The following is a 57,671-nucleotide window of genomic DNA, read 5'->3' as shown; positions in this document are numbered from 1 at the left end:
CTCCTGGGTGGCCTCGAACTGGCGGCGGACGTCCTGCTGGTAGGAGCAGAAGGCCAGGCCCATGTCCAGGTTGCCGACGTTGTCCACGCCCCGGTCGTAGTTGTAGCCGCGGCGCAGGATGCGGGAGTCGTCGGTCTTGGCGGTGCGCGGGTTGGCGAGCCGGATGTGCGAGTCGAGCGGGATCGCGGTGCCGTGCGGGTCCTTGTGGTACGCGGGCACGTCGAACTCGTCGGCGCCGTCCAGCGGGGCACCGGTGTCCTTGCGGCGGCCGAACATCTTCTCCTGCTCGGCCAGCGAGACCCGGTCCCAGAACTCCACCAGCATCCGGATGATCCGGATGACCTGGTAGCTGCCGCCGGTCGCCCAGGCAGGCTCGCCCTGGCCGTCGCGGACCCACACCAGCCGGTCCATCTCCCGCCCGGACTTCGGGTCGGGGTTGGCTATCCCGTCCTTGAAGCCGAGCAGGTTGCGCTGGGTGCCGCTGGGCCGGGGCGCGTTCTGGAAGCCGTCGATGCGCCACTTGATCTGCATACCGCCGCGGGTGTGCCGGGCGATGTCGCGCAGCGCGTGCAGCACGGTGTCCTGGCGCTCGGCGCAGATCTGCAACGACAGGTCGCCGTGGCACTCGGCGGACTGGAGGTTGTCGTTGGGGAAGGTCCGCATCGGCGTGAGCACGCGCGGCTTGGCCTTCGCCAGACCGAAGCGGTCGTCGAAGAGCGAGGCGCCCACTCCGACCGTGACGGTCAGCGCGTCGGCCGGGACCACCGGTCCGAGGATGCCGTTGTCGGACGGCGGGGCGCCGACACCGAGGTCCTCCGGCGCACCGCCGGCGGTCAGGAAGCGGGACCGCTGGGTGATCGTCCGCAGCAGGTCGGTGAGTTCCTTGCGGTTCTCCGCGATGACGTCGAGCGAGACGAACGCCGCGGCGCCGGGCTGCGGGGTGAGGATGCCCGCCTGGTGGACGCCGTGGAACGGCACCTTGCCGGCGTCGGCGGTGTCGGCGGCCTGGGCCGTGCCGGCGCTGCCCTGGCTCAGCGCGAAGCCGCCGCCGGCCAGCACCGCGCCGGCCGCGCCGGCGCCCAGCGCGGTCTTCACGAACGAGCGCCGGTCGGCGGGACAGCGGCCCTGCGGGCCGGGCGTTTCGGCGGACATCTCGGGTGTTCCCTTCGGAGCGTGCGCGGGGTGGTGCGACGGTTTCGAGGTGGATGGGGGTGGTGCGGGGGCGGGGACGGGGGCCCGGTACGTCCGGCGGTGGTGCTCGCGCGGAGGTCCGGGCGCCCCGTTCCCGGGGCCGGTCAGGCCGACTTGCGGATCTCCAGGAGGTCCGGCACCGGCGCCAGGTGTTCCAGCAGCTGTCCGGTGACTCCGTTCACCTTCTGCCGGGTGGTGGCGTCGAGCTTCTCCACGGGCGTCCAGGCACCATCGTGGTGCGCCCCGTCGAGCAGCTTCTGCAGCCGGGCGATGTCGCTCTCGATGGTCGTCAGCAGCTGCGGGTCCCGCTTGGTGATCAGCGGGCGCAGGACGTCGAGGAGTTCCCGGGTGCCGGTGAGGTTGGCGTCGGCGGTGGCGAGGTTGGTGCCGCTGCCCTGGTCGGTGTCGCCGGTCAGCTCGAACTGGAGGGTGTTCTCCAGGATCTCGTGGCTGCGCAGCGGCAGGTCACCGGGGTCGAAGTCCTGGGTGGGGAACGCCTTCCGCAGCCCCAGCACATCGCTGTGCAGCTGCTTCGCCGGGCCGGTCAGCTCGTCGGCGGAGGCACCGTGCCAGAGTCCGTACTCGATCCGGTGGAAGCCGTGGAAGTCCTTGTCCTTCGGGCCGTCCGGGAGGCCGTCGGCCCGCCCGTTGATCCTCTTGTCGAAGTCCTCGAACGTGCCGTAGGCGGCGCCGAGCGAGGAGTAGGTGCGGTGTGCGGTGAGCCAGTCGGTCCGGGCGGCGTCCAGGTCGTCGCCGGCGAGGTCGTCGCTGAGCTGCTGGGTCTGGTCGGCCAGCTTGGCCAGGCCCGCATCGACGTACTTCCTGTAGGCGCGCAGCGGCCCGGCCAGGTCCTCCTCGGAGACCGGCACGACGGCCTTGGCGCCGCCCCCGCCGCTGACCCGGACGGCGGCCGAGGTCACGGCCTTGCCACCGGTGGGCACGCAGCGCCAGGCGTACGAGCCGCCGGCGATGGTGGCGACCAGGTCGCGGGTGGTGCCGGGGGCCAGGCCCTCGATCTCGCCGTAGACCGCGTTGCTCGCCGGGTCGACCAGGTACACCTCGGAGGTCTTGTCGCCGGTGTTCTGCATCTGGAAGGTCTGCCGGCCCGGCTTGGGCGCGGTGAAGCCCTTGCCGCACTCCTTCTCGGACACCGCGATGGTCGGCGCCCCGGCCGGCTTGGACTTGCCGAAGACGACGATCCCGCCCGCGATCACGGCGGGCACCGCGACCACGGCGACAGGCACCAGCCAGGCGGGCCGCTTCCGGCCGGCAGCGGCCGGCTCCGGCCGCGCGTCCTGTCCGGACTCCGCCGCGGCCGCCGGCTCGGCCTTCTCGTCGGCCGGCTTCTCCTCGTCCTGCTTGCTCCCGGTCGCCTTCTCGTCGGTCGACGCGGCCTCGACCGGCTGCTTGTCCTCGACCGGCTGCGCCTGCTTCGTCTCCGCCGCACGCGGCGCCGGAGCGGGCTTCGCGGCCGTCCGCACCCCGCGGACGAACAGCGTCATCACGACGGCGAGGTACGCCCCGTATCCGGCGATCTGCAGCCAGGTCATCGCCGGCTGAAGGTTCAGGACGCCCTGCACCAGGGTGGTGTACCAGGCGTTCGGGTCGACGCTCTGGCTGATGTCGAAGGCGAACGCGGCCTTGCCCGGCAGCACCCCGCCCTCTTGGAGGTCCCGCAGGCCGTACCCGAGGACACCGGCGGCGATGACGATGAGCACGACACCGGTCGCGGTGAAGAACCTGGTGAGGTTGATCTTGAGCACCCGGCGGTACAGGCCCCAGCAGAGCCCGGCCGCGATGACCAGTCCGATCCCGGCGCCGACCATCGGCCCGACGGACTCGCCCGCCGCCCGCGCCGTGGTCCACAGGAACAGCGCCGTCTCCAGCCCCTCGCGGCCCACGGCCAGGAAGGAGGTGACGATCAGCATGCCCGAGCCCATGGCGAGCGCCCCGGTGACCTTCTCCTTGATCTCACCGGAGAGGCTGCGCGCGGAGCGGCGCATCCAGAACACCATCGCGGTGACGAACGCGACCGCGATGATGCTCAGCGTGCCGCCGAAGGTCTCCTGCGCGGTGGCCGAGAGCGAGGCGGCGGTGAACGTGAGGACCGCGCCGAAGCTCATGGCCAGCGCTATCGCGGCCAGGACGCCGGTCCACACCTGCGGGAGGCGGTTCTTGGCCCCGGCCCGGACGAGTGTGGCGACGAGGATCGAAACGATGAGTCCGGCTTCCAGACCTTCTCTCAACCCGATCAAGAAACTCGGAAACGCGTCGTCCCACATAGTCGTCCTCTCCGGCCCGCAACCGCGCCGGTATGCCTTACCTCAGTTAGCGAAGGCATACCTTAGTCAGCCGATCCGAAGATGTCTACACGACTGTAGTCACTTAGTCACGGGCGGATAACGACCCTAGCCCAGGCCCTGGACGCGCCAGACGGAGCCCCCTCCTCCGCTTCCCCTCGCCGCCCCACCACCCCGTCGTGACCCGCACCCCCGCCACGCGTTCTCCTGGCATGAACAGCAAACACCCCCACCCCACCCGCGCCCCGCACATGCTCCGCGCGGCACTCGTCACCGCAGTCCTGACACTGACCGCCCTCACCGCAACCAGCCCGGCCCACGCCGGCTCCGACACCATGCCCGACGTCCGCAACAAGAGGCTGACCGCCGCGTACCAGGCGCTGCACCACACCGCCGTGCAACTCAAGGACGGCCGGGGCGCCGGGCGCCACGTCCTGTGGCCCAGCAACTGGAAGGTGTGCGCCCAACAGCCCAGGGCCGGCGCCCCGTTGAAGAACCAGAAGGTGACCCTCACCGTGGTCAAGTCCCGCGAGGTCTGCGGCAACGGGTAGGAGCGCGCGAGGGCGCGAGACCCCCTGACACGACAGAGCCCGGGACGAAGTCCCGGGCCATCACCCCCAGACAAGACAGTCCCCGAAAGTCCACATCGCCGCCATCTACCTCAGTCGTCACTGAGGCTCCGGTTCGCGGGGCTTTCGGGGGCCTAGCCAGGGCCACGCCAAGGGTCTCCTGCCAACAAACGTCTTTGTCGACGGTGCGGCTCTCCGGTTTTCTGGTTAAGCACCAGTTTCCTCCCGATTTGCCCACAGTCAAGAGGTATGCCGGGATAAGCGCAGAAATAGCGGACCGCACACGCGCCGGCGCACAGTGCTGCACATCAAGGACGCGTAAAGATTGCCGGGAAGCGGCAATGTGCGGCGGCCCGGCCGCATGTGACGATCACCCCGTTCGAGCGCAATGGACGAGTACGGGAGGGCTGCACATGGCCTGGTTTCTTGGTCTCGGCATCGGCGGGATCGTCGTACTCGCACTGGCGCTGCTCTTCGACGGCGTGCTGGAGGGCCTCTTCGGGGGCGTACTGGCCGGCCCCTTCGACGGGCTGCTGTCGCTGCCGGTCATCGCCGGCTTCCTGTCGATGTTCGGGTTCGCCGGCGCGATCGTATGGGGCGGCACCGGGCTCGGCGCGGCAGCGGCCGTCGGCACCGGGCTGGCGGCGGGCACCGCGGCCGGAGCGGTCACCTGGCGGTTCAGCCGGGCGCTGATGCGCGACCGCACCGCCCCGACGCCGCGCCGCGAGGATCTGGTGGGCACCGCCGGGTCGGTGGTGACCCCGATCCCCGCCGACGGGTACGGCGAGGTGCTGCTGCGGCTCGCCGGGCACCCCGTGAAGCTCGCGGCCAGGAGCGCGGCCCCGGTGGCCCGGGGCGCCGAGATCTGGGTGGAGGCATCGCTGTCGTCCACCTCGGTGGCGGTCCGCCCCGTCGAACACTGAGCGGGGGCGGCCCGGACCCGACCGCCGATACGGGTCGGCGCCGCCCCCGCTCCCCCGGCCCCGGCGCACTCCGCGCCGCGGACCGGTCACGTACGACCACCGTCTTGAGCTGCCTACCCCCAGGAAGGCAGGGGGGACTTGTTATGAATTCAGTCATTCTCGCCGTCGTGGGCGCCGTCGTCCTCGTCGTGCTGCTCGCCCTCGTGGTGATCACGCGCTACAAGGTCGCCGGACCCAACGAGGCGTTCATCATCACCGGCCGCCGCGGCCAGAAGTCCACCGACCCGGAGACCGGCCAGGTCAGCGTCGACAACAGCGGCCAGAAGGTCGTGGTGGGCGGCGGCGTCTTCGTCGTCCCGTTCGTCCAGCAGCGGTTCTCGCTGGATCTGTCCAGCCGGCACCTGCCGGTGGCGGTGCGCGGCGCGGTCACCCTGCGTGGGGTGAAGGCCAACCTCGACGGCGTCGCGATCGTCAAGGTCGGCGGCAGCGAGGACGCCATCCGGGCCGCGGCGCAGCGCTTCCTCCAACAGCAGGACGGCATCGTCGGGTTCACACAGGAGGTGCTGTCGGGCGCGCTGCGGGCGATCGTCGGGCGGATGGCGGTCGAGGACATCATCCGCGACCGGGCCGCGTTCGCCGGACAGGTCGCCGAGGAGGCGGAGGCCAGCCTGTCCGGGCAGGGCCTGATCCTGGACGCGTTCCAGATCCAGGACATCACCACCGAGGGCTCGTACCTGGAGGACCTGGGCCGCCCGGAGGCCGCGCGGGCCCGCCAGGAGGCGGACATCGCCGAGGCCAACGCCAAGCGGGTCTCGGAGCAGGCGCGGCTGAAGGCCGCCGAGGAGATCGCGGTCGCGGAGCGGACGCTCTACCTCAAGCAGGCCGAGATCCGGGTGGAGACCGAGGCGGCGGCCGCCAAGGCGAACGCGGCCGGCCCGCTGGCCGAGGCCGCGCGCCAACAGGAGGTGCTGTCCGAGCAGGAGAAGGTCGCCGAGCGCCAGGCCGCCCTCACCGACCGGGAGTTGGACACCAAGGTCCGCAAGCCCGCGGACGCCGCCCGCTACCAGGCCGAGCAGGAGGCCGAGGCCCGCCGGATCGCCGAGGTCAAGGAGGCCGAGGCGACCGCCGAACGGGCCCGGCTCACGGGTGAGGGCGAGAAGCTGCGCCGCGCCGCGCTCGCCGAGGCGGTGCGGCTGGAGGGCGAGTCGGAGGCGGCGGCACTCGCCGCCAAGGGGACCGCGGAGGCCGAGGCCATGCACAAGAAGGCCGACGCCTTCGCCCGGTACGGCGATGCGGCCGTCCTCCAGATGCTGGTGGAGGTCCTCCCCCAGGTCGTCGCCAAGGCATCCGAACCGCTGGCCGCGGTGGACAAGATGACCGTCATCTCCACCGACGGCGCGGGCCAGTTGCCCCGCACGGTCGCCAACAACGTCGCCCAGGGCGTGGAACTCCTCAACTCGGTCTCGGGCGTCGATCTGGCGGGCATGCTCAAGCGCGTGACCGGCGGCGCCGACGGCCACACCGCCTCCGACGCCGGCGCCAGCCCCGTGCCTGCGGCGGCCTCCCCCAACGGGAAGATCGAAGTCACCGACTGACGCTTCCGAACGGGCAGTTGACGCTCTCCGCCGAAGGGACACCACACAACCGTCGAGCCGAACCCACCTCCTGCACAGGGGCTGCCGGACCGGAGCCGTTCTCCGTCCGGCAGCCCCTGTGCGCGATACCCCTGCCACGGCTCGGCTCGGCCCGACAGGAGCACGGCACCGCCGACGAAGGCGACATCGGTGCGCGAGGCACGCACCCCTCCCGCCTGGGCTCCGACCTTGACCTTGCCGGGGATCTCGGCTTCCCAGTACGCGAGGTCGGCTGCGGCCTCGAAGCGGATCGGGGCGTACTCGATACCGCGCACTTCACCGATGAGGGCGCCGAACGTGCCGGGCCAGCCGCCTTCCTTGCCGGTGAAGATGCGTTCCAGCGCAGTGCGCTGGGCGGCGTCGGCCTCGGCGTCGATGTAGAACATGAGCGACATCATGGCGTCGGGGTCGTCGATCCACATGTTGCCGGTGAACTCGCCGACGGCCACCACTCCGAGCCCGGACAGGTCGGTGTCGCCGAAGTGCCCCTCGTGCACCTGCCAGACCAGGGTGAACAGGCAGTCCCCGTGGGTGGGCGCCTGGGCGAAGGTGCAGGGGCACGGGAGCCCGCAGCTGCACACGTCGAACCACTCCCCGCGCAGATGCCACTCCCGCGTGGCCACCGAGCCCGTGCCGGGCCCCGCCTCGTCCATCGCCTGCAACACCGCCCGGACCACGCCGTGTTCGTCGGTGGCCGTGCCCGCCGAGCCGCTCGCCGCGCTCGCCTTGGTGTCACATCCACAGGCGCCTCCGCACATGGCGGTACTCCTTTCCCTTGACGCACACCCCTGCGGGGTATGTCTGCAGATCCAGAGTGACATACCCCAGGGGGTACACAAGAGGGCGCGGGAACACCGCGAGCAGAGGCACTCCGAACGGGGCGGGCCCACCCCGTTCAGGTCAGGCTCGAAGGAGGCACGAGGGCCTCAACTCTCAGGCGCCGGCGCCTTCGTGGGGGTCGGCTGCGGGGTGGTACCACTCCGAGGCGGGCGCACTCTCGGGTGCGGCCGGCGGCCAGGCGGGAGGGGGGAAGGTGATGGCTTCCGGCCACCCACGGTGCCCTGCACGGCTCTCCACCCGAGTTCCACCCAGGCTTCCACCCGTGGGTTGACGCACTCCATTCGCGGCGGTGCGATGGTGGACTTGCGTGACCCCCTGGCGAGGTACGGGTTCTCGGAATGGTTGGGAGGTGCCGTGACGCACCATGCTGTGAACACCGCGCTCATCATCACCATCTGGGTCTGGGCGGCGGCCGAGGTGCTGCTCCAGCTATGGCAACGCGTCCGTAGCGAGCGAACCGAACGTACCGAGTGGCTCAGCTTCCTGGGTTTCCCCGTGCTGATCGGCGGTGGGATCGCGCTGGCGGCGCCGATGCGGCACGCGTTGCCCGGTCTGTCGTACTCCACGCAGGCTCTGGCCGTCCGCCTGGCGATCCTGTTTGTGGCGTGGGCCGGGGTGGGGCTCCGGGTGTGGGCCATCGTGGCGCTGGGCCGCTTCTTCCGGGGCACCGTGCACATCCAGCACGGCCACCGCGTCGTCGACTCGGGCCCGTACCGATGGGTGCGGCATCCCTCTTACACCGGCATCCTGATCGCCGGCGTGGACCTCGCACTCCTCATGGGCAATGTGGCGTCGGTGCTGGTGTTCACCGCATGCTGCCTGGCCGCACTGGGATACCGGATACGTGTCGAGGAGCGGATGCTGCTCGATGCGTTGGGCGAGGAGTACCGGTCGTACGCCGCCCGCACCCGCAGGCTGATACCTGGCATCTGGTGAGACTTCCGGCAATCAGCGCCGTGGGCCGGGGCTGGGGCTGGGGCCGGCAGGGAGCCGAAGGTGAGGAGGCGATCCGCCTGCCCTCCCCCGGCTCCCCGGGTGTGAGCAAGATGTGCGTCAGGGGCTACTTGGCGCGAATCTTGAACGGCAGGGTCTGGTAGTCAAGCGAGGTGTCGCCGGTACCCACCGACACACCCGCTTCGACGTCGACCACGGGAGCGTCTCCCGCGACCGCCAGCCGCATCCGGTAGACGGCGGTGGCGCCGGGTGCCAGTGGCGTCTTGGCGGTCGGGATCAGCGCGGCGCTCATGCCCGGGTCGCAGCCGCCGGGCACCAGTGACACCCGCTGCCACCCGTGGCCGGGCACGTACTGCTGGAGCACCAGGTCCTTGGGGACCACGGCCCGCTCGCTGTTCTGGCCGTAGGCGAAGTACGCGGCGTTGAGATCCGGGTAGGCCCGCTTGGTGGTGTTCTTGACCGTGAGGTCGAATTCCTTCGCGGCACCGCCGCGTACCAGTCCGGCACCGGCCTGCCAGCCGGTGACCGTGGTGGTGGGCCGGTCGACGACCGCGCTGCGCGTCGGCGCACCGTAGGTGTGGCCGTGGCCGTCGTCGATCGAAGCGGTCACGGTCAGGCGGCCGGGGCGGTCGATGGCCTTGACGCGGAGGGCCACCGTGGCGGGGCGGCCGGGGCTCGCCGCCGACGAGAGGGGGAAGGTGAACCTCCCCTTGTCCGGCGTTTCGGTGCCGCTGTGTTGGACGTCCAGGTCGACCCAGCGGTGGCTCTTCTCGTCGTAGCGCTGGATCAGGAGGGAGGCGGAGATGAAGCCCTGAGTGGTGACGTCCAGGCGGACGGTGCCCTTGGAGACCGGGGTGCGCAGGGTGACGTTCGAGGACGACCAGAGGCCGATCGGCGCCTCCGGGGCGAGGCCGTAGGAGAGCTTCTGCGCCGCGGTTCCGGTGGCGGCCATGGCCGGATGGCCGGTGAAGCTCGTGGGCGGGGCCGTTTTCGTCCCCGCGGCGGTGGTCGTCCGTGTCGCCGCGGCCATGGGTGTCGTCGCTGTGGCACCGCAGTTCGGCACGGAGTGCGCCCGCGCAGTCGCCGCTGCGGGGACCGCCTGCCCAGGCGTCGCCGCGCCGACCACCAGGGCCAGTCCGGCGATCACCGTCGCCGCAGAGCCGGCGGTCGCCTTCCATGCCCTCGCGGGCCGTTGCGCCTTATGTGTCATATCGCCCCCACTTCGTATCGGACGCACCGGTGTGCGTCTCTGCGAGTGAGGAGTCGGCTCCGTGGTACGCGGTTCCCGCAAGCTCCTGAAATGGCGCGTTTTGATGGGAAAGCTACGGACTCTGAGCACCTCGCGGCGCTCAACGTTCGCACGGCGTAGGGACATTGTCGTTGATGCGGCCGGGCGCGATCGCCTGACCCCGTCGTCACCGTCGGGCCGGCAGCGGGAACCGATTCGGCCGATCCGGATTGATGCAGTAGTGTTCATTGCACCGACGCGGGGTGGAGCAGCTCGGTAGCTCGCTGGGCTCATAACCCAGAGGTCGCAGGTTCAAATCCTGTCCCCGCTACTCAGAAAGTGAAGGCCCGGTGTCCGCCGGGCCTTCACTGTTGTGTCTCCAGGGCGCGCTCAGCAGCGCGGTCGGCGGCGACGTCCCTCGTCAGGGCCCCCACCGGAGCTTCGCGTCAGCGTGGTCGCGACCTCATCGATCCCGGCACGTCACCCCGATCTTCCGTCCGTTCGCCGCCCGGTCGCCGGGCGCGGATTCATTGGCCGGGACACTGTCGCCCTGAACCCTCCCTCACGGCAGGCCACTTGAGCCGAAGGACACCGAGCCCCTGACCGCCAGGCCGAGCCGACGCCCGACTTCGCCCCACCGGCCCACCGGTCCACCGACCCGCCGACCCGCCGACCCGCCGACCCGCCGACCCACGGTCCACCGACCCACCCGTCCGCCCTCATCCGATCGCTCTTGGCCGTACTGATGACGTAGTCAGACCATCAGAGTCGTCTACTTGTTCCATTCCGACCCCTTGTGTGGAGATTCCGAAAAGGACGCTGATAGGTTTGCATAAGTGGTGAAGAGCGCGGCGTGGCTGGTGGGTTGGGGGATGGCAGTTGCGTCTGCGGCAGCTGCTTCGCTCCGTGTGAGCCACACGCATAGTGCGGAGGGAAGACGGAGTGACAGGGACTGGGCGGGGGCCGGGCAGTCCGGATGAGACCCACAGGCCGTCGGGCCGTCGACGGATCACGCGCCGGAAGCCGCCCGCCCGCGCGGGAGACGGCGACGGGGCACCGGCATCCGCAGACCCCGACATATCCGCAGGGCCCGAACAGACGCTACAGCTAAGGTTCGAACCGCCTGCGCCGTCCGACGAGACCATGCTGCTGCGGCGGCCGGAGCCGTCCGGCGGGCGGGCCGACCGGCGCAAGGCGGCGCAGGCGTCCTCCGCCCGCACCCGCATCGCCGCGCTGCCGGCCTCCCTGGCCGCGCGGCTGGCGCCGTACGCGCGCCGGTTCAGGCCGCGTTATCCGCGCGCGGGCCGCACCGGTTGGCGCCGCTGGGTGCCCTCCTGGCGGCAGTGGCTGGGCCTCGCGTCGACGGGCACCGGCCTGATCGGTCTGTTCCTGGTCATCGCCTATGCCGCCACCGACATTCCCAAGGACCTCAACACGTACGCCACCCAGCAGGACAACGTGTACTTCTGGTCGGACGGCACCCCGATGGCCCGCACCGGCTGGGTGCAGCGGCAGGCGATGCCGCTCAAGGGGATACCCGAGGGCGTCCGTTGGGCCGTGCTGGCGGCCGAGAACGAGAGCTTCTACGACGACCTCGGCGTCTCGTTCAAGGGCCTTACCCGCGCCCTGTGGCGCACGGTCGGCGAGGGTGAGACCCAGGGGGGTTCGACCATCACCCAGCAGTACGTCAAGAACGTCTACCTGAACCAGGAACAGACCGTCAGCCGGAAGTTCACCGAGGCGATGATCGCGCTCAAGCTCGACAACCGGATGAGCAAGGACGCGATCCTGGAGGGGTACCTCAACACCAGTTGGTTCGGGCGCGGCACCTACGGCATCCAGCGCGCCGCGCAGGCCTACTACGGCAAGGACGTCAGCCACCTCAACGCGAGCGAGGCGGCCTTCCTGGCCTCGCTGCTCAAGGGCGCCGGCCTGTACGACCCCACACTGAGCGCGGCCAACCACAAGCGGGCCGTGGAGCGCTGGAAGTGGACCCTGGACCGGATGGTCAAGATCGGCCGGCTGTCGGCGTCCGAGCGGGCCGGCTACCGGACCTTCCCCGAGCCGCTGAAGCAGAACCCGCTGTACGACACCGGTCAGCAGAGCGACTACCTGGTGGAGCTCGCCACCCAGTACGCCAAGAGCGTCGGGCACCTCTCGGCCCGGCAGTTCGACCTGGGCGGCTATCAGATCTACACCACCTTCGACCGCAAACGGGAGGCGGCTCTGGGCGAGGTGGTCGCCAAGGCGCGCAAGGAGGCCCGGCAGACCCATCCGGACACCGCGGACACCGCTCACTACGGCGTCGCGTCGGTGGCCGCCGACGGCCGTATCGTCGCCGTCTACGGTGGCCCGGACCACCGGAAGCAGGGCTACAACGAGTCCAACGCCGGGACGGTGCCGGCCGGTTCGGCCTTCCTGCCGTTCGTGTACGCGGCCGGTCTGGAGCACGGGGTGGTCAAGCGGCGGGACGCGCCGCGGGAGAAGGTCACCCCGCAGTCGCTCTACAACGGCGACGACGGCGTGCCCGTCAGTACGCCGGAGGGCCCTTACTGGAACCGCAGCGGCAAGAAGGTCGCCGCCCACAACGACGGCCGGAAGTCATGGGGCCGGATATCGCTGCGCGAGGCGCTCGCCAAGTCGGTGAACACCCCGTTCATGCAACTGGGCATGGACACCGGCCTGGACAGGGTCAAGGAGACGGCCCAGGCGGCCGGGCTGCTGTCCTCCAGCATGGGGCCGCAGGTCCCCGACCTGTCCCTGGGCAGTTCCACGCCGAGCGCGATCCGCATGGCCAGCGGCTACGCCACCTTCGCCGCCGCGGGCAAGCACGTCGAGCCGTACTCCGTGCAGCGCATCACCCGGAACGGTGCGACCGTGGCGCTGGACGCCCCGGAGGCGCGCCGCGCGGTCACCGCCCAGGTGGCCGGGGAGGTGACGCAGGCGCTCACGGACTCCTTCCGCTCCGCCCATCCGGGTGCCGCGCCGGCCTCGGCGGCGGTGTCCGGCAAGGCGGGCACCGACGCCGACGACACCTCCTCCTGGTACGTCGGTACGGCCGGTGGCGTGTCGACGGCCGTGGTCGTCTACCGCATGGATCTGACCAAGAGCCTGGAACCGCTGCCGTTGCAGGGGCTCGCCGGAACCGCCGCCGGCAGCGTCCCGTATGACATCTGGGCGGGCGCGGTGAGCCCACTGCGCTGACCGGCGAACCGCCCGCACCCCCCTCCGCATGGGAACCCCCTTCGCAGATTTGAGCCCTGTATGAAGTCGACTCCAGGCCGCCGCCGCAAGGCGCGCGCCCCCCGCCGCACCGCCCGTACCCAGTTCATAGCCGCTGCGTCAGCCGCCCTCGTCGTGTGCTCGGCCGTCGCGGGGTATCTGGTGCTGAACCAGTCCGACGGCGATGTCGTGGCCCCCTCCGCCGGCAAGAGCGAACCGGTCGGCCGGGGCCCGAAGCAGCCCCGCAAGGAGCCGGAGTGGGACGGCAAGACCAAGGTCCTCGGGGACGGGTCGACCTCCTACACCGGCCCGAAGAAGGGGCAGTTGAAGGCGGTGCCGCTCAAACCGGGTGAGCAGCCGCCCCAGTTCGTCGTCTTCTCCTGGGACGGCGCGCTGGAGGGCGACGACCGGCTCTTCTCCCACTACCGCGAGATGGCCAAGACCTACGACGCCCATATGACCTTCTTCCTCACCGGCATCTACCTGCTGCCCAAGAGCAAGAAGGACCTCTACCACCCGCCCCAGCACTCGGCGGGCTCCGCCGCGATCAGCTACCCCACCGACGGGCACATCCGCACCACCCTCACCCAACTCGCCGCGGCCTACCAGGACGGCAACGAGATCGGCACCCACTTCAACGGCCACTTCTGCGGTGCCAAGGGGGGTGGCGACTGGAGCGTGGCGGAGTGGAAGAGCGAGATCGACCAGTTCTACGACTTCGTGGAGAAGTGGCGGACCAACACCGGTTTCACGGACTCCCCCACCCTGCCTTTCGACTTCCGCAAGGAGGTGACCGGTGGCCGCGCCCCCTGCCTGGAGGGCCAGCCGAACCTGCTCAAGGCCATGAAGGACTACGGCTGGCGCTACGACGCGAGTTCCCCGGGCGACTTCCAGATATGGCCGTCGAAGAAGAACGGCGTCTGGGACTTTCCGCTCCAGATGCTCCCGTACCCCGGTGGCGACTACCAGGGCCTGTCGATGGACTTCAACTTCCTCTACAACCAGTCCCACGGCGAGACCAAGGGCGATCCGGCCAAGTACGCCCAGTGGGAGCAGCAGACCGTCGCCTCCTATACGGCGGGCTTCAACCGCGTCTACTACGGCAGCCGGGCACCGCTGTTCATCGGCAACCACTTCGAGGACTGGAACGGCGGCATCTACATGAAGGCGATCGACCAGGTGGTCAAGAACACCTGCACCAAGAAGGGCGTCAAGTGCGTGTCCTTCAGGGAACTCGCCGACTGGCTCGATGTGCAGAAGCCCGAGACGCTGCAACGTCTGCGCGGTCTGGATCCGGCGCAGGCGCCGGACTGGTCCACGGTCGTCAAGTGATCCCGAATTCAACCTGGTTCCATCGGCGCACCCACCTTCACACCCTCCACACATGTCATGCAAAAATGTGAACACCCGGCCAACAAACCGGCATAGAGGGGAAGATCGTTGAAATCGAGAAGAATAAGCCGCAAGGGAAGCCGCATCGCCATAGGCACGGTGGCGGCGGCCTCGGTGGCCGCAGGAATCGCGCTGCCCAACTGGAGCGCGGGCGCGGCGATCACCGACGACCCGACGGTGGACTCGGCCACCAAGGCCACCTTCCAGCGGCTGGCCGACGCGGTGTTCGCCGATCGCACGCAGTCCCTGGTGGGAGACGCCAGGAACGGGCACCAGGCGTCGCACTCGCAGCGGACGTCCAACTTCACCGGAAAGGTGCGGCTGTCCACGTCGCAGTCGCGCCAGGAGGGTTCGACGCTCGGCGAACTGCGCGCCCGCAAGTCCCGCCTGGCCCGGCTCGGCGAGAAGTACAGCGGGGCCAGCACCAGTGTCGCGCTGGACGCCACCAAGGTGAAGGGCCGTCACGCCACGGTCGCCGTCACCGAGACCACGAGCCTGACGTACGAGAAGGCCAGGGGCAACGAGCCCAAGACCACCGGGTTCCAGGCCCACCACGAGCTGACCTTCCAGGCCGACCGCAAGGGTGACTGGCAGCTGACCGGTGTCCGCAACACCGACGACGGCTACCTCGCGGTGAACCAGATCTCCGAGCCCCCCGTCACCCCGCCGACCACCCCCGACGGCCCGCCCTCGGCGTCCGGCTCGGCCACCACGCGGCCCGCGCCGGCCAAGCCGAAGGACTTCACGGCCACCGGGTACGACTACCAGGCCATGGCGGCCTACGCGGCGAAGTACTGGAACCGGTACAACCCGGCCTATCCCGACTTCAGCGGCGCCGGCGCCGGCGGGGACTGCACCAACTTCGTCAGCCAGTCCCTCAAGGCGGGCGGCTGGAAGCACGTCCCCGGCTACGCGACGGACTCCCACAAGTGGTTCGGCAACTCCGAAATCCAGTCGCACTCCTTCGTCGGCGTCAACGAGTTCTCGTGGTTCGCGCTGTCGTCCCAGCGGGTCACCAGCCTCGCCAACGTCTACCAGATGGACGTCGGGGACGTGCTGCAGCTGGACTTCGACAAAGACGGGTCCAAGGACCATTCGATGATCGTCACCAAGCGCAGCCAGCAGGGCATGCCGTACGTCACGTACCACTCCACCAACACCTACAACAGGTCGGTGGCCAGCCTCGTGGCGTCGTACCCGCACGCCGCGTACTACGCCTACCGCACCTGAGCGGCTTCTCCGCTGGAGGTAACTGCCCTGGGCGGAAAGGGCGTTGAGTGGTCTTCAGGACGGTGAGTGACTCGCGCTGTCACTCACGTCCCGGGTGCGAAGGAGGGCAGATTGCGGCGCAGCGCGTCGAGTGCGACGTGCACCGCCGCGCGAGGCGGTGAGCCGCGGCGGACGACCGCCGTGATCGTGCGCGTCACGGGTGTGGCGAGTTCCCTCGTGGCGACGCGGTACCGGCGGTCGACCGCCAGGCCGGGCAGCAGTGCGACCGACAGCCCGGCCTCGACGTGTTGCAGCGCCATCATGTAGTTGCCGAATCGGCACACCACCCGCGGCTCGAACCGCGACTGGCGGCACAGCCGCAGCGCGAGGTTGGCCATGTACGACTGCGGCATGTCGAAGGCCCATGGCTCGTCCGCGAAGGCCGCGAGGTCCACCGGGCCGCGCCCCGCCCCGGGATGGCCGGGCGGCACCACGAGCAGGATCGGGTCCGTGGCCAGCTGCACGAGGTCGAGGTCCGGCCCCAGCGGCAGTTCGCCGAAGTCCGTGGTCGTGATGACGATGTCCGCGTCGCCGCCGCGCAGCGCCAGCAGGCTCTCGTGCGGCTCCAGTTGAAGGAGTTCGACGTCGAGGTGCGGATAGCGGCGGGCCAGCCAGGACACCGCCGGGACGGCCATGGTGTGGATCGCGCTCTGGAACGCGCCCAGCCGCACCAGCCCGGACGGCTCCTCGCCGAACCCGCGCAACTCCGCCTCGACGCCGTCCATATGGTCGAGGATCACCCGCGCCCGCCGCGCCAGGATCAGCCCGGCGGACGTCAACCGGACCCGGCGCCCGACGCGTTCCAGCAGCTGGGTGTGTGTCTCGGCCTCCAGCACGGCGAGTTGCTGGGAGACGCTTGAGGGGCTCAGGTTGGCGGCCTGGGCGACGGCCCGGACGGTGCCCAGCGCTTCCAACTGGCTCAGCAGCCGCAGCCGCCAGGGGTTCATCACGCCCCCATTGTTGTGCGGTTCTTCCGAACAGGAAAGCCGGAAACGTGAGATGGACGCGTCGCTCGGCTGCGACCTACGGTCGTGAGCATGGCTGCTCCGACCGATATGACTGCTTCGACCGCCGCCCTGCCCGCCGGCGAGACCTTCTGGGCCGATGCCGACAGGCATCTCGTCCGCTACGGCGGTGAGTTCAGCCGCGAGATCATCGACCGTGCCGCGGGCAGTTTCGTGTTCACCGCGGACGGCCGGAAGATCCTCGACTTCACCTCGGGCCAGATGAGCGCGATCCTCGGGCATTCGCATCCGGCGATCGTCGAGACCGTCCAGCGGCAGGTCGCGACCCTCGACCACCTCTACAGCGGGATGCTCAGCCGTCCGGTGGTGGACCTGGCCCGCCGTCTGGCCGACACGCTGCCGGCGCCGCTGGAGAAGGTGCTGCTGCTGACGACCGGCGCGGAGTCGAACGAGGCCGCCATCCGGATGGCCAAGCTCGTCACCGGCAGGCACGAGATCGTCTCGTTCGCGCGCTCCTGGCACGGCATGACGCAGGCCGCCGCGTCCGCCACCTACAGCGCCGGCCGCAAGGGCTACGGCCCCGCCGCCCCCGGCAACTTCGCCATCCCCGTGCCGAACGCCTACCGGCCCGACTACACCACGGCCGACGGTGCGCTGGACTGGCGCCGCCAACTGGACTTCGCCTTCGACCTGATCGACGCCCAGTCGACCGGCAGTCTGGCCGCGTGCCTGGTCGAACCGATTCTCAGCTCCGGCGGCATCATCGAGCCGCCGGTCGGGTACTTCGCGGCGCTGCAGGCCAAATGCCGGGAACGCGGCATGCTGCTGATCCTCGACGAGGCCCAGACCGGTCTGTGCCGCACCGGGACCTGGTACGCGTTCGAGCGCGACGGCGTCATCCCCGACATCCTCACGCTGTCCAAGACGCTCGGCGCCGGTCTGCCCCTGGCCGCCGTGGTCACCAGCGCCGAGATCGAGCAGCAGGCGCACCGGCGCGGTTTCCTGTTCTTCACCACGCATGTCGCCGACCCGCTGGTGGCCGCGGTCGGCAACACCGTCCTTGACGTCCTGACCGCAGACCGGCTCGACGAACGCGCGCAGTCGCTCGGCGTGTTCCTGCGCGAGGGCCTGATGGACCTCGCCGGGCGCCACGCGGTCGTCGGCGACATCCGCGGCCGGGGCCTGCTGGCCGGGCTGGAACTCGTCGTCGACCGCGAGACCAAGCAGAGCTCGGACGAGCTGGGCGAACGGGTCACCCGGCGCTGCCTGGAACTCGGCCTGCACATGAACATCGTCCAACTCCCCGGTATGGGCGGGGTCCTGCGGATCGCACCACCGCTGACCGCCACCGAGGAGGAGCTCTCCCTCGGCCTGGCGGTACTGGACGAGGCGATCGGCGACGCCTGCTCCCTCCGCTGACCCGCGCACGCACCGCGGGGGCGACGGCCCGGACCGGCCGGCGGTCGCCGCTCCCGGGTGCGGCCGCCGGCCTCGCCGCCCCGCTCAGCCGCCGGGCGCTTCGCGGTCCGCTTCCGGTGTGCGGGCTCCCAGATCGATGGTGGTAGGGCGGTGGGGGCGGGGCGGATCGAGGAGGCGCTGGACGGTGGCGACGGTACGGCCGGCGCCGTCCTCGGCGGCGAGGGTCGCCGCCAGTTGCCGGCTGCGGGTGCGGTAGCCGGGGCGGTCGACGGCGGCCCGGATCAGCCGGGCGAGCTGATCGGGGTCGGCCTTGTTGAGCGGCAGATAGCCGGGGCTGGCGCCCAGGGCGACCAGTCGGCGGGCCCAGAACGGCGCGTCGCCGAAGGTGGGCAGGGTGACGGCGGGCACGCCGGCGCGCAGTCCGGCTCCGGTGGTGCCCGCGCCCACGTGGTGCACGACCGCGGCGGTGCGCGGGAAGAGCCACCGGTGCGGGACGTCGCCGAGGGTGAGGATGTCGTCGCCGGTGACCTCCAGCCCGGCCCAGCCGGACTGCACGATGCCGCGCACCCCTGCCTTGCGCAGCGCGGTGGCCAGCAGCGCGCTGATCTCCGCGCGGTCCCGCGGGTCCCCTCCGCTGCCCAGGCCCACGCGTACCGGTTCGGGTCCGGCGTCCAGGAAGTCCACCAGCTCTTGGGGCGGCTGCCAGCCGGGGGGCTCGTACGGCCACCAGTAGCCGACCACCTCGATGCCGGGGCGCCAGTCGGCGGGGCGGCGGACCACGGTGGGGCTGAATCCGTAGTGCACCGGCCAGCGTTCGCGGGCGGTCCGGCGGAGGGTCTGCGCGGTGGTCAGCGCGGGTACGCCCAGCTCCCGGCAGAAGCGCGGTGAACTCCGCCAGGGGGTGAGCCCGGTGGTGAACATGAGCTGTCCCAGTGCGCGGTTGGCCCGGCGTCCCAGGGAGGGCGTGCCGATCGGGGGCGGGAAGTCGCCGGTGGGGTGCAGTGGTTGGAGCGCCAGGCCCATGCTCGGGATGCCGAGCGCCTTGGCCAGGTGGTAGCCGTGGAAGGTGGTCAGGCCGCAGCACAGCAGCAGGTCGGCGCCCTGGCGTGCCGCCGCGACGAGGTCGCCGCTGAGTTCCTCCACGTGCTGGGCGATGTCCTTGAGCCAGCGTCCGGCACGCAGGGTGTCGCCGGGGCCGGGCTTCTTCAGCCTGCCTTGTTCGGCGACGCCCAGCCGGCTCGGATCGCCGGTCAGCCGGCGGAACTCGGCTCCGCTGGCGCGGACTTGCTCGGCGAATGCTGCATAGGTCGCGATGGCGACCGGATATCCGGATTCCCTGAGACGTCTCCCCAGGCCGATGAATGGCGCGATGTCACCATGGGTGCCCGTCGTCAGAATCAGAACGGTCATGGCGGCATGGTAAGCGGAAGCCGCATTCGCCGACCACGCGGCGATAACGATCCGAAATCCGAGGCCCCGGTATCGATAACGCTTTGAAATCGGCGGTGGTTAGCCTCGCCAGGCGACAGTGGAGGACTTCTCCGATCGGTGGTCGCGGAACACCATGCCCGAGAGGGGTTGCATGTCCGAACTGCCATCGCACCGCCCGGCCACGGCGACCGCGGCCGGTCCGGTCCCCCGGCTCAGCCTTCGGGAGAATCTCGCGGGCGTCGCGGCCATGCGCCGTGACCAGCTCGGTTTTCTCATCCGGACGGTCCATGAGCACGGCGATATCTTCCATATGCGGCTCGGCGGCCTTCCGACCGTGATGGTCAATCACCCGGATTACCTCCAGCATGTGCTGGTCGACCATCACCAGAACTACGACAAGGACAATTTCCTCTACCGGGCGACCCGCACGGTGCTGCGGGAGGGTCTGGTCGCCAACCAGGGCGGCGCAGAATGGCGTCGGCATCGCCGCCTTATGCAGCCCTCTTTCCAGCATGCGAGCGTCGCGTCCTTCACCACCAATATCAGCGATCTGACCGGTGAGATGCTGAAGCGGTGGGAGACGCGATTCGGTGACGACACCGTTGTGGAGGTGAGCACCGAAGTCGCCGATCTGGCACTCCAGATCGTGCTGCGCTCGCTGTTCGGAATCGTCTCCCCGGAGCGGGGGCGGCGGTTCGCGGAGGACTTCGTCGAGGTCAACTCCATCGCGGGTGACTTCTTCCGCTTCCCCTTCCCGCCGCTGTCCTGGTACTCGCCCAAGCGGAACCGGCTCCGTGCGCTGATCCGCAGCCTGGACGCGTTCATCGCCGACCTGATCGACACCCGGATGAACAGCGAGACCGACAAGGCCGACCTGTTCACCCTGCTGCTCAACGCCATGGACGAGGAGACCGGCACCGGGCTGACCCACGATCAACTGGCGAACGAGATCCTCTCGATGATCATCGCCGGTTATGAAACCTCCAGCAATTCCATCGCCTGGATCTTCTACCAGCTCGCCGCGCACCAGGACGTCCAGCGTCGGGTGCAGGAGGAGGTGGACGGCGTTCTGGAGGGGCGAATCCCGGCTTTCGAGGATCTGCCGAAGCTGCCGTACACCCGCATGGTGATCGACGAGACGCTGCGGATGTTCACCCCGGCCTGGCAGACGATGCGGCATGCCGTCGACGACGATGTGATCGGCGGATACCACATTCCGCGGGGTACCGACGTCTACCTGAACATGTTCACGTTCCACCGCCATCCGGAATTCTGGCCGGAACCGGGCCGGTTCGACCCCGAGCGTTTCACTCCGGACGAGGTCGCCAAGCGTCCTCGGAACGTGTACCAGCCGTTCGGCAGCGGACCGCGGCACTGCCTCGGCAAACACTTCGCGCTGACGGAACTGCACATCATCACGGCCATGCTCGTCCAGCGGCTGCATGCCACCAGGCCGGCCGGTCAGCCCCCGGCGGGTTTCGCTCCCCTGGTCACCTTGCATCCCAAGGGCGGTATCCATCTGCGGTTCACGCGTCGCTGACGCCAGACGAACGAGGTATTCCGCATGTCCCTGACCCAGCGGAGCCGCGTCCCGGACCGGACGCGTTCCTCCCTCACCGAGATCCCCACCGCCGGAGTGTTCCAGGGCGTCGGCGGCACGCTCGCCTTCAAGCGCGACCAACTGCGGTTCCTGGACGACGGTATCCGTCGGCACGGCGACATCTTCCGCTTCCGGCCGATGGGCATACCCATGGTGCTGGTCAACCACCCGGACTACATCAAGCACATCCTGGTGGACAACAGCGAGGGGTACGACAAGGACGCGGCGCTCTTCCGCATCGTCCGGCCGGTCCTGCGCAAGGGCCTCATCGCCAACGCCGACATGGAGCTGTGGCGCCGCCAACGCCGCATGATGGCACCGCACTTCACGCCCCGTACGGTCGCCGCGTTCGCCCGCAACATGACGGACGAGACCGAGCAGATGCTCGACCGCTGGGAGCGCCGCCTGGCCCCGAGGGGGTCCGCGGACACCCTCGACGTCACGGACGAGATCGGCCAACTGGCCCTCCGGATCGTCAACAGGTCCCTGTTCAGCGCCGATGTGAGCGCGGCCGCCCAGGCCTTCGAGCGCGCCTTCGGCGAGGCGAACAGCATCCTGGGGGCGTTCTTCCGCTTCCCGTTCCCGCCGCTGGACGTGCCGATCCCGCGCCATCGGCGACTGCGCCGGGCGATCGACGAGATGGACTCCTTCGTCTCCGGGTTCATCCGGAAGCGGCTGGCCGAAGAGCTGACCGCCGAGGACGCGACCGACCTGTTGACGCTGCTGCTGACCTCCGTGGACGACGAGGACGGCAAGGGGATGGACCTGGAGCAGCTGCACCACGAGGTCCTCAACATCTGTATCGGCGCCTACGAGACGACCACCAACACCCTGTCGTGGGCCTTCTATCTGCTGTCCCGGCATCCCGAGGTCGAGGCGAGGCTGCACGCCGAGGTCGACGAGGTGCTGGGCGGGCGGACGCCGTCCTTCGAGGACCTGCCGAAGCTGGCGTACACCCGCATGGTCGCCGAGGAGACCCTGCGCATCTACTCCCCCGCCTACCAGTTCATGCGGCGGGCGCGGGAGGAGGACGCGATCGACGGCTACCGGATGCCGGCCGGCAGCAACGTCCTGATCAACAGCTACTTCCTGCACCGGCATCCGGAGTTCTGGGACGATCCCGAGCGGTTCGTGCCCGAGCGGTTCGCCCCGGAGGAGGTGGCGAAGCGTCCCAAGCACGCCTATATCCCGTTCGGCAGCGGCCATCGCGTCTGCATCGGGAAGCACTTCGCGCTCACCGAACTGGTCCTGGTGCTGGCCACCGTCGCCCGCACCCACCGCCTGGTGCTGCCGGCGGGTGCCCCCGAGGTGCACCCCGAGGCCCTGATCACCCTGCACCCCAAGGGGGGCATCCGCCTGTGTCCGGAAAGACGCCGATGACCAACGCCCTGACGCACGTCGTGCACCACCCGGTGCCGGAGCTGTCCAGCCCCTTCCCCTACCTGGTCAACCCCCGGATGGCGCAGGCGCGCGAGCACCTCGCCGAGTGGACCGCACGGATCGGGCTGGTGCGGCAGGAGAGCGCCCGGCAGCGGTTCGAGCGCGCCGACTTCGGCTGGTTCGCGGCGATGGTCTATCCCACTGCGAGCCCGGCCCATGTGGATCTCATGGCGGACTGGTTCGCCTGGCTCTTCCTCGTCGACGACCAACTGGACGACGGCGCGGTCGGGCGGGACCCGGAGCGGTTCGGGGCGGTGGTCGACGGGATGCGCGCGGTGCTCGACAGCCACGACTTCGGGGCGGCCGCGGCCGCCTCGGGCGGCGAACTCCCGGTGGCCGTCTCGTCGTTGGCCGACCTGTGGTCGCGCACCGCCCCGGACGCCACCGCCGCCTGGCGCCGCCGCTTCATCCGGCATCTGGAGGACTGCCTGACCACCGCGGCCACCTGGGAGGCCGGGAACCGGGTGGCCGGTGTCGTACCGGACGAGGAGGCGTACGTTCCGCGGCGCCGCCACACGGGCGCGATCTATGTCTGTATGGACTTCATCGACGTCGTGGAGGGTCTCGACGTCCCGGAGGACCTCTACGACAGTCCGCCGTTCATGGCGGCGCTGAACGCCGCCTGCGACGTCGTCTGCTGGACCAACGACCTCTACTCGTACGAGAAGGAGCGTTCGCTGGGCGAGGTCCACAACCTGGTCCACGTCGTGGGGCACCACCGGGCGCTGGGCGTGGACGAGGCGCTGCTCCGGGTGCGCGACGCCATCGTGGCCGAGACGGAGCGCTTCCTGGTCCAGGAGCGGGAGCTGCTGCGGGCCTTCCCCGAGCACGCCGCGGTGCTGGAGCCGTACCTGGCGGGGATGCGGAGCTGGATGCGCGGGAACCTGGACTGGTCCCGGGCCACCAAGCGCTATCAGCCGGCGGACCGCACCGGACGGGAGCGGCCGGAGGAGTATCTGGAGGCGGCCGTCATGGAGGGCGCACGGTGACCACGACTCCGCGGACCGCGGCCCCGCCGACGGGGAGCGGCCGGTACGAGAGCACGCGGGCCGGCACCCCGGGGGACGGGACGGAGCAGCCCGGTGGAGTTCCGGACGAGACCGCTCGGGACCGGATCGGGGAGGGCCAGCAACTGCTCGGCCGGGCACGCGAGTTGATCGAGCCGGAGCTGCGCAAGGCCGTCGACCGGCTCGCCGAGCCGGTCCGCTCGATGGCGGGATACCACTTCGGCTGGTGGGACGAGGCGGGCCGGCCGGCGAACACCGGCTGGGGCAAGGGGGTGCGCGCCGCCCTGGTCCTGTCGAGCGCCCGGGCCATGGGCGCGCCCCGGGAGGCGGCCGTGGCCACCGCCGCCGCCGTGGAACTGGTGCACAACTTCTCGCTCGTCCACGACGACCTGATGGACGGGGACGCCACCCGTCGCGGCAGCCGTACGGTCTGGTCGGTCTTCGGCAGCGCGCAGGCGGTCCTGACCGGGGACGCCCTGCTGGTCCTGGCTCTCGACGTGCTCGCCCAGAGGTGCCCGGCCAACGGCGCGGCCACCCTGCGGGAACTGTGCGAGGCCCTGCTCGAACTGGTCGCCGGGCAGGGCGCCGACATCTCCTTCGAGGCGCGGCACGACGTCGACCTGGACGAATGCCTGGCGATGGCGGACGGGAAGACCGCCGGCCTGCTCGCCCGGGCCTGTGCGCTGGGCGCGTTGGCCGCGGACGTGGAGCCGGAACGGATCGACGCGATGCGGGCGTTCGGCCGGCATCTCGGGCTCGCCTTCCAGCTCGTCGACGATGTGCTGGGCATCTGGGGAGACAGCGCGGTGACCGGCAAGCCGGTCGGGTCGGACCTCCGGTCGCGCAAGAAGTCCCTGCCGGTGGTCGCGGCGCTCTCCGGCGGCACGGACGCCGGTGCCCGGCTCGCGGCGCTGTACCACCGGCCGGAGCCCCTGACCGACGACGAGGTCGCGGAGGCCGCCTTGCTGATCGAGGAGGCCGGGGGGCGCCGCTGGGCGGTGCGGGAGGCGGCGCGGCAGCGAACGGCGGCCCTGGACTGCCTGGCCCTGGCGGATCCCGCCCCGGACGGAGCGCGTGCGCTGACCCTGATCGCCGATCTGATCACGCGCCGCGACTCCTGACCCGGGACCTGGTCGGCGGCCCGGCGGCGCCGACGGCATCGCGGTCCCGGTCGGCGCCGACCGCCCGGGACCGGCCGCCCCATCCCTCGTCGGAACGCGCTACCCCTTGTGGCGCCCTCCCCCGCCCGCTCCAGCGGCCGGGCGGCGGAGGGTCTCCAGGGAGAGCAGCGCTACGTCCAGGCGGTCCGCCCGGCACCCTGAGGACCGCGACCTCGATGGCGTGAACAGGCCGCCGCGCGGCCGGTGTTCACCCCGGAGGAAGTGGCCAGAGAGCAGGCCCGCCGCCGGGCCCGTGTGCCCCCTGGGGACGCTGGCCGGCGCCCGCGGCAAGGCGTTCCTCACGGGCCGGCGGGCCCCGGTGCCGCCTCACGGGCCCGGTGCGGCAACTCCCCGCCGCAGAAAGGATCTTGCGACCTTCGGGCGCCCCTGGCCAGAGCCGTCCCGTTACTCCTACGATGCCAGGTAACGGGGAGGGGGACTCGACGTGGTACAGCGTGTGGGGCGGGTGGAGTTCGGCGTCGCCTGGGTCATCAGGAACCTGGACGGGGTCGTCGCCGTGGGACTCGGCCTGACCATCGGCATGTTGGACGTCTTCAGCGACGTCATCAGCGACAAGGTGTCGTCCGGCGCGACGCTCCTGGTGCTCGGCACGCTCGCGGTCGGCTCGTTGACGGAGCGGGTGCGCCGCAGGTCCGACATCCAGGAGGCGTCCGCGGACACCCGCCGCGCCCTGGAGGACCTCGCCATGGTCCGCTCCCTCTCGGGCGACCAGGTCGGCGACGCACTGGAGCGGGCCCGCGCACAGACCAACCGCTGGTATTTCAAGGGCGGTACCGGCACCTACCTCCGCGCCGTCACGCTGCCCCGGTGCGTGGAGACCGCCACCCGCCAGCGCTCCCAGCTCAGCGTCAAGATCGAGATCATCAACCCGGCGGACGAGCAGACCTGCGCCGCCTACGCCCGCTTCCGTCAGACCTTCGCCCGCATGCGCAACGACAACGCGGCGCACGCCTGGACCGCCGACCGCACCCGCAAGGAGTCCTACGCCACGGTCCTGGCCGCCTGCTGGTTCCGCCAGCGGCTCGACACCCTGGAGATCAGCGTCCACCTCTCCTCGGGCGTCCCCACCCTCCGCTTCGACCTCTCCGAGTCCTGCCTGATCGTCACCCAGGACGATCCGAACCGCGTCAACCTCCTGGTCACCCGCGAACAGCCGCTCTACGAGTACTACGACACCGAGCTGCACCACAGCCGCGAACAGGCCCGCCGCCTCGACCTGCGCGGCATCGCCTCCCTGAGCGACGCGCCGACCGTCGACGAGGTCCGCGCGGTCTTCGACGAGATCGCCCTCCCCCTTCCCTCGGTGTTCAGCGACGCCGACGTCGCGGAGATCGTCGAGAAAGCCCTGCACGCTGAGGACCCCTACCGGAGGTGAGACGCCTCGGGCGCGGCTCATGGACTACGACACGCTCGACCGACTGCTCCGGCCCGGCGCCCCGCGGGAGGCGCCCCGCGCCAGTGTCACCGGCGCCCTGGAGGACATCGCCTGCGGCAAACGGGAGTTACGCGCGGTCTGCCACCCGCTCGGCTTCCTGTGCCTGCCGCTGGTCCGCGACGGCGCCCGCGGCGTCTGCGTCCACCTCTTCGGCACCGGCTCCCCCACCGACCCCACCGCCGACCCCATGCACGCCCACAGCTGGGAGCTGCGCAGCTACGTCCTCTACGGCCGGGTCGGCAACCTCCCGGTCACGGTGACGGACGAGGCGCGCACCCCGACCCACCGGATCTTCGAGGTCGTAAGCGCCCCCTCGGGCGTCGACGAACTGCGGCCCACCTCCCGCCTGGTGCGCTGCCGGCCGGGCCCGGCGGCCTCCAGCGGCAGCGGCGAGACGTACTGCCTGCCGGCCGGGGAGTTCCACGCCACCGTCGTCACCCGCGGGCAGCCCGCCGCCACCTTGGTGCTCGGCCGGTCGCTGCCCGGCCACACCGACCTCTCCCTGGGCCCCCTGCGCGGCCGCGGCCACCGTACGGTGCGCCGGCTGTGCGGCGCGGAACACACCGAACGGACCGTCCGCACAGCACTCAGGAGGATCCATGCCGAGCAGCGCGAGTGACCGGGGCGCGGCAGCGTACGCGAGCGAGACGCGGGTGGCCGTCGCCGCTGCGGAGGAGGCGGGGGCGCTGCTGCGCGACCGCTTCGGCGCGGCGCGCGCGGTGGGCGTCAAGGACGCCGCGGGCGATGTCGTCACCGACCTCGACCTGGCCGCGGAGAAAGTCATCCTGGCCCGCCTCCAGACGCACTTCCCGCACGACCGGATCCTGTCCGAGGAGGCGGGCCTGCTCGACGCCGTCGGCCGCCGCACCTGGCTGGTCGATCCGCTCGACGGCAGCAACAACGTCGCGATCGGCCTGACCGCGTACGCCGTCGGCATCGGACTGTGCGTGGACGGCGCGCCGGTCGTCGGCGTGGTGCACGAGCCGGTCACCGGCTCCACCTGGCGGGCCGTCCGCGGCCAGGGCGCGTCCAGCGGCCTCGACCGGCTGCCGGGGCCGACCGGCGCGGTACCGCGCAGCGGGCCGGTGGTGGCCTGGACCCAGGGCCATGCGGTGGGCCGGGCCGATCCGGTGGCCGCGGGGCTGCGCGGCCAACTGGAGCGCCGCACGCGGCGGGTGCTCCAGCTGTGGGCGCCGCTGCTGGGCTGGAGCATGCTGGCGCGCGGTGCGATCGACGGCTTCGTCGGCTACCGCGCGGAGGGCATCGACTTCCCCGCCGGCGCCCTGCTGGCCGCCGAGACGGGCGTGGAGTTCCGCACCCTGACCGGCGGCCCCTTCACGGTGGGCTCCGCCGGCCCGGACACCGACCGCAGCTTCGTCGCCGCCCGCGGCGACACCCTGACGTACCTGCTCGACGTGGTCGCACGCACGCGGGCGGCCTGAGGGGGGCGGGCCGGCGGAGCCCGGCCGCGAAGGGGCGGCCGGGGAGCGGGGAGCGCGGGCCCCTCTCAGGCCCGGCGGCGGCTCCGGCCGCCCGGGGAGCGGCCGTTCACCCCACCGCGAGCGCCAGCGTCGCCGCCAGCGTCGCCGTCACGGCCAGGACCGCCCCGGTCCCCATGAAGCGCCGCAGCGGGATGACCGTGCCCTGGCCGCGGCACCGCTCGAACCACAGCAGTGTCGCCAGCGACGCCCACGGCGTGATCAGCGGGCCGACGTTGGTGCCGATGAGCAGCGCCAGCAACTGGTGGTGGTTGCCGACCGGCACCGCGGCCTCGCCCGCCATGTAGACCGGCAGGTTGTTGAGGACGTTGGACAGGCCGGCGCCCACGCCCGCCGAGCGGAGCATGCCGCCGAGGCCGCCGTCCGGCCCGATCGCGGCCGTCAGCAGCGTGTGCAGCCCGTGCGCGTTCACCGTCTCGACGACCAGGAACATCCCCGGCACCAGCACCAGCAGCCGCCACGGCACCAGCGACAGCCGCAGCTCGGCGGGGCGCCGCAGCGCGAACGCGACGACCACGATCAGCATCGTGGTCAGCGACGCCGACCACAGCGGCACGTCCGCGACGAGGATCGCCAGCAGGAATCCGGCGCACGCCAGCGCACACACCCGGAACAGCACCGGATCGGCCGGCGCCCGCCGCTCGGGCGGTACGTACCCCTCAAAGCCCCGCCGTCCGCGCCGCCAGTAGAAGCCCCACAGGCAGGCCATCGTCACGGCGATGGCGGCCAGTTGGGGCAGGCCCATCGTGGCGGCCATCTCGGTGGGAGAGAGCCCGACCCGGTTCGACGCCAGCAGGTTGGTCAGGTTCGACACCGGCAGCAGCAGGCTCGCGGTGTTGGCGAGCCAGACCGTCGTCATCGCCAGCGGCACCGGCGCGATGCCCACCCGCCCGGCCAGCGCCAGCATCACCGGCGTCAGCAGCACCGCGGTGGTGTCCAGGTTCAGCACGATGGTGGTGATCGAGGCGAAGAGCACACACAGCCCGAACAGCCGCGGATAGCTGCCCTTCCCGGTCCGCGCCACCCAGGTCGCCACCGCGTCGAAGACCTCCGCCCGGCCGGTCAGTTCGGCCATCACGATGACCGTCGCCAGGAAGGCCAGCAGCGGCCCGATCCGCGCCATCGCGTCCCCGGCGGGGGCGGCCGGCAGCAGCCCCGTCGCCACGCACACCAGGCCGCAGGCGAGCAGCCCGGCGGCGAGCCAGTCCAGGGAATGGAGACGCTTGAGGAATCGCACGCCCGACAGCGTCGCACACGCGGCCGGACGGGGCGGCCGAGAGGGGGAAGATCGGGGACGGCGGCGGAAGGCTCCGGCGCCCCTGCGCGCTCATGGGGCGGTGCCCTCGGCTCCGTCCGCCGCCGGAGGAGCTGCGCCGCCCCCGCCCCCGTTGACGGAAACCCCGCGTGATCTTTCAACCACCTGCCCCACCGCCCACCGACCTCCTACGATGGGGACATGGTGACTGACGGGGAACTGCTCGGCCGGACGCGGGACTTGGACTTCTTCATCAGCTACTCGCCCGCCGACGAACAGTGGGCGTCCTGGATCGCGTGGACCCTGGAGGAAGCCGGGTACCGCACCGTCATCCAGGCCTGGGACTTCGTCGCCGGCACCAACTTCATCGACTTCATGGACCGCGGCGTCAGCGAATCCGTCGCGGTCATCGCCGTCCTCTCCGGCCACTACGGCCGCTCCACCTACGGCCGGATGGAATGGCAGGCCGCGCTCCGCGCCGAGCCGGAGGAGCCCGAGCGCAAACTGCTCACCGTCCGCGTCGAGGACACCCCCATCGAGGGCCTCCTCGCCACCATCACCTACGTCGACCTCGTCGGCGTCGCCGATGCCGAGACCGCCCGCAGCATGCTGCTCACCCGCGTCGGCCAGGCCGTCGAGGGCCACGCCCGGCCCGGCCGCCGCCCCGGCTACCCCGGCTCCGCCACCGCCACCGCATCCGTCCAGCTGCCCGGGCCCGCCGACGACCGGCAGCGTCCGCTGGGCCGCACCGGCTGGTCAGGTCGCCGCCGCCCCGCCCGTGCGCCCCGGTACCCGCAGGCCCCCGGCGCGGCCCGCGACCAGGGCGCGCTGACCGTCCTGCACCTGGCAGGACCCGACTTCGGCCGCGGCCGTGAACCGGACGCGCTGCGCCGGGAGATCCGCGGCGACCTCGTCATGCTGAAGGACGCCGGCGCCCCCGCGCCCGACCTCCTCGTCGTCACCGGCGACCTCACCGCCTCCGGCAGCCCCCGCGAATGCGACCAGGCCCTCAGCTTCCTCACCGGGCTGCGCTCGCAGCTCGACCTGCCGCCGCAGCGCGTGATCGTCGTCCCCGGGAACCAGGACGTCAGCCAGGCCGCCTGCCGCGGGTACTTCCACACCTGCGAGGCCGACGAGGTCCCGCCGCAGCCGCCGTACTGGCCCAAGTGGCGCCACTACACCCGCCTCTTCCGCGGCCTCTACGAGGGCCTCGACACCGTCTTCGACAGCGACCAGCCCTGGACCCTCTTCCCGGTGCCCGAACTCCACACCGTCGTCGCCGGATTCAACTCCTCCATCGCCGTCAGCCACCGCCCCGACGACCAGTACGGCTTCCTCGGCCGCGACCAGGCGGCCTGGTTCGCCGAGGCGCTGCGCGGCTACGAGGAGGAGGGCTGGCTGCGCATCGGCGCGCTCCGCCACCCGCTCAGCGGCCGCCGCCGCCCCCAGGACGCCCCCGGCGGCCCCGGCGCCCTCCGCGACGTCGACACCTTCACCCGACTCGCCGCGCCGCGCCTCCACTTCGTCCTGCACGGTCCCAGCGGCGGTCCCCGCACCACCGGTGTGGAGCCCTCCCACGACCACCTCCCGCTGCCGAACGGCACCCTGCCGCTGTACGGTTCGGCCGCCCCCGCCGGATTCGAGCTGCTGCGCGTCGCCGCCGACGGCGTCACCCGCTGGACCGGCGACGGCGGCGCCGAACCGGCCGTCTTCCCCGTCACCTGGCAGGGCGCCGGCCGGATCTTCGCCCCGCCCGGCGAGCCCGCGACGCCGCCCGCCGCCGTCCCGACCTCCGACAACCGTGCCGTCGACGAGCCCGCCGACTCCCTCGTCGAACGCGTCAAGGAGGTCTGCCGCGCCCGCCAGGAAGGCGTCCGCCTCCGCGACGTCCCGCGTGCCGCCCCCGACGACCTCGCCCAGATCATGGTCACCTGGAGCGACGAGGGCGTCGTCCGCCAGCAGCGCATCGCCGTCCACCCCGGCACCCCCACCGACGCCGAACTGGACCGCTTCCTCGCCCAGGCGCACGCCACCGACACCGGCTCCGAGGCCGAGCTGGTCCACGACGGCCCGCCGCCCGAGCCGGCGCTGCGCGAACGTGCCGGGCGCCGCGGCGTCCGGGTCCGCAGCTTCCTGGAGTTCCAGGGCCTGCTCGACCTGCGCGGCTATGTCACCGCCCAGACCGCCCGGCTCAGCAACGACGACCGCTACGCCCCCGACCTCTACCTCCCGCAGCGCTACCGCGACGCCGAGCGCCCCGACGCCGAGGAGCGCGACCACCTCGTCGAGGCGATGCTCCAGCTCCTGGAGACCGACCACGGCCGCTTCATGCTGCTCCTCGGCGACTTCGGGCACGGCAAGACCTTCGCCCTGCGCGAGCTGGCCCGCCGCATCCCCGAACGCCTCCCGCACCTGACCCCGCTGCTCATCCCGCTGCACACCCTGGACCGCGCCCACAGCCTCGAAGGGCTCGTCGCGGCCCACCTCGCCGGCCACGACGTCGACACCATCGACCTGCGCGCGCTGCGCTACATGCTCGGCCAGGGCCGCGTCGTGCTCCTCTTCGACGGCTTCGACGAACTCGTCAACCGCGTCAGCTACGACCGCGCCGCCGACCACCTCCAGGTCCTCCTCAACGCCGCCGTCGACAACGCCAAGATCGTGGTCAGCAGCCGCACCCAGCACTTCAAGTCGCAGGACCAGGTCCTCACCGCCCTCGGCGAACGCGTCGGCCTGCTCCGGCAGCGCCGCATCCTCTCCGTCGAGGGCTTCGTCCCCGAACAGATCCGCGCCTACCTCGTCAACCGCTACGGCGACGAGGAGACCGCCGACCGCCGCTTCGCGCTCCTCGGCAACATCCCCGATCTGCTCGCCCTGTGCGCCAACCCCCGGCTGCTCAGCTTCGTCGCCGACCTCGACCCCGACCAGCTGCGCGCCGTCGCGGGCGCCGGGCGCGCGCTGAGCCCCGCCCGGCTCTACGAGGACGTCTTCAGTGCCTGGCTCGCCCACGAGGAGCGCCGCGGCCAGGGCGGCCCCGGCGCCGCCCCCGGCCTCACCCTCGCCCACCTCTGGGCCGCCGTCACCGCCCTGGCCCGCCGCCTGTGGGAGACCGGCCGCAGCGCCCTGCACCTCGACGAACTGACCGACACCGTCGCCACGGCGCTGGCGGGGCTGGCCGGCACCACCCTCACCACCCAGGAGAGCGCCCAGGCCGTCGGCGCCGGAAGCCTGCTGATCCGCACCGACGACGGCCTGTTCCAGTTCATCCACGGCTCCGTCGTCGAATGGCTGATCGCCCGCGCGGCCGCCGACCGCCTCGCCGACGGCGAGACCACCCTGCTCGCCGCCCGCCCACTCAGCGCCCTGGCCGTCGAGTTCTTCTGCGACCTCGCCGACCACGACCTGAGCACGGCCTGGGTCCGCACCGTCCTCAACGCCCCCGGGCCCGGCGTCAGCGACGCCGCCCGCGCCAACGCCCTCCGGGTCATCGACCGGCTCCGCGTCCCCGCCGGCGCCGATCTGCGCGCCGCCCGGCTCTCCGGCGAGGACCTCTCCGGCCGCAACTTCTCCGGTGTCGACCTCACCGGCGCCGACCTCACCGACACCCGCCTGATCGGCGCCAACCTCTCCGGCGCCGTGCTGCGCGACGCCCGCCTCAACGGCGCCCGCCTGGACCACGCCGACCTCTCCGGCGCCGACGTCACCGGTGCCGATCTGCGCGGCGCCCGCCTGACCCGTGCCGATCTGCGCGGCGCCCGGCTGACCCGCAGCCGCTGGCACCGCGCCGCGCTCATCGACCCGCTCATCGACCCGCAGGTCCGCGCCGCCCCCGAACTGCGCACCGCCGCCCTCGCCCCCGGCATGCCCGTCGAGGTCGGCTTCCGGCCCGCCGCCGTCGGCGTCCCGTACGGCTTCGACATGCGCACCAGCCGGCTGCCCGAGCCCCTCTCGTACAGCCCCGAGGGCGAACTCCTCGCCGTGGGCAGCGAGGACGGCGGCGTGCTGGTCTGCGCCGCCGACACCGGCCGCGCGCTGCGCACCCTGCACGGCCACGAAGGCCGCGTCTACGCCGTGAAGTTCCGCTCCCGGGTCCTGGCCACCGGCGGCGCCGACGGCACCGTGCGGCTGTGGGACCCGGTCTCCGGACGCCAGCTGCACCGCCTGGACGTCCACCCCGGCGGCGTCTGGCCGGTCTCCCTCGACGACGCCGGGAGCCTCGTCGCCACCGGTGACGCCGACGGCCTGGTCACCCTCTGGGACACCGCCACCGGCGAACCGCTGCACCAGCTCCCCGGCCACACCGCCCCCATCTACACCGCGGTGTTCAGCGCCGACGGGCGCACCCTCGTCACCGGCGACGCCGCCGCCGACCTGCGCATCTGGGACACCCGGACGGGAGAGTGCACCGGCAGCCTCGACGGCCACGAACGGGCCGTCTTCCGCGCCCGGTTCAGCCCCGACGGCACCCTCCTGGCCACCGGCGACCACGGGGCCGACGGCCACGGCACGGTCCGCGTCTGGGATCTCGCCGAGCGCCGCCTGCTGCACACCTTCACCGGCCACACCGGCCGCGTCTACACCCTCGACTTCCATCCCGAGGGCACCCTCCTCGTCAGCGGTGACACCGACGGCCAGGTGCGGCTGTGGGACCCGGTCGTCGGCACCCCCGCCGGCGCCCTGGAACGGTGCACCGGCGCCGTCTACCAGGTGATGTTCGGCAACGGCGGCCAGCTCCTCGCCGCCTGCGACAGCGACGGCACCGTCCGCCTGTGGCGGGTCGCGCTCTCCGGCGGCCACCGCGCCATCAGCCTGCTGCGCCAGCAGCCCGTCGAGCACCGCGGCTCCGCCTGGGCCTGCCGCTTCCGCCCGCAGGACAGCCAGCTGGTGACCGTCGGCAACGACGGCGGCGCCCAGATCTGGCACGCCGACACCGGCCAGGGCCAGCGCATCCTGCGCGGCCACGGCCGCCGGGTCAACACCGTCGCCTTCAGCGCCGACGGCACCCGCCTCGCCACCAGCGGCAACGACGGCATCGTCCGCCTGTGGGACACCCGCACCGGCCGCCGCACCACCGAACTCACCGGTCGCGGCGACCGGTTGATCTCCGCGGTCTTCAGCCCCGCCGGCCCGATCCTCGGCACCGCCAGCAACGACGGCGACGTCTACCTGTGGAACGCCGTGACCGGCGAGTACCTCCGCGAGATCGATGTGGAGACCGACCACACCTGGGCCGAGACGTTCAGCGCCGACGGCACGCTGCTCGCCACCGCCAACGACGACGACTCCGTCCGCCTGTGGTGGCGCGCCACCGGCGCCCATGTCACCACCCTCGCCGACCACCGGGGCCGGGTGCGGTCCATCGCCTTCCGCGGCGACGGCGCCGCCCTGGCCACCGGCTGCGACGACGGCCGGGTCCGCCTCTGGCACCAGGACAGCGGCCGCCTGACCGCCGAACTCGACGGCCACAGCGACCGCGTCTACGCCGTCACCTTCGGCCCCGACGGCGACTGGCTGGCCAGCGCCTCCTGGGACGGCACCGCCCTCGTCTGGCGCGACGGCGCACGCCGCCACGTCCTGACCGGACACCACGGACGGCTCTGGGCGGCCGTCGCCCACCCCCGGCTGCCGCTGCTCGCCACCGCCGGCGACGACCGCGTCATCTGCCTCTGGGACGTCCGCACCGGCACCCGCACCGCCCGCCTCACCGGCCACACCGGACGGATCTTCTCGCTCGCCTTCAGCCCCGACGGCACCCGCCTGGCCAGCGGCGGCGAGGACGGCACGGTCCGCCTCTGGAACATCCCCGACCCGGACGCCCCGCCCACCCCGCACGCCACGCTCATCGGCGTCCCCGGCGGCTGGGCCGCACTGACGCCCGAGGGCGGCTACAAGTACGAGGGCGAGGTGACCGGCGAGTTCTGGCACGTCGTCGGCATGGCCCGCTTCACCCCCGGCGAACTGGACGAGTACCTCCCGGGCGTCCACCGCCTGCCTCTGGAACGGGAGTTGTGAATCCGGGGGGCGGGGGCGGGCGGGCGGCCCGGAGTGGGATCGGTGCAGCGGTCTACGGCAAGGCCCGGGCCGGCGGCTACGGCTGCCCGATGAGTGGGTGCCTGCCGCCGAGCCGATCCCGTCGATCACGGCCGGCTCCCTACCGCATATTCTGGAGGCCTTCGACGTGAACAAAATGGCGCATGGGAAAGAGCCTCGGCAATGACTTCAGCACTCCGCCAGCTTTCCGCCACCACCTGGGCATGGGTTCAGGACTCCACGGACTGGGGGTTCAGCAACGCCGGTGTGGTGTCGTCGCAGGGCGTTTCGCTGCTGTTCGACACGCAGTTCACGTTGGACGCCACCCGCGCCATGCTCCATGAGATCGATGAGGCGACTGCCGGCTCCGCGATCAGGACCGTGGTCACCTCGCACCAGAACGGCGACCACTCGTGGGGGAACCAGTTGCTCCCCGAAGCCGAGATCATCACGTCAAGGGCCTCCGCAGAGCACATGTGCCATGAGATCACCCCTGAGCAACTCACCGCTCTGTCGCGTGCGAAAGGCGTGGACAGCACCAGTCGCTATGCGGCACGGCACTTCGGGAACTTCGACTTCTCCGGCATTACCGTGACCGGACCCACGCGCACCTTCACAGTGCGCGAGGAGATGACCGTGGGCGGTGTCACGGTGGAACTCATCGACCTCGGGCCGGGGCACAGTGCCGGGGACGTCGCCCTGCACCTCCCCCAAGACGGGATTGTCTTCGCCGGGGACGTCCTCTTCCAGGGCGGCCACATGATCGTCTGGTCAGGGTCCCTGGCCGCGTGCGTGGAGTCCGTCGACGCCCTGTTGGCAACGGAGGCCGACGTGTTCGTCCCCGGCCACGGTCAGCTCATGGAGCGTGCCGAGGTGGTCGACTTCCGCGGGTATCTCATCGACGTACAGGAGGCGGCCGTCGCCTACGCGCGGGACGGCCTCCCGCTCGACCGGGCAGCGGCGCGCGTCCACGCGGAGTTCGCCGGAAGCCTGGCCCACCCCGAACGGCTCTTCACGGCGACCGCGGGCGCTTACGCCGACGCCGGCGCCATGGGCGCCCTGCAGAACGTGGAACTCGTCAAGGGCATGGCGGACTTGGCGTAGGACTCCGTACCGGGCACTCAGTAATCAACGCTCAGTACTCAGCGCTCAGTCAAGACTCAGCACGCGGCCAAGGGCCCTACGGCCGTCGGGCGCTGCTGTGACGGTTGCCGTCGCAGCATCGGGAGGCTGCGCTGACGGTCCTGGCCTCCGGCTTCGGCGCTCTCCCCCGCGACCTCCGCCGGCGGAAAATGCCCTGCGCCCTCACGGACAAGGCCCTAGACTGTCAGGAACGTTGACCGTTGATCGTGGATCGAGGAGACCAGACATGGTGGTGGACGACGACATCTCCGGGTGATACCCGGACCCGACAGGCCACCGGCCGGTGCGTGGAAGCGCCGCCGATGTGGCTTCGTTGTCGTCCCTCTTTCCCCTTGTCTACTGCTGAGGCAGAAGTGTCATTCCTGCCTCCTTCCTCGCGAGGTCACCTCCATGTCCGGCGTTTCCGTCGTCTGCTCGAACCTGTCCTTCACCTGGCCCGATGACACTCCCGTCTTCCAGGACCTGTCCTTCGCCCTCGGCTCCGGCCACACCGGCCTCGTCGCCCCCAACGGCACCGGCAAGAGCACACTGCTCAAGCTGATCGCCGGTGAGCTGCGGCCCGGCACCGGGTCGGTCTCCGTGGCCGGCACCCTCGGCTACCTCCCGCAGACCCTCCCCCTGAGCGGCGATCTCACCGTCGCCGAGGTGCTGGGCGTCGTCGCGATCATCCGGGCCATCGACGCCGTGGAGTCCGGGGACGTCGACGAGGAGCACTTCACCACCATCGGCGACGACTGGGACATCGAGGAACGCACCCGCGCCCAGCTGGACCGCCTCGGCCTGGCCGACCTCACCCTGGACCGCACGCTGAGCACCCTCAGCGGCGGTCAGGTCATGTCCCTCGGGCTCGCCGCCCAACTCCTCAGGCAGCCCGATGTGTTGCTGCTGGACGAGCCCACCAACAACCTCGACCTCGACGCCCGCCACCGGCTCTACGACGTACTGGCGAACTTCAACGGCTGCCTGCTCCTGGTCAGCCACGACCGGGCCCTGCTCGACCGCATGGAACGCATCGCCGAACTCGACCGCGGTGAACTCCGTTTCCACGGCGGGAACTTCACCGCGTACGAAGAGGCCGTCCGGGCCGAACAGGAAGCCGCCGAGAAGAACGTCCGCAACGCCGAGCAGGAACTCAAGCGGGAGAAGCGGGAGATGCAGCAGGCCCGCGAGCGCGCCGAACGCCGGCAGAGCAACGCCGCCCGCAATCTCAAGAACGCCGGCCTGCCCCGCATCTTCGCCGGCAACATGAAGCGCGGCGCACAGGAGGCCGCAGGGCGGGCCGGCCAGATGCACGCCAACCGGGTGGGCGAGGCCAAGGCCCGGCTGGACGAGGCCGGGCGGGCCCTGCGCGAGGAGCAGCGCATCACGCTGGACCTGCCCGACACCAACGTGCCCGCCGGTCGCAACCTGTTCCTCGGCGAGCAGGTGCACGTCCGACTCGGCGAGAAGGACGTGTTCGCCGGTCAGGGTGTCGATCTGACGATCCGGGGCCCCGAACGCATCGCGCTGACCGGCCCCAACGGAGCCGGAAAGAGCACCCTGTTGCGCCTGCTCAACGGCGATCTGACTCCCGAGAAGGGTGAGATCAAGCGGGCCGGGGGGCGTATCGCCTACCTCTCGCAGCGCCTCGACCTGCTCGACCCGGACCGCACGGTCGCCGAGAACTTCGCCGCATACGCGCCGGAGCGCCCGGAGGCCGAGCGGATGAACCTGCTCGCCCGCTTCCTCTTCCGGGGCGCCCGCGCCCATCTGCCCGTCGGCGTGCTCTCCGGTGGCGAGCGGCTGCGCGCCACCCTGGCCTGCGTCCTGTGCGCGGAACCGGCCCCGCACCTGCTGCTCCTGGACGAGCCGACGAACAACCTCGACCTGGTCAGCGCGGCCCAGTTGGAGAGTGCCCTGAACTCCTATCAGGGCGCGTTCGTGGTGGTCAGCCACGACGAGCGGTTCCTCCGCGAGATCGGCGTCAACCGGTGGCTGCGGCTGGCCGACGGTGAGTTGAGGGAGACCGGCACCCCTGAGGTGTGAGCCGATGTGTCGGCCTGGCCCGCGCCGGAGCGCGGCGGCTGGAGCCCGGCAGCGGGTGCCGCGCGCCTCGGCATGCTCCCTGCGGCGTAGGGCCTGCACGGGAGTCGGACCGCAGGACCTGCGTCCGACGGACCCGGCCGTGTCCCCATCCGGCCGACCGCGGTTGATCACCGTGCTTGCCGTTGCCGTTCCTTCTCCTCCCCCGCAGACCCCGTTCCCGTCCCTGACGACCCTTTGGAGGGCGCCATGTCGTCGTACCCGTACCGGCCTCTCGACCCTCGGCACTCCGAGCCGCCCGGATCACCTCCGGACCCCGCCGACGAGGCGCGTATCGCGGCCACGGACCAGATCGGTGCCGAGTTGCTGGAGAACAAGACCGCCCGCCAGGACGCCGTGACCCATGAGATCTACGAGCAGCTGCGAGCGGGCTCGGAGGTGGACGACATCAAGCACCTCATCGGCAAGTTGAGCCGGGTGGCCAGCGAGGATGCGGCCGACCGAGCGAGCGGCCCGCGCCCCGGGAGGGGCCGGTCGTGATCCAGTCGCTCAACTCCTTCACCGTCACGGTGGAGTACGCCCGTTCCCACACCACTTTCCTGGCGCACGTGGACGGTCGGCAGGAGCCGGTGGTCCGCGTGCACAGGGAGGTGCACTACGAGGGCGCGCGCCCGTACACCGTGACCGCCGGGCAGGGGCTGGCGGAGTGCGTCGGGTTCCTCAACGAGTGGAAGGCATGGTTGCCGGACCGGACTCCGGTGGGGACCGTCGAGCGCAGGAGCCGCACGAGCAGTGCGGACCGCTGGACCTTCGCCCAGCACGACCTGGGCGAGCTGGCCGGGGAGCCGGTGGGCGCCGGGAGCCGGCTGCGCCATGCCTCGCCGTTGCGGATGGCGTTCGACGCCGCTCAGGTCAACCACGTCCTCGCGCATCGCCTGCGGTTCAGATCGAACGCGTCCGAGGGCTTCGAGTTCTCCCGCCGTGCCGGTATCCGCGCCAGCTATGAGGTCGTGGTGCACGATGCCCGCGTCAGCCGTCTCCTGGTGTTCTGCTGCCTCGCCCAGTTCAACCGCTTCGTCGCCTCCGACCCCCGCAAGAATCTGGTCGATCTGACGTCCAACCCGTTGAAGGACTGACTGGCCAAGGACCGGCCATGGACCGGCCAACGGGCACGAGGGCGCAGGGAAGTTGCCGGGACGGCGAAGGTTTTCCATTTTGGAAAACCTTTGAGAGAGTGGCAACCGTAAGCCGGTTATCTCTCTGCGGAAGGCCAGATGTCCCCGATGGCTGTGCATGGCAACACCTCCACCGCGCCCTCCCACGAGGCGGACGCCGCGGCGAGCGCCCTGCGGGACGCCGAGGCAGCCCGGTCCGGGGCCCGGCTCCAGGCGGCGTTGGTGCCCGCCTGGTACGGGCCGTCGGCCGCGGTTCTCCTGGCGGCCTACAGCATCGGGGCGGGCGTGGCCCTCGCCAGGGGCGCCGGCGGGGTGTGGGCATGGGTGGGACTGCCGGCCGTACTGCTCGGCCTGGGGCTCGCCTGGCTGCGGAAGCGCAGCACAGGCGTGCTGGTCGCCCGGTCCCGGGCACGGAAGCGGGCGGCCGCCCTCTCCGTGGTCGCGGTGTTCCTCCTGGCGGGGGCGGCGTGCTTGCTGCTCGGGTTCGGCGTCCCGGTCTCCGTCGCGGTGGCCGGTACGACACTGGGGCTCGGCGTCTGGGCCCACTCCGTCCAGCAGAACAGCGAGGCCAAGCGGAAGTTGCGGGAGCGCGCATGACATCCGGCACACCGCACCCCGAGGTTCCAGCCGTCGACGCGGCGTTCCGCCACCCCCTCCGGCTGACCGTCGCGGCCTATCTCTCCGCCTGCGACGAGGCCGAGTTCGCGACCGTACGCGACTACTGCCAGGTGTCCGACTCGGTCCTCAGCAAGGCAGCCGCGGCGCTGGAGGCCGTCGGCTACCTCGACATCCGCAAGGGGGCGGTCGGCAAGCGCTTCCGCACCTGGCTCTCCCTCTCGCCGGCCGGACGCGATGCGCTGGACCGGCACCTGGCGGCCCTCCAGCAGATCGCCGCCGCGGCCCGCAGCGCCGGAGCCAGAGCCCGGAACGAGACGGCACAATCGGCATCGTCACCCCCAGGCGAAACCGCCTAGCGGGGCGACCAGGCCGTGACCTGCCGGTCGGTCTGTCCGTGCCCGGCTCGTCCGTCCGCCGGGGTCAGTCGGGGACCGCGACGGCCTGCGGTGCCATTTCCCTGATGCGTGTGGTGATCCACTTGATCTGGGTGCGGGTCTCGTCGTGGTGGGCGGCTGCCTGGTCGAGCAGTTCGCGGTCGCGCAGGGCCCGGGCGACCTGGCCGAGGACGGTCCAGTGGATGTGCACGGCCTGGGCCTTCTCGTGGAGGAGGCAGAGGTCGTGGAGCAGGGCGATGCCCGGCGTCGGGCGCTTGCCGTGGGCTTCGGGGGCCGTGCGGCGGACGGATTCCGGTACGGCTGCCATGGGCTCGGTCGGGGCGGCCTTGGCGTGGATGCGGACGTCGAAGCGCTCTCCCCAGGCGCGGATGTCCTCGGCGTGCCGGTCGCACTGCGCGGCGACCGTGTGGGCGGGGTAGTACGTTCCGCGGTCCGCTGCCTGGCGTGCGGCCACGGTCCGGCAGGTCGCCGCCAAGTCCCTTTCCGCGTCGTGGAGTTCCCGCAGGAAGGCGCCGGTCTTGTTCATCGTGGTGTCTCCGGTGCGCCGGACGGGCCGGTGGGGTCCTCGGTGGCGGCGGGGGCGGGATCGGTGCCGGCGGCGGGCCGGCTGCCGGTCGCGGCGTCGGCGACTTTGGTCAGCCGGACCGGAGTCATCTTGTAGAGGGGTTGTTTGGACACCGGGTCCCATTCGGTGCGGGTGAGTTCGTTGGCGGCCCGGTGGTGCCGGTCGGGGTCCTTCTGGTCGAAGTATCCGTAGTGGAAGGGCACGAACACCAGGCCGGGGCGGTTTCCGCACAGGACGGCCGGGGCCTCGACGGCGCCGTGGCGGGAGGAGACCCGGACCAGGTCGCCTTCGGCGATGTCCCGGCTGTGGGCGTCGTCGGGGTGCAGTTCCACCCACACCTCGGGGGCCGCGTCGTTGAGTTCGGGGACGCGCGCGGTCTTGGTGCGGGTGTGCCAGTGGTAGACCCCGCGGCCGGTGGTCAGGTGCAGGGGGTAGGTCTCGTCCGGTGGTTCGTGCGGCGGCAGGTAGTGCGCCGCTTTGAGGATCGCTCGTCCCGCGGGGTGGTGCCTGCGGTATTCGTCGGCCTGGTGCTGGGCGCCGGTGGCCAGGTCGTGGCCGTAGTCCTCGCAGCGGTCGGCCGCGGTGGGGAAGACGTGGTCGGTGTAGAGGCGCTCGGTACCGTCGGGAGTGGCCTCCGTGCACGGCCATTGGACTCCGCCGCTGCCGCGCAGGCGGTCGTAGCCGAGTGCGGACTGGTCGCAGGGCCGGCCCTTGGTCAGGGCGATGAAGTCGTTCCAGGCGTCCTCGGGTTGGTGCCAGGGCAGCAGCGGTCGGCCGTCGCGGTCGGTGAGGTGCATCCGTCGGGCGTAGTCGAGGAGGATGGCGAAGTCGGTGCGGGCCTCGCCGGGCGGATCGACGGCCTTGTGGGACAGGTGGACGGTGCGGTCGACGTTGGTGAAGCAGCCGGTCTTCTCGCCCCACATGGCGGTGGGCAGTACCACGTCGGCCAGTGCGGTGGTCTCGGTGGGGAAGGCGTCGGAGACGACCAGGAAGAAGCGTTCGGAGCCCAGGACGGCCCGGATGCGGTGGAGTTCGGGGAGGGAGACGGCGGGGTTGGTGCCGGTGACCCAGAGGAACTTGATCGACCCGGTTTCGCAGTGCCGGAGGATCTCCATGGCGTGGGTGGGCGGTGACCAGTGAGGCAGGCGTAGTTCGCCGATGTTCCAGTGGTCGGTCAGGTGTCGCACATGGGCGTCGTTCTGCCAGTTGAGGAAGGCGGGCAGGGCGCCGTTCGCGCCGGTCTCCCGGGTGTTCTCGGCGGTGGGCTGGCCGTTCATCTGGAAGACCGTGGCCCCGGGCCGGCCGATCATGCCGCGTACGAGGTGGATGTTGTTGACCTGGACGGCCGCGGCGGTGGCCTGGTGGGACTGGTAGACGCCCTGGAGGACGGTGGAGACCAGTCGGTGTGCGCTGCCGATGACGTGGGCTGCCTGGCGGATGAGGTGTGCGGGGACGCCGCAGATCTCCGCGGCCCGCTCCGCGGGGTACTCGGCCACCGTCGCGGCCAGTTCGGTGAAGCCGGTGGTGTGGTCGTCGAGGAATGCCCGGTCGATCCGGTCGTTGCTGATCAGTTCGTGCAGCAGGGAGTTGAGCAGGGCGACGTTGGTGCCGGGGCGGAGGGCGAGGTGGACGTCGGCGGCGCGTGCGACCTCGGTCAGGCGCGGGTCGACGACGACCAGTCGGGGGCGGTCGGGGCCGTGCATCCGGTCGAGCATCCGGGACCACAGCACGGTCTGGGTCTCGGCGACGTTGTGCCCGACGAGGAACAGGGTGTCGCAGTGGTCGATGTCGGTGTGGGAGCCGGGGTTTCCGTCGCTGCCGAAGCTCTCGATCAGGGCCCATTCCGCGGTGGCGGTGCACAGGCGGGTGTTGCCGTCCAGGTGGGGCGTGCCGATACCGCCCCGGGCGATCAGTGCCTGGGCGTAGTACTCCTCGGCGAAGAGCTGGCCACTGGTGTAGAAGGCCATGGCCAGGGGGCCGTGGTCGGCCAGGACCGCCCGGGAGCGTTCGGTGACGGCCGTCATGGCGGTGTCCCAGTCGACCCGGCGCAGGGTGCCGTCGATGCGGAGTTGTGGGTGCAGCAGCCGGTCGTGGGAGTGGCCGGCCTGCCAGCCGAAGAGCCCTTTCGGTCCGAGCCGGCCGTGGTTGACGCGGTCCTCCACGCGGCCGCGCACCCCCACGATGCGACCGTCTGCAACCGCGATGTCCAGTCCGCAGCCGTTGGCGCAGAGCACGCAGGCGGACGGCACCCAGCGTTCGACGTGGTCCTGCGGGACCGCCAGGCATTCGTCCACGCGGAGCGGCCAACTGTCGCCGGCGGCAAAGGGGGTGCGTTTGCCCCACACATCGCTGATCCGGTCAGCCATCGGTGTTCCCTTCCGTGGCGGTGGGTTCCCGACCTCCCGGCCGGCGCCTCGTGCGTGTCAGGCGCGGACCGGACTCACGCAGGCGCCCGGGTGTGTGGCCGCCTCCCGCTTGAGCACCGGATCCCACGACCACGGCGCGCAGGAGCTCTGGCAGCGCGCCTGCCGTGTGCCTGGGGACCTCCTCGTGCCGCACGCAGGCGCACAATGCCGAGTATCCCCACTCCCCCGGGCTTCGCATGTCTGCGGGAGGTGGTGGCAGAGTCGCCGGTCCTGTGCGCCCTCGCAGGGCGGGACGGGCCGATGCCCACAAGTCTCACCTCGGTCGTCACCCACGGTGAACGCGCGGCGCCGAGGCTGCGTTCCGCAACGACCTGGACACGTTCCGCATGGCTCAGGCGTGCGGTGAGCGGTGGTGGGGTGTGCCGCCGCGCCGTGCCGGTCCCGGTGGCCGAGACGGCGGATGCGTGCGGTGCGAGAGTGGAGGAGGTAGGGACGTCGCGGAAGGGTGGACATCATGCTGCTGCTGGGACTTCTCCTGCTTGCCGCGACCGCGGCTTTCGTCGGTCTGCTGATCGCCGACAACCTGTCCGGCGGTCCGGATTACAGCGTGTCGGTTTTCGGCAACCACGTCGCCACCATGAACAGTCTCGCGATCTTCCTGGCCGGACTCGCGCTCGCCCTGTTCTTCGGCCTCAGCTTCGCCTTGATCATGGCCGGCCTCACGCGGGCGCACCACCGCAGGCTGGATCGCCGGCTGGCGGCCCGAAGCGCGCAGGCACAGCCCCCGCCGCACCGCGGCTCGGACGCGACGGCCGAGCCGCCGGCGGAGAGCACGGCCAAGCACTCCAAGCGGCACCATTTCCGGTTCGGTCACTGAGCCGAGGACTGGGCGCCTGCGGTGTGACGGTCGGGGTCGCCCTGAGCGCCGCGCAGGGCGACCCGGCGACGGGTGAACGGGCGGGGGACCGCGCCTACGCGCCCGGGGCGAACGACGACGTGACGACTCCTTCCGGCTCGCCCGGGAAGGGGAGTTCGCCGGTCAGATAGGGCTGCTGCGCGGCGTCGTTCTGGAGGAACCGCTCGAAGAAGGCCGTCACCCGGTGGGTGGTGAGCAGTCGTTGCTGCTCTTCGGTCAGTTCCGGGACGTCCTGTCGGGGGGTGGTGTCGTCGGGGTACTGGGTGCGGCAGGTGCCTGGCCGGCTGCCCGGCAGGGCGTCGTCGCGGGCGGCCACCTGACCGCTGCTGGGGGACCATTGGCGGTTGTACGCGGTGTGGTTGCCGCCGGTCAGCGCGTACCGGAAGAGGGGCACACGGGTGGCGGCGCGGTTCTGCTCGAAGTAGTTCCCGGTGTTGACCTGGTCGCAGGTGCCCCACATGACGGCGAAGGGGGTGCGGGTCACCGGGTCGCCGTCCCAGGTGGCGCTGGGCGCGAGGGCGAAGGCGGCCTTGACGCTGATTCCGGCGGGCCAGGCGGAGCGGTGGGAGTCGGCGATCTCCTGCATGACGCCGCCGCCTCCCATGGAGTGGCCGAGGAGGCCGACCCGGTTCAGGTCGAGGCGGCCGCGGAAGTCGGTGGTGACCGGGGCGCCGGTGCGCCCGTCGGTGAGGGCCGTGCGCAAGGGCCCGTCGCCTTGGGCGGCGAGGCGCTGCCAGAGGCTCAGATGCCGCTCGATGAGGGCGGCGCGCGCCTGGTAGACGGTGGGTGCCTGGCCGCCGTCCGTCGCGTTGATGCCGTTGGTGCCGATCGACACGACCACGAAGCCCCGGGCCGCCAGGGCGTGGCCGAGGTAGTCGTACCCCTTGCTGCTGGGGATCTGCGCGGTGCCCGGGGCGCAGGGCCAGGCCCAGAGTGGCTGGTCGGCGCGTTCGACGATCGCTTGCCAGCGTGCGGCCTCGGCTTCGTCGCCCCGCTCCCGCGCCCGGTCGCGGGCCTGCGCGGCGGTGGCGCGCTCGGTCGCGGCCGCGGCGTCGGCGCAGGTCTCCCAGTGGCCGTGCTGGAGGAGGACCACCGGGTGCCGGCCCGTGCCGAGGTCGGCCGGGTAGTAGACGGTGGCGGCCAGTTCGCTGTGGCCCTTGTAGCCGAGGGAGGCCGGGGGCTGGAACGCCAAGTCGCCGAGGTCGTAGCGCGCTTCGCGCGTCGTGTCCGCGCCGGTGCGGTTCGCGAGGGCGGACGCGGCGGGCGCGGGCGCGGGTGCGGACAGGAGGGCGAGGGCGAGGGCGCAGCCCAGGGCCGTACGTCGCAGGGTGCGGCGGGTGGTCGGTTTCGTCATGGAGGAGTGGTCGCCTGTCTTCGGGAGGGAGGGGGAACGGGGTCGAGCCTCGTTCGCGGACCGTGGCGGTCCCGGCGGGGAGGGCGTCCGGCGTGCGCCCTTCATTGCGTGAGACGTGCGGCGGGCGTCGTGGTTGCCGCCGTACCGGCAATCGACGGCCGCTTCCGCTGCGGGCGGCCGCTCCGGCAGTACGGTGGAGCAGGACGGGACGAATGGGTGGCAATCCGGCGGGTGTTCACCAACACCGCACGCAACACGCCCTGCACGCAAGGGAATTACCCCCGGCGCACGGAAAAGTGGCCGGCGCGTTGAAGCTCAATTACGCGCCGGATGCGACGACTTGAGGTTTGGCCCTTCCGGTTGCGGGAGCGCCCCCTTTCACGCTGTACCGAGATGATCTCCAGCCTGTTTCGCTTGTACCTGCACACGGCCACCCCGCGCACCACCGGCCCTCTTTGCTCACTTCTGTTCCTGTCCCGGGAGGGAAAGTGTCCGTACCGGACAACGTCACCGGTTCCGCCACCGAAGAGCCTGCTCTCGAACCGCCCGCAGACGGTGCGCTCACCAGCCTCAGTACGCACGCCGCACGCCAGCTCGCGACCACCACCAAGTCCGAGCCGCAGATGCAGGGCATCACCTCGCGGTGGCTGATCAAGTCGCTGCCGTGGGTGGACGTCAAGGGCGGCACCTACCGGGTCAACCGGCGCCTTCAGCTCCGGATCGGGCGCGGCCGTGTCCAGTTCGAGCACAACGGCTCGGACGACATCAAGGTGATCCCGCAGACCCTCACCGAACTGCCGGCGCTGCGCGGTTACGACGAGCCCGACGTCCTGCGGGAGCTCGCCGGCCGGTTCCGGGTCCGGGAGGTCCGCGCCGGGCAGGTGCTGTTCGAGGCGGGGCAGTCGGCCACCGAGGCGTATCTGGTCGTCCATGGGCGGTTCGCCCGCTACACGGCCGGCAAGTACGGCGGGGAGGAGGTCCTCGGCGTCGTCACGGACGGCGACCAGATCGGGGACGAGGCGCTCGGCCGGCCCGACCCGCGGTGGCGCAGTTCGGTCCGGGCGGAGACGCCGGGCGTGTTGATGGTGCTGCCCTGGGACGTACTCCGGGAGTTCACCGACCGCGTGCCGTCCCTGGCCGCGCATCTGACGGCGTACGCGGAGCAGCAGCAGCGTCCGGCGAACCGCAAGGGCGAGGCGGAGGTGCCGGTGCAGGCGGGGCACGTCGGCGAGCCGACGCTGCCCGGCGGCTTCGTCGACTACGACCTCGCCCCGCGTGAGTACGGGCTCTCGCTGACCCAGACCGTGCTGCGGGTGCACAGCCGGGTCGCCGATCTCTACAACCACCCGATGGACCAGACCCAGCAGCAACTCCGGCTCACCGTCGAGGAGATCCGCGAGCGCCAGGAATGGGAGATGGTCAACAACCGGGAGTTCGGGCTGCTGCACAACGCCGACTACGGCCAGCGCATCAGCACCTACACCGGTCCGCCCACCCCCGACGACATGGACGAGCTGCTGTCCATGCGCCGCAAGACACGGCTGTTCCTGGCCCATCCGAAGGCCATCGCGGCCTTCTTCCGGCAGTGCAACAAGCGCGGTCTGGTGCCCGGCACGGCCAACGTCGACGGGCACGAGGTCCCTGCCTGGCGCGGCGTCCCGATCTTCCCGTGCGGCAAGATCCCGATCAGCGGCGTGCACACCAGCAGCATCATCGCGCTGCGCACCGGGGAGGCGGACCAGGGGGTCGTCGGTCTGTACCAGACCGGTATCCCCGAGGAGTTCCAGCCGGGCCTGAACGTCCGCTTCATGGGCATCGACGACGCCGCCATCGTCAAGTACCTCGTCACCGCCTACTACTCGATGGCCATCCTCGTGCCCGACGCCGTCGGCATCCTTGAGAACGTCCAGCTCGGCCGGAGCGCCGACTGACCGGTGGAGTACCCACGATGAGCACGCCCTCCCAGACCGACGCCGGGTTCGCGCTGCCCGGCCCGCCCAACCTCGTCCGCAGTCTGCGGGCCCACCGCGGCGGAGCCGTCCCGGGGCTGACGTACCGTCCCGCCGCTCCCGCCGATCCGGAGAAGGCCAAGGAGATCGACCGCAGACTGGAGGCCTGGGCCCGTGGGTTGGATCTCTTCCCCGCCCAGTGGACGGGGGACTTCGCGGAGTTCCAGTGCGGCCGGGCCGTCGTCCTCCAGTATCCGGGGGCGGCCGATCTCGAACGCCTCACCGTGGCCGGCAAGTTGCTGCTGGCCGAGAACATCGTCGACAGCTGCTACTGCGAGGAGGACGAGGGCCGGGGAGCGGCGCGCCACCGCCTGGGCGGCCGTCTGGTCGTGGCCCAGTCGGCCCTCGATCCGTTCCACGCGACGCCCGCGCTGGAGCGGGAGTGGCGCGACGGCGTGCAGGCCGACGGGCCGCTGCGCTCGTACCACTGGGCGCTGAAGGACTACGCGGCGCTGGCGACGCCCAGTCAGACGGACCGGTTCGTCCACGACGTCGCCCGGCTCCACCTGGGGTATCTCGCCGAGGCGTCCTGGGCGCAGACGCGGTACGTACCGCCCGTCTGGGAGTACCTGGTGATGCGGCAGTTCAACAACTTCCGCCCGTGCCTGTCCATCGTCGACGCCGTGGACGGCTACGAACTGCCCGAGGCGCTCTACGCCCGTCCGGAGGTCCAGCGGGTCACGGCGCTGGCCTGCAACGCCACGACCATCGTCAACGACCTCTATTCCTTCACCAAGGAACTGGCCAGTGATCCCCGCCACTTGAACCTGCCGCAGGTGGTGGCCGCCAACGACAAACGCGGTCTGAAGGCCGCCTACCTGAAGAGCGTGGAGATCCACAACCAGGTGATGGAGGCGTTCGAGGCGGAGGCGGCACCGCTGTCCGCCATCTCGCCCCTCCTTGAGAAGTACGTCCGGGGCCTGTCCGACTGGGTCGCCGGCAACCACGAGTGGCACGCCACCAACACCGACCGCTACCAGCTGCCCGACTACTGGTAAACCGACCAGCGCATCCCGCAAGGAGTCACCGTTGAGCATCGCCCACGCCGACACCGTCCGTCCCCCGGTGCCGACCCAGTCCACGTACCAGTCCCGGGTCGCGGACTACTGGAACGCCGAGGAGAACCCGGTCAACCTCGAACTCGGCAGGATCGACGATCTGTACCACCACCACTACGGCATCGGTGACGCCGACCGGTCGGTACTGGACGAGCCGGACCCCGCCCGCCGCCGTGAGCGGATCACCGGCGAACTGCACCGCCTGGAACACGCCCAGGCCGACCTGCTCGCCTCCCACCTCGGCGACCTCTCCCCCACCGACCGGGTCTTCGACGCCGGCTGCGGACGTGGTGGGGGCAGCGTGGTGGCGCATCTGCGCCACGGCTGCGGCGCCGACGGGGTGACGATCTCCGCCAAGCAGGCCGCTTTCGCCAACGAGCAGGCCCGCAAGCGCGGTATCGACGACAGGGTGCGCTACCACCACCGCAACATGCTCGACACCGGCTTCGCCTCCGGCGCGTACGCGGCGTCCTGGAACAACGAGTCGACCATGTACGTGGAGTTGGACCTGCTCTTCGCGGAGCACGCGCGGCTGCTGCGGCGCGGTGGGCGGTACGTCACGATCACCGGTTGCTACAACGACGCCTATGGGCGGGCCTCCCGTGAGGTGTCGCTCATCAACGCGCACTACATCTGCGACATCCACCCCCGCTCGGCGTACTTCCGCGCCCTGGCGAACAACCGGCTCGTCCCGGTGCACGTCGAGGACCTGACCCAGGCGGCGCTGCCGTACTGGGAACTGCGCCGGGAGGCCGAGCACCTGGTCACCGGCGTCGAGGACACCTTCCTCGACGCGTACCGCAACGGCAGCTTCCAGTATCTGCTGATCGTCGCCGACCGGGTGTGACCTACGGATGCGGGGCCGCGCCGGTGGTGGCGCGGCCCCGCATCCGCGTGTCCGGCGCGGGTGCTCTCAGGGGGTGGGGTGCCAGGGGGCGTCGGCCCGGGTGGGGCGGGCGCCGGCCGAGAGCCGGAGGGCGTAGACGGGCCGTGCGTCGCCGGGGACGGGGCCGAGGTAGTGGTGTCCGGTCATGTGGCACCAGGCGGGCAGGTCGAGCGGGGCGGCGGGGTCGGTGGCGATGAGGTGGACGACGGTGCCCGGTGCGGCGTCGGCGATCTCCTTGCGCAGGCGCAGCAGGAGGGTGACGCAGAGGAGGCCGGTGCCGTCGACGGTGAGGTCCGGTGCGGGGCTCTCGGGGTGCACGGGACTCATCGGCGACAGGCGCTGACGAGGATCGCCCCGGCCGGCGGGGTCACCTCACGTCCGAGGCGTCGACGGGCAGTTCGGACAGGCGCCACTCCAGCATGCCGTCGTTGAGGCGGATCGCCCGGCGGCCGCGGTCGGTCAGCAGCCGTACGGCGTCGTAGGCCAGGACGCAGTACTCGCCGCGGCAGTAGACGACGATCTCGATGTCCTCGGGCAGCTCGTTGATCCGCTCGGCCAGCTCCCCGGCCGGGATGGAGTGCGCGCCCGGGATGTGCCCGGCGCGGTACTCCTCCACCGGCCGCACATCGAGCACCAGGACGTCGCCGGCCGCGATCCGTGCCCGCAGCTCCTCGCGGCCGAGCTCGCCCGTGGTGTCCTCGCCGAGGTGGGCATCGCGGGCGGCGGGCACCGCGGACTGGTGGGTCACGGCGACCTTGCACAGCAGCGAGAGCAGCTGGGCGACGTCGTCACCGGCCAGCCGGTAGTGGATGCGCACACCTTCCCGGCGGGTGGCGACGAAGCCGGCCTGCTTGAGCGTCTGCAGGTGCGCCGAGGCGGTCGTGAGGTTCAGCCCGGCCGCCTTTGCCAGGGCGTCCACGGTGCGCTCGCCCTGGGCCAGCAGATCCAGCAGTTCCAGGCGCTTTCCGCTGGCCAGAGCCTTGCCGCTGGCCGCGAACGCGTCGTACAGCCGGGACTTCGTTCCGCTTTTCGAGTTCACCGTCACCGTATCCTCCATAAATCCATGGATTATTGTAGTGGAGTCTGGAGGGCGTGACCACACTCCCCGCTCCCGAAAATTTTGGAGGACAGCCGTGGGCCCCACGGACGCTCACCTCATACCGCTCGTGGACGAGGGGCCCGGAACGGGCACGGAGGACTCCCCCTCGTGAACACCACCACCGCCACCGCACCGACCGACGCCTCGGGGCGACCCGTCCGACTCGGGCTACGGGAGAACTGGCTGCAGTTCACCCTGCTGGTCATCGTCAACGTCGCCGTCGGCGGCCTGGTCGGCCTCGAACGCACCACCGTCCCGCTCATCGGCTCCGACGTCTTCGGGCTCACCAGCGACCTGGCCGTCTTCTCCTTCATCATCGCCTTCGGCCTCACCAAGGCCCTGACCAACCTCGCAGCGGGCGCGCTCACCGGCCGCTTCCGCCGCAAGCAACTCCTGCTGGCCGGCTGGCTGCTGGGCGTCCCCGTCCCGTTCGTGCTCGCCTGGGCGCCCTCGTGGGAATGGATCGTCGGCGCCAACGTCCTGCTCGGCCTGAACCAGGGCCTGGCCTGGTCGATGACGGTCAACATGAAGATCGACCTCGTCGGCCCGGCCCGCCGCGGACTGGCCACCGGACTCAACGAGGCCGCCGGCTACACCGCGGTCGGCGTCACCGCCCTGGTCACCGGCTACCTCGCCACCGGCTACGGCCTGCGCCCCGTCCCCGCACTCGCCCTGCTCGATCACCCGCTGCTCGCCGGCATCCTGTCCGCCGTGGCCCTCGGCCTGGGAACCGCCATGGTCTACCCGGCGCTGATCGCCTCCGTCTCCGACCACGCCCACCCCGCCTGGCGCGCCAACGCCCTTGGCACCTACCGCTTTTGGCGCGACATCGGCTACGCGGCCGGCGCCCTCGTCGCCGGCGTCCTCGCCGACGCCCTCGGCCTCAACGCCACCATCATCGCCGCGGCCGCCCTCACCGCCGCCTCCGGCCTCCTCGCCGCCCGCTGGATCACCGAACACCGCCCCGAGGCCCACTGACACGCACACTGGGGCGCGGCGCGCTTCGACGCCCCGCCCCGCCCTGACTCAGCTCGGCAGAGCGTGCTCAAGCCGCATCAACTCCGCCTCGTTCAGGCTGAGTTCCGCGGCGCGGGCCGAGTCGGCGATGGAGGCCGGGCGGCTGGCTCCCGGCACCGGGATCACGGCCGGTGAGCGGGCGAGCAGCCAGGCCAGGGCGATCTGCTGCGGGCTGACGCCGCGCTCGGCCGCGACGCGGTGGAACGCGGTGCCCACGGAGGCCGGGCCGGAGGGTCCGTCCAGGGAACTGCGGGAGATGCCGCCGAGGGGGCTCCAGGGCAGGAACGCCAGCCCCAACTCGGTGCTCAGCCGCAGCTGGGGCTCGCTGTCGCGGACCGCGGGCGAGTACTGGTTCTGCACGGAGACGAGTCCGGCGCCGAGGATCGCGTGCGCCTGGCGGATCTGGGCGGTGGTGACGTTGGAGATGCCGGCGGCGCGGATCGTGCCGGCGTCGAGGAGTTCGCGCAGCGCGCCGACGGACTCCGCCCAGGGCACGGCCGGGTCCGGCTTGTGCAGCTGGTACAGGCCGATCGCGTCGACGCCCAGCCGCTTGGCAGAGTCCTCGGCGGCGCGCCTGAGATGTTCCGGGGTACCGGTGACGGTCCACCTGCCGTCGCCGGGCCGGCCGCGGCCGCCCTTGGTGGCGACCAGAACGCCGGAGGTGTCACCGCCGTAGCCGGCCAGGGCGCGGGCGACCAGCAGCTCGTTGTGGCCCACCTCGCCGGCGTGCCAGTGGTAGCTGTCGGCGGTGTCGATGAGCGTGACGCCGGCGTCGACGGCGGCGTGGACGGTGGCGATGGCCCGCCGCTCGTCCGGGCGGTGCTCGATGGACAGCGGCATGGCCCCCAGGCCGACGGCGCCGACGGTGGTGCCTGCGATGGTGCGGTGGTGCATGGTGGTCGGCGTTCCTCACTCTGCGGGACGGCGGATGCGTTGCGGAGAACGGCGAAGCCGTCTCGTCCGCGGAACCGGCTTCCGCCGATGCCGCAGCTCCTTTGCATGCCCCCACTCTGGAGACCTATCGTCATCAGCAGAAGTGGCGGCTTACTGAAAGTGCGTTAAGGAATACTGTTGATCGACGTGCAGCGGCTCCGCGTCCTGCGGGCGGTGGCGGACCACGGCAGCTTCAGCAAGGCGGCCACGGCTCTCCGCCTCACCCCCTCCGCCGTCTCCCAGCACGTGGCGGTGTTGGAACGCAGCCTGGGCGCCCAAGTCGTGGCGCGCAGCACGCGCGGGGTCACCCTCACTCAGGCCGGCCAGATCATGGTCGGGGCCGCCGAGTCCGTCGCCGCCGAACTCGCACAGGCCAAGCAGCAGGTCGAGCGACTCAGCACGGGCCGCGTACAGTTCACCGTCGCCACCTTCACCAGCGGCGGCAGACAGCTGCTGCCCGGCGCTCTCCCCCGGTTCATGGCAGCCCATCCCGGCACCCTGTTCCACGTCAGAGAGGGCGAGCCCGAGGTCGCCCTGCCCCTGGTCCGCCAAGGCGCGGTCGACCTCGCTCTCGCCTACCGCTTCGACGGCCCGCTGCCCGTCGGACCGGGCCCGAGCCCCGGCCTGCACTGGACCGCACTTCTGGAGGACCCCCTGCACGTCGTCGTGCCGGAGGGGCATCGGCTCGCCGACCGCGATTCGCTCGACCTCGCCGAGCTGGCATCCGAACCCTGGGTGCTCGGATGCCTCAAGACCGAGGCATATCTGCGCCGTTACGCCGAGCGCGCCGGCTTCGCACCGGAAGTGCGCGGCACCACCACCGACTACTTCTTCGCCCGCTCGCTCGTCGCCGCGGGAATGGGAATCACCCTCGTCCCCTCCGTCGCGCTCGCCCCGACGGTGCCGGGTCTGCACGCCGTCCCGATCGAGCCGCCGACCCCGACCCGGCACATCGGCGTGGCCACGCTCGGCCGCCGCCGCGACCATCCGCACCTCACGACGTTCATCCAGGCCCTCCGCGAACAGGCCAGGCAGCAGCGTGACGCGGGGGCTGCCCCCGCGCCACCGCCGCCCTTCGAGGCGATGCTCCAGAGCTGACACGGCAGCGCTTCCGAGAGGTGCCGTTCATCGGGGGCCGTTTCCCCCGTCGTTCGGTTCGGCAGCGGCCCGTGCCGGCCCGGCGCCGGCTCGGCGTTGGCTCTTCCAGGCGTCCGGATGGCCGGTTCTCCCCCTTGAGCGCGGGCTGGGCACACGACAACCTTGTCGCTCACCCAATGCACCCGGGCACGGACTCTCCGTGTCCGCAGAGGAGGTCATGCGTGAGCACCTACCGGGAGCCGGTCGAGGCGTCGTCGTTCATCGCCGAGGCGAACCGGACGGCGAGCCAGGCGCTGCCGTTCGACGATTCCGTCGACTACGAGAACGCGCAGCGGGGGCTGCTGGCCCTGCCGGATCTGCCTGCGATCCCGTCGCGCACCAACCCCGAGCGCGTCGTCTGGGACTTCACGGCCTACGACTTCCTGGACGAGGACCTGCGGGAGGGCTTCCCGACCGCCAATCCCAGCCTGGTACGTCAGGGGCAACTCACCCGCTCCGCCGGCCTGTTCCAGGTCACCGCTGGCGCGAGCGGCGCCCTCTACCAGGTCCGCGGCTACGACCTGTCGAACATGACGATCATCAAGGGGCAGTCGGGGATCATCGTCATCGACCCACTGGCCTCGCGGGAGACCGCATACCACGCGCTCAAGCTCTACCGGGACACCACCAACGACCAGAGCCCGGTCTCCGCGGTGCTCTACACGCACAGCCACGTCGACCACTTCGGCGGCGTGCGCGGCCTGTTCGGTCTGGAGGGCCAGGAGATCCCGGACATCCCGTTCATCGCGCCGGACGGCTTCCTGGAGCACGCGGTCAGCGAGAACATCTATGCCGGGCCCGCGATGGCCCGCCGCGCCTCGTTCATGTACGGACCCCAGCTGGAGAAGGGGCCGTCCGGGCAGGTGGGCGCGGGTCTGGGGCTGACCATCTCCACCGGCGAGGTCACCCTGATCCCGCCGAACCAGACCATCACCAGCGCCACCGCCACCCCGCGCGAGCAGTGGGAGGCCGCCGATGTGATCCCCTGGCGGCCCGGGCTGACCCGCCTGACGGTCGACGGGGTGCGCCTGATCTTCCAGCTCACGCCCGGCACCGAGGCGCCGGCGGAGATGAACATCTACCTCCCCCAGTTCCGGGCGCTGTGCATGGCGGAGAACGCCACCCACACCCTGCACAACCTCCTCACGCTGCGCGGCGCCCAGGTCCGTGACGCCCATGCCTGGTCGAAGTACCTCACCCAGGCCCTTCAGACGTTCGCTGAGCACACCGACGTCGAGTTCGCCCAGCACCACTGGCCGACCTGGGGCCAGGAGAACATCGTCACGCTGCTGAGCAACCAGCGGGACCTGTACGCCTACCTCAACGACCAGACGCTGCGGCTGATCAACCAGGGCGCCACCGGCATCGAGGCGGCCGAGGACTTCCAGTTGCCCGCCACGTTGGCCGCGCACTGGTACAACCGCGGCTACTACGGCTCGGTCAGCCACGACGTCAAGGCCGTCTACCAGCGCTACATCGGATGGTTCGACGGCAATCCGGCCCATCTGTGGAACTACCCGCCCACCGAGGCCGGACGCCGCTACGTCGACGCCCTCGGCGGCGCGGACAACCTCCTCGCCAAGGCCCAGGAGGCGTACGAGGCCGGGGACTACCGGTGGGTGGTGGAGCTGGTCAACCACGCCGTCTTCGCCCCCGGTCTCACCGACGAACACCAGGGCAGGGCCAAGGAGTTGCAGTCCCAGGCACTCACCCAGCTCGGTTACGGCGCCGAGAACGGCACCTGGCGCAACTTCTTCCTCACCGGTGCGAAGGAGGTCCTCGACGGGCCCGGGGGCACCCCCACCCAAGGCGGTTTCGACATGGTGCCGAGCCTGAGCCTGGAGCAGGTCTTCGACACCCTCGCCCAGGGCATCGACGGCCCCACGGCCGGCAAGGAGCAACCCGAACCGATCGCCCTGCAGTGGCACATCACCGAACCGCAGCAGGAGGGCGTCACCACCACCCTGCGCAACGGCGCGCTGATCCAGGTCCCGGGCAAGGACATCCTGGTCGCCAAGCCCCAGGCGACGATCACCCTCACCCGCCAGACCCTCAACAGGGTCCTGATCGCGGCCTCCGCCCCCGACGGCATCTTCCAGGACGTGTTCAACGCGGCCGTCGACAACGGCGACATCACCGTCACCGGTGACGACCCGACCGCGCCCGCCACCGTCTTCGGCTATCTCACCAAGCCCGACACCGACTTCGCCATCGTCACCCCGTAGCCGCCTCCCCGCCGGGCCCACGCCAGGCAGTCGTCGGGCCCCACGCGACCCGTGTGGGGCCCGACGGCCGCGTGCACAACGCGCTCCGGGCCGTCGCGTCCGGGCCGTCGGGCAACGGGCGCCGCCGACCGCGCGCCGCCTGCGCAGCCCGGCCGCCCCGCACCGTGTCGGACCGCCCAGGCACCCCCGGTACCCTCGCTGACCATGAAGTTCTCGGTCGATGCTCTGCTGTTCGACAGCGATGAGACGCTGGTCTCCTCCCTGGCCTCGGTGTCCCGCTGCTGGACGCGTTGGGCAATCGCGCACGGCCTCACCCTGGCCGACGTCCTGGCCGTCCGGCCGCACGGCCGCCCGGCGGCCGCGATCGTGGCGGACCTCCTGCCTTCGGAGCGGGTTGCCGCGGCACTGGCTGAGCTGCAACAGGCCGAGGTCGACGACGCCGTCGCCGGGGGTGTCGTCCCGGTGCCCGGCTCACGGGAGTTGCTCGCGTCCCTCCCCTCGCACCGTTGGGCAGTCGTCACCTCCGGCACCCGGCGCGTCGCGAACGCGCGCCTGAGCGCCGCCGGCCTCGATGTCGCGTACCTGGTGGCCGTCGACGACGTCACCCGTCACAAGCCGCATCCGGAGCCGTTCCTGACCGCCGCCCGGCTGCTCGGCGTGGACCCCGCCCGCTGCATCGCCTTCGAGGACGCCCCGGCCGGCCTCGACGCCGCTCGGGCCGCGGGCATGACCACCGTGGCGCTCACCACCACGCATGCAGCCGATGACCTGGCGTCCGGGGCCGACGCGGTGATCCCGGATCTCTCCGCCGTGACGGTGCGCCGCACGGACACCGGCATCGATGTGGCGGTCGCGGTGTAGGGGCCGCGGCAGGCGGTCCCGAGCTGCCGGCCCCGCTGCCGCTTCGGCGGGTTCTCGGCGTATCGGACGGGGCCGGGAAGCCGTTCGGGGGCGGCTCGGAGGACGAGGTGAAGAAAGTTCTCGTCGGATGTCGAGGACCGTCTTCCTGCTCCGACTGAAGGGTGACAGCGCGCCAGTGGGGCGCGTGGGACGGGGAGGACACCCGAGATGAAGTACGTCGCGATGCTCTACGGCAACCAGGCCAAGTGGGATTCCTTCCCGGCCGAGGCGTGGCCGGAGGCGATCGCCAAGCAGGACGCCTTCAACACGAGGTACCGGGAGAGCGGCGAGCTGCTGGGGGCCTTCGGTCTGGCGGATGCCGCCGCGGCCCAGCTGGTGCGCCGGGAGGACGGGGTCCCGGCCGTCACCGACGGGCGGTATCTGGAGACCGAGGAGTACCTCGCCAGCTTCTACCTGCTGGATTGCGCGAGCCTTGAGCGGGCGCAGCAGATCGCCGCGGACATGCCGTTCGCCGATGTGGAGCCGGTGGAGTTGTGGCCGGTGCTGCACGAGTCCGCGAAGGACGGGTGAGCGTCGCGCTCCACGAAGTCGAGGGCCTGCTGCGCGAGTCGGCGCCGCAGGCCCTCGGCGCGCTCGTCCGCCGGTGGGGCGCCTTCGACGCGTGCGAGGACGCCGTCCAGGAGGCGCTTCCGGCTCCTGGCCATTCCCCCGTACGAGTGCTCATGGGCTCGCGCCCGCATGGGCGGCTGCGGCTCGGGACAGCTTGGCCGAGCGGTACATCTGCCAAGGGATCGCCGAGGACCCAACTGTGCTGTGACAAAACAGGAGTTGGGTCCGAACCAATTGCCGAGCGTGCGCGTGGAGTCAGCGCCGACAGGCTCGTCGGTCCGGCTCCGCGGCACCACCCCGGCAGGCGTGCCGCCACATGGATCACGAGGACAGGGAGCCCTACACGGTGGCTATGACGGTTGAGACGATCGCGGACGCGTTGGAAGCGGCGAACAAGGTCGGTGACCCGCTCGCCGATGCGCTGGTGTCCGATCTGATCGACACCAGGGAGGTCGATGGCGTCAACGGTCTGTTCCGTACGATCGGGACGCTGAAGCCG

Annotated in this window: 44 protein-coding genes, 1 tRNA gene and 1 pseudogene (2 of these 46 cut by a window edge); 33 read left to right on the top strand and 13 right to left on the bottom strand. The window is 71.4% G+C overall.

The features are described from left to right. Both efeB and efeU read right to left on the bottom strand, forming a co-directional pair. A protein-coding gene (gene efeB / locus ACIQE0_RS15095) for an iron uptake transporter deferrochelatase/peroxidase subunit (RefSeq protein WP_402331981.1) crosses the window boundary here: on the bottom strand, positions 1-1,152 show its 5' portion. 123 nt of this gene lie to the left of the window's left edge; only the first 1,152 of its 1,275 coding nucleotides appear in the window; the start codon lies at positions 1,150-1,152; its stop codon lies off the left edge, out of view. A gap of 143 nt (positions 1,153-1,295) precedes the next feature. Continuing rightward, positions 1,296-3,473 carry an iron uptake transporter permease EfeU gene (efeU, locus tag ACIQE0_RS15090; RefSeq protein WP_402331978.1) on the bottom strand — a complete coding sequence of 726 codons (2,178 nt, stop codon included), beginning with the start codon at positions 3,471-3,473 and terminating at the stop codon, positions 1,296-1,298. 230 nt (positions 3,474-3,703) lie between these two features. On the opposite strand from efeU, the gene ACIQE0_RS15085 reads away from it, so the two are divergent. The 3 genes from ACIQE0_RS15085 (at position 3,704) to ACIQE0_RS15075 (ending at position 6,578) form a co-directional block, all read left to right on the top strand. Then, positions 3,704-4,042 (top strand): PASTA domain-containing protein, encoded by a 339-nt coding sequence (locus ACIQE0_RS15085; RefSeq protein ID WP_402331975.1) that lies wholly within the window; start codon positions 3,704-3,706, stop codon positions 4,040-4,042. A gap of 431 nt (positions 4,043-4,473) precedes the next feature. Then, positions 4,474-4,983: a hypothetical protein gene (locus ACIQE0_RS15080; RefSeq protein ID WP_402331972.1), complete on the top strand. Its 510-nt coding sequence runs from the start codon at positions 4,474-4,476 to the stop codon at positions 4,981-4,983. Positions 4,984-5,126: 143 nt separating this feature from the next. Then, on the top strand, positions 5,127-6,578 hold the full coding sequence (locus tag ACIQE0_RS15075; RefSeq protein WP_402331969.1) for a flotillin family protein: 1,452 nt from the start codon (positions 5,127-5,129) through the stop codon (positions 6,576-6,578). 227 nt (positions 6,579-6,805) lie between these two features. Here the strand turns inward: ACIQE0_RS15075 and ACIQE0_RS15070 are convergent. Continuing rightward, a pseudogene (locus ACIQE0_RS15070) lies at positions 6,806-7,270 on the bottom strand (DUF1326 domain-containing protein); the annotation flags it as partial. Positions 7,271-7,811: 541 nt separating this feature from the next. Between ACIQE0_RS15070 and ACIQE0_RS15065 the strand changes: the two are divergent. Next, positions 7,812-8,393 carry a methyltransferase family protein gene (locus ACIQE0_RS15065; protein ID WP_402331967.1) on the top strand — a complete coding sequence of 194 codons (582 nt, stop codon included), beginning with the start codon at positions 7,812-7,814 and terminating at the stop codon, positions 8,391-8,393. 124 nt (positions 8,394-8,517) lie between these two features. Here the strand turns inward: ACIQE0_RS15065 and ACIQE0_RS15060 are convergent, their stop codons facing one another. Continuing rightward, entirely contained in the window at positions 8,518-9,363 is an 846-nt protein-coding gene (locus tag ACIQE0_RS15060) for a hypothetical protein (RefSeq protein WP_402331964.1), read from the bottom strand. A 533-nt stretch (positions 9,364-9,896) separates the two neighbouring features. Between ACIQE0_RS15060 and ACIQE0_RS15055 the strand changes: the two genes are divergently transcribed. The 4 genes from ACIQE0_RS15055 (at position 9,897) to ACIQE0_RS15040 (ending at position 15,483) form a co-directional block, all read left to right on the top strand. After that, a tRNA-Met gene (locus tag ACIQE0_RS15055) sits at positions 9,897-9,970 on the top strand. Positions 9,971-10,782: 812 nt separating this feature from the next. Next, on the top strand, positions 10,783-12,843 hold the full coding sequence (locus ACIQE0_RS15050; RefSeq protein ID WP_402331961.1) for a transglycosylase domain-containing protein: 2,061 nt from the start codon (positions 10,783-10,785) through the stop codon (positions 12,841-12,843). A gap of 60 nt (positions 12,844-12,903) precedes the next feature. Next, positions 12,904-14,193, top strand: a complete 1,290-nt coding sequence (locus ACIQE0_RS15045; RefSeq protein ID WP_366328879.1) for a hypothetical protein — start codon at positions 12,904-12,906, stop codon at positions 14,191-14,193. Positions 14,194-14,367: 174 nt separating this feature from the next. Beyond that, the gene (locus ACIQE0_RS15040) at positions 14,368-15,483 is read left to right on the top strand and encodes an amidase domain-containing protein (RefSeq protein ID WP_402331956.1); all 1,116 of its coding nucleotides are present in this window, start codon (positions 14,368-14,370) and stop codon (positions 15,481-15,483) included. An 83-nt stretch (positions 15,484-15,566) separates the two neighbouring features. Here ACIQE0_RS15040 and ACIQE0_RS15035 read toward each other — a convergent pair whose 3' ends face one another. Continuing rightward, positions 15,567-16,469, bottom strand: coding sequence for a LysR family transcriptional regulator (locus tag ACIQE0_RS15035; protein WP_366329249.1), 903 nt, complete (start codon positions 16,467-16,469; stop codon positions 15,567-15,569). 90 nt (positions 16,470-16,559) lie between these two features. On the opposite strand from ACIQE0_RS15035, the gene ACIQE0_RS15030 reads away from it, so the two are divergent. Continuing rightward, positions 16,560-17,906 carry an aspartate aminotransferase family protein gene (locus tag ACIQE0_RS15030; protein ID WP_366328883.1) on the top strand — a complete coding sequence of 449 codons (1,347 nt, stop codon included), beginning with the start codon at positions 16,560-16,562 and terminating at the stop codon, positions 17,904-17,906. Positions 17,907-17,990: 84 nt separating this feature from the next. Here the strand turns inward: ACIQE0_RS15030 and ACIQE0_RS15025 are convergent, their stop codons facing one another. Next, positions 17,991-19,316 (bottom strand): glycosyltransferase, encoded by a 1,326-nt coding sequence (locus ACIQE0_RS15025; RefSeq protein ID WP_402331953.1) that lies wholly within the window; start codon positions 19,314-19,316, stop codon positions 17,991-17,993. Between the two features lie 172 nt (positions 19,317-19,488). Between ACIQE0_RS15025 and ACIQE0_RS15020 the strand changes: the two genes are divergently transcribed. From ACIQE0_RS15020 to ACIQE0_RS14990, 7 genes are all read left to right on the top strand, one after another. Then, positions 19,489-20,877 (top strand): cytochrome P450, encoded by a 1,389-nt coding sequence (locus ACIQE0_RS15020; protein WP_402331951.1) that lies wholly within the window; start codon positions 19,489-19,491, stop codon positions 20,875-20,877. A 24-nt stretch (positions 20,878-20,901) separates the two neighbouring features. Next, entirely contained in the window at positions 20,902-22,317 is a 1,416-nt protein-coding gene (locus ACIQE0_RS15015; protein ID WP_402331948.1) for a cytochrome P450, read from the top strand. Beyond that, complete coding sequence (locus ACIQE0_RS15010; RefSeq protein ID WP_402331945.1) at positions 22,314-23,366, top strand: terpene cyclase; 1,053 nt, start codon at positions 22,314-22,316, stop codon at positions 23,364-23,366. The genes ACIQE0_RS15015 and ACIQE0_RS15010 overlap by 4 nt, the downstream gene beginning before the upstream one ends. After that, a complete protein-coding gene (locus tag ACIQE0_RS15005; protein ID WP_402331942.1) occupies positions 23,363-24,505 on the top strand; it encodes a polyprenyl synthetase family protein in 1,143 nt (380 codons plus the stop codon). The genes ACIQE0_RS15010 and ACIQE0_RS15005 overlap by 4 nt, the downstream gene beginning before the upstream one ends. A 484-nt stretch (positions 24,506-24,989) precedes the next feature. After that, a complete protein-coding gene (locus tag ACIQE0_RS15000) occupies positions 24,990-25,940 on the top strand; it encodes a hypothetical protein (protein ID WP_366328895.1) in 951 nt (316 codons plus the stop codon). 19 nt (positions 25,941-25,959) lie between these two features. Continuing rightward, positions 25,960-26,619: a hypothetical protein gene (locus ACIQE0_RS14995; protein WP_366328897.1), complete on the top strand. Its 660-nt coding sequence runs from the start codon at positions 25,960-25,962 to the stop codon at positions 26,617-26,619. Then, entirely contained in the window at positions 26,600-27,442 is an 843-nt protein-coding gene (locus ACIQE0_RS14990; RefSeq protein ID WP_384092260.1) for an inositol monophosphatase family protein, read from the top strand. Before ACIQE0_RS14995 ends, ACIQE0_RS14990 begins: the two co-directional genes overlap by 20 nt. A 106-nt stretch (positions 27,443-27,548) precedes the next feature. On the opposite strand, the gene ACIQE0_RS14985 is transcribed toward ACIQE0_RS14990, so the two are convergent. After that, positions 27,549-28,736, bottom strand: coding sequence for an SLC13 family permease (locus ACIQE0_RS14985; RefSeq protein WP_366328902.1), 1,188 nt, complete (start codon positions 28,734-28,736; stop codon positions 27,549-27,551). A 219-nt stretch (positions 28,737-28,955) separates the two neighbouring features. Here ACIQE0_RS14985 and ACIQE0_RS14980 point away from each other — a divergent pair, with 219 nt between their 5' ends. From ACIQE0_RS14980 to ACIQE0_RS14950, 7 genes are all read left to right on the top strand, one after another. Next, complete coding sequence (locus tag ACIQE0_RS14980; protein ID WP_402331937.1) at positions 28,956-34,766, top strand: TIR domain-containing protein; 5,811 nt, start codon at positions 28,956-28,958, stop codon at positions 34,764-34,766. 201 nt (positions 34,767-34,967) lie between these two features. Beyond that, positions 34,968-35,888: an MBL fold metallo-hydrolase gene (locus tag ACIQE0_RS14975; RefSeq protein WP_402331934.1), complete on the top strand. Its 921-nt coding sequence runs from the start codon at positions 34,968-34,970 to the stop codon at positions 35,886-35,888. A gap of 429 nt (positions 35,889-36,317) precedes the next feature. After that, on the top strand, positions 36,318-37,952 hold the full coding sequence (gene abc-f / locus ACIQE0_RS14970) for a ribosomal protection-like ABC-F family protein (RefSeq protein WP_402331931.1): 1,635 nt from the start codon (positions 36,318-36,320) through the stop codon (positions 37,950-37,952). A 246-nt stretch (positions 37,953-38,198) separates the two neighbouring features. Further along, positions 38,199-38,489 (top strand): hypothetical protein, encoded by a 291-nt coding sequence (locus tag ACIQE0_RS14965; RefSeq protein WP_366328911.1) that lies wholly within the window; start codon positions 38,199-38,201, stop codon positions 38,487-38,489. Further along, entirely contained in the window at positions 38,486-39,085 is a 600-nt protein-coding gene (locus ACIQE0_RS14960; protein ID WP_402331928.1) for a hypothetical protein, read from the top strand. Before ACIQE0_RS14965 ends, ACIQE0_RS14960 begins: the two co-directional genes overlap by 4 nt. A gap of 147 nt (positions 39,086-39,232) precedes the next feature. Beyond that, complete coding sequence (locus tag ACIQE0_RS14955; RefSeq protein WP_402331925.1) at positions 39,233-39,721, top strand: hypothetical protein; 489 nt, start codon at positions 39,233-39,235, stop codon at positions 39,719-39,721. Next, the gene (locus ACIQE0_RS14950) at positions 39,718-40,098 is read left to right on the top strand and encodes a transcriptional regulator (protein ID WP_366328917.1); all 381 of its coding nucleotides are present in this window, start codon (positions 39,718-39,720) and stop codon (positions 40,096-40,098) included. The genes ACIQE0_RS14955 and ACIQE0_RS14950 overlap by 4 nt, the downstream gene beginning before the upstream one ends. A gap of 64 nt (positions 40,099-40,162) precedes the next feature. On the opposite strand, the gene ACIQE0_RS14945 is transcribed toward ACIQE0_RS14950, so the two are convergent. Continuing rightward, the gene (locus ACIQE0_RS14945) at positions 40,163-40,663 is read right to left on the bottom strand and encodes a hypothetical protein (protein WP_402331921.1); all 501 of its coding nucleotides are present in this window, start codon (positions 40,661-40,663) and stop codon (positions 40,163-40,165) included. Beyond that, the gene (locus tag ACIQE0_RS14940; protein WP_402331919.1) at positions 40,660-43,068 is read right to left on the bottom strand and encodes a molybdopterin oxidoreductase family protein; all 2,409 of its coding nucleotides are present in this window, start codon (positions 43,066-43,068) and stop codon (positions 40,660-40,662) included. Before ACIQE0_RS14940 ends, ACIQE0_RS14945 begins: the two co-directional genes overlap by 4 nt. A 514-nt stretch (positions 43,069-43,582) precedes the next feature. Here ACIQE0_RS14940 and ACIQE0_RS14935 point away from each other — a divergent pair. Then, a complete protein-coding gene (locus tag ACIQE0_RS14935; RefSeq protein ID WP_402332276.1) occupies positions 43,583-43,945 on the top strand; it encodes a hypothetical protein in 363 nt (120 codons plus the stop codon). A 94-nt stretch (positions 43,946-44,039) separates the two neighbouring features. Here ACIQE0_RS14935 and ACIQE0_RS14930 read toward each other — a convergent pair whose 3' ends face one another. Next, positions 44,040-45,338 carry an alpha/beta hydrolase gene (locus tag ACIQE0_RS14930; protein WP_402331916.1) on the bottom strand — a complete coding sequence of 433 codons (1,299 nt, stop codon included), beginning with the start codon at positions 45,336-45,338 and terminating at the stop codon, positions 44,040-44,042. A 488-nt stretch (positions 45,339-45,826) separates the two neighbouring features. Between ACIQE0_RS14930 and ACIQE0_RS14925 the strand changes: the two genes are divergently transcribed. From ACIQE0_RS14925 to ACIQE0_RS14915, 3 genes are read left to right on the top strand one after another with little or no spacing between them, the layout of a single operon-like run. Beyond that, entirely contained in the window at positions 45,827-47,269 is a 1,443-nt protein-coding gene (locus ACIQE0_RS14925; protein ID WP_402331913.1) for a family 2B encapsulin nanocompartment shell protein, read from the top strand. A 17-nt stretch (positions 47,270-47,286) separates the two neighbouring features. Next, on the top strand, positions 47,287-48,345 hold the full coding sequence (locus ACIQE0_RS14920; protein WP_402331910.1) for a family 2 encapsulin nanocompartment cargo protein terpene cyclase: 1,059 nt from the start codon (positions 47,287-47,289) through the stop codon (positions 48,343-48,345). 31 nt (positions 48,346-48,376) lie between these two features. Continuing rightward, positions 48,377-49,252 carry a geranyl diphosphate 2-C-methyltransferase gene (locus tag ACIQE0_RS14915; RefSeq protein WP_402331908.1) on the top strand — a complete coding sequence of 292 codons (876 nt, stop codon included), beginning with the start codon at positions 48,377-48,379 and terminating at the stop codon, positions 49,250-49,252. A gap of 66 nt (positions 49,253-49,318) precedes the next feature. On the opposite strand, the gene ACIQE0_RS14910 is transcribed toward ACIQE0_RS14915, so the two are convergent. Both ACIQE0_RS14910 and ACIQE0_RS14905 read right to left on the bottom strand, forming a co-directional pair. Next, positions 49,319-49,618 carry a sulfurtransferase TusA family protein gene (locus ACIQE0_RS14910; protein WP_402331905.1) on the bottom strand — a complete coding sequence of 100 codons (300 nt, stop codon included), beginning with the start codon at positions 49,616-49,618 and terminating at the stop codon, positions 49,319-49,321. 40 nt (positions 49,619-49,658) lie between these two features. Further along, positions 49,659-50,336 (bottom strand): ArsR/SmtB family transcription factor, encoded by a 678-nt coding sequence (locus ACIQE0_RS14905; RefSeq protein WP_402331902.1) that lies wholly within the window; start codon positions 50,334-50,336, stop codon positions 49,659-49,661. 162 nt (positions 50,337-50,498) lie between these two features. Here ACIQE0_RS14905 and ACIQE0_RS14900 point away from each other — a divergent pair, with 162 nt between their 5' ends. Continuing rightward, on the top strand, positions 50,499-51,368 hold the full coding sequence (locus ACIQE0_RS14900) for an MFS transporter (protein ID WP_402331900.1): 870 nt from the start codon (positions 50,499-50,501) through the stop codon (positions 51,366-51,368). Between the two features lie 48 nt (positions 51,369-51,416). On the opposite strand, the gene ACIQE0_RS14895 is transcribed toward ACIQE0_RS14900, so the two are convergent. Further along, on the bottom strand, positions 51,417-52,301 hold the full coding sequence (locus ACIQE0_RS14895) for an aldo/keto reductase (protein ID WP_402331897.1): 885 nt from the start codon (positions 52,299-52,301) through the stop codon (positions 51,417-51,419). Positions 52,302-52,478: 177 nt separating this feature from the next. On the opposite strand from ACIQE0_RS14895, the gene ACIQE0_RS14890 reads away from it, so the two are divergent. From ACIQE0_RS14890 to ACIQE0_RS14870, 5 genes are all read left to right on the top strand, one after another. Next, a complete protein-coding gene (locus ACIQE0_RS14890; protein WP_402331894.1) occupies positions 52,479-53,438 on the top strand; it encodes a LysR family transcriptional regulator in 960 nt (319 codons plus the stop codon). Between the two features lie 221 nt (positions 53,439-53,659). Continuing rightward, positions 53,660-55,702: an alkyl/aryl-sulfatase gene (locus tag ACIQE0_RS14885; protein ID WP_402331891.1), complete on the top strand. Its 2,043-nt coding sequence runs from the start codon at positions 53,660-53,662 to the stop codon at positions 55,700-55,702. A gap of 204 nt (positions 55,703-55,906) precedes the next feature. Then, a complete protein-coding gene (locus ACIQE0_RS14880; RefSeq protein WP_402331888.1) occupies positions 55,907-56,563 on the top strand; it encodes an HAD-IA family hydrolase in 657 nt (218 codons plus the stop codon). 207 nt (positions 56,564-56,770) lie between these two features. Beyond that, entirely contained in the window at positions 56,771-57,133 is a 363-nt protein-coding gene (locus ACIQE0_RS14875; protein WP_402331885.1) for a YciI family protein, read from the top strand. Positions 57,134-57,524: 391 nt separating this feature from the next. Next, positions 57,525-57,671, top strand: the 5' end (the start) of a protein-coding gene (locus tag ACIQE0_RS14870; protein WP_402331882.1) for an oxygenase MpaB family protein. Its footprint extends 1,002 nt past the window's final position; the window shows 147 of its 1,149 coding nt (coding positions 1-147); it begins with the start codon at positions 57,525-57,527; its stop codon lies beyond the right edge, outside the window.

It is taken from the genome of Streptomyces sp. NPDC093097, assembly GCF_044754325.1.
Taxonomy (GTDB): domain Bacteria; phylum Actinomycetota; class Actinomycetes; order Streptomycetales; family Streptomycetaceae; genus Streptomyces.
This window is presented reverse-complemented; position numbering and strand designations above follow the sequence as displayed.

Excerpts from the sequence above, each read along its gene's own strand:
- ACIQE0_RS15080 (WP_402331972.1), top strand. The coding sequence starts at position 4,474 with ATGGCCTGGTTTCTTGGTCTCGGCATCGGCGGGATCGTCGTACTCGCA.
- ACIQE0_RS14950 (WP_366328917.1), top strand. The coding sequence starts at position 39,718 with ATGACATCCGGCACACCGCACCCCGAGGTTCCAGCCGTCGACGCGGCG.
- ACIQE0_RS15050 (WP_402331961.1), top strand. The coding sequence starts at position 10,783 with ATGCTGCTGCGGCGGCCGGAGCCGTCCGGCGGGCGGGCCGACCGGCGC.
- ACIQE0_RS14910 (WP_402331905.1), bottom strand. The coding sequence starts at position 49,618 with ATGAGTCCCGTGCACCCCGAGAGCCCCGCACCGGACCTCACCGTCGAC.
- efeU (WP_402331978.1), bottom strand. The coding sequence starts at position 3,473 with ATGTGGGACGACGCGTTTCCGAGTTTCTTGATCGGGTTGAGAGAAGGT.
- ACIQE0_RS14975 (WP_402331934.1), top strand. The coding sequence starts at position 34,968 with ATGACTTCAGCACTCCGCCAGCTTTCCGCCACCACCTGGGCATGGGTT.
- ACIQE0_RS14940 (WP_402331919.1), bottom strand. The coding sequence starts at position 43,068 with ATGGCTGACCGGATCAGCGATGTGTGGGGCAAACGCACCCCCTTTGCC.
- ACIQE0_RS14945 (WP_402331921.1), bottom strand. The coding sequence starts at position 40,663 with ATGAACAAGACCGGCGCCTTCCTGCGGGAACTCCACGACGCGGAAAGG.
- ACIQE0_RS14920 (WP_402331910.1), top strand. The coding sequence starts at position 47,287 with ATGAGCACGCCCTCCCAGACCGACGCCGGGTTCGCGCTGCCCGGCCCG.
- ACIQE0_RS15010 (WP_402331945.1), top strand. The coding sequence starts at position 22,314 with ATGACCAACGCCCTGACGCACGTCGTGCACCACCCGGTGCCGGAGCTG.
- ACIQE0_RS15045 (WP_366328879.1), top strand. The coding sequence starts at position 12,904 with ATGAAGTCGACTCCAGGCCGCCGCCGCAAGGCGCGCGCCCCCCGCCGC.
- ACIQE0_RS14990 (WP_384092260.1), top strand. The coding sequence starts at position 26,600 with ATGCCGAGCAGCGCGAGTGACCGGGGCGCGGCAGCGTACGCGAGCGAG.
- ACIQE0_RS15035 (WP_366329249.1), bottom strand. The coding sequence starts at position 16,469 with ATGAACCCCTGGCGGCTGCGGCTGCTGAGCCAGTTGGAAGCGCTGGGC.
- ACIQE0_RS15015 (WP_402331948.1), top strand. The coding sequence starts at position 20,902 with ATGTCCCTGACCCAGCGGAGCCGCGTCCCGGACCGGACGCGTTCCTCC.
- ACIQE0_RS15025 (WP_402331953.1), bottom strand. The coding sequence starts at position 19,316 with ATGACCGTTCTGATTCTGACGACGGGCACCCATGGTGACATCGCGCCA.
- ACIQE0_RS14955 (WP_402331925.1), top strand. The coding sequence starts at position 39,233 with ATGGCTGTGCATGGCAACACCTCCACCGCGCCCTCCCACGAGGCGGAC.
- ACIQE0_RS14880 (WP_402331888.1), top strand. The coding sequence starts at position 55,907 with ATGAAGTTCTCGGTCGATGCTCTGCTGTTCGACAGCGATGAGACGCTG.
- ACIQE0_RS15060 (WP_402331964.1), bottom strand. The coding sequence starts at position 9,363 with ATGGCCGCCACCGGAACCGCGGCGCAGAAGCTCTCCTACGGCCTCGCC.
- ACIQE0_RS14895 (WP_402331897.1), bottom strand. The coding sequence starts at position 52,301 with ATGCACCACCGCACCATCGCAGGCACCACCGTCGGCGCCGTCGGCCTG.
- ACIQE0_RS15075 (WP_402331969.1), top strand. The coding sequence starts at position 5,127 with ATGAATTCAGTCATTCTCGCCGTCGTGGGCGCCGTCGTCCTCGTCGTG.
- ACIQE0_RS14965 (WP_366328911.1), top strand. The coding sequence starts at position 38,199 with ATGTCGTCGTACCCGTACCGGCCTCTCGACCCTCGGCACTCCGAGCCG.
- ACIQE0_RS14995 (WP_366328897.1), top strand. The coding sequence starts at position 25,960 with ATGGACTACGACACGCTCGACCGACTGCTCCGGCCCGGCGCCCCGCGG.
- ACIQE0_RS15030 (WP_366328883.1), top strand. The coding sequence starts at position 16,560 with ATGGCTGCTCCGACCGATATGACTGCTTCGACCGCCGCCCTGCCCGCC.
- ACIQE0_RS14875 (WP_402331885.1), top strand. The coding sequence starts at position 56,771 with ATGAAGTACGTCGCGATGCTCTACGGCAACCAGGCCAAGTGGGATTCC.
- ACIQE0_RS15085 (WP_402331975.1), top strand. The coding sequence starts at position 3,704 with ATGAACAGCAAACACCCCCACCCCACCCGCGCCCCGCACATGCTCCGC.
- abc-f (WP_402331931.1), top strand. The coding sequence starts at position 36,318 with ATGTCCGGCGTTTCCGTCGTCTGCTCGAACCTGTCCTTCACCTGGCCC.
- ACIQE0_RS14935 (WP_402332276.1), top strand. The coding sequence starts at position 43,583 with ATGCTGCTGCTGGGACTTCTCCTGCTTGCCGCGACCGCGGCTTTCGTC.
- ACIQE0_RS15020 (WP_402331951.1), top strand. The coding sequence starts at position 19,489 with ATGTCCGAACTGCCATCGCACCGCCCGGCCACGGCGACCGCGGCCGGT.
- ACIQE0_RS14930 (WP_402331916.1), bottom strand. The coding sequence starts at position 45,338 with ATGACGAAACCGACCACCCGCCGCACCCTGCGACGTACGGCCCTGGGC.
- ACIQE0_RS14980 (WP_402331937.1), top strand. The coding sequence starts at position 28,956 with ATGGTGACTGACGGGGAACTGCTCGGCCGGACGCGGGACTTGGACTTC.